The organism is Hoeflea sp. YIM 152468 (assembly GCF_029210485.1).
In the GTDB taxonomy this organism is placed as follows: Bacteria; Pseudomonadota; Alphaproteobacteria; order Rhizobiales; family Rhizobiaceae; genus Hoeflea.
Window position 1 is genome coordinate 1 of record NZ_JARGET010000027.1, and the last position, 52,219, is coordinate 52,219.

The 52,219-nt window shown below is 61.1% G+C and carries 57 protein-coding genes and 1 tRNA gene; 35 read left to right on the forward strand and 23 right to left on the reverse strand.

Annotation, left to right across the window (positions count from 1 at the left end):
• Nucleotides 1-173 precede the first annotated feature (173 nt).
• Entirely contained in the window at nucleotides 174-320 is a 147-nt protein-coding gene (locus tag PZ897_RS14340; RefSeq protein WP_275753177.1) for a hypothetical protein, read from the reverse strand.
• Between the two features lie 267 nt (nucleotides 321-587).
• Here PZ897_RS14340 and PZ897_RS14345 point away from each other — a divergent pair, with 267 nt between their 5' ends.
• The 6 genes from PZ897_RS14345 (at nucleotide 588) to PZ897_RS14370 (ending at nucleotide 5,749) form a co-directional block, all read left to right on the forward strand.
• Nucleotides 588-1,676, forward strand: coding sequence for an acyltransferase family protein (locus tag PZ897_RS14345; RefSeq protein ID WP_275753179.1), 1,089 nt, complete (start codon nucleotides 588-590; stop codon nucleotides 1,674-1,676).
• Nucleotides 1,677-1,756: 80 nt separating this feature from the next.
• Complete coding sequence (locus tag PZ897_RS14350; RefSeq protein ID WP_275753181.1) at nucleotides 1,757-2,374, forward strand: DUF922 domain-containing protein; 618 nt, start codon at nucleotides 1,757-1,759, stop codon at nucleotides 2,372-2,374.
• A 99-nt stretch (nucleotides 2,375-2,473) separates the two neighbouring features.
• On the forward strand, nucleotides 2,474-3,580 hold the full coding sequence (locus tag PZ897_RS14355) for an endonuclease/exonuclease/phosphatase family protein (protein WP_275753182.1): 1,107 nt from the start codon (nucleotides 2,474-2,476) through the stop codon (nucleotides 3,578-3,580).
• A 3-nt stretch (nucleotides 3,581-3,583) separates the two neighbouring features.
• Nucleotides 3,584-4,336, forward strand: a complete 753-nt coding sequence (locus PZ897_RS14360) for an NUDIX domain-containing protein (protein WP_275753184.1) — start codon at nucleotides 3,584-3,586, stop codon at nucleotides 4,334-4,336.
• Between the two features lie 63 nt (nucleotides 4,337-4,399).
• Nucleotides 4,400-5,320: a PhzF family phenazine biosynthesis protein gene (locus tag PZ897_RS14365; RefSeq protein WP_275753240.1), complete on the forward strand. Its 921-nt coding sequence runs from the start codon at nucleotides 4,400-4,402 to the stop codon at nucleotides 5,318-5,320.
• A 353-nt stretch (nucleotides 5,321-5,673) separates the two neighbouring features.
• A tRNA-Lys gene (locus PZ897_RS14370) sits at nucleotides 5,674-5,749 on the forward strand.
• 113 nt (nucleotides 5,750-5,862) lie between these two features.
• On the opposite strand, the gene PZ897_RS14375 is transcribed toward PZ897_RS14370, so the two are convergent.
• Together PZ897_RS14375 and PZ897_RS14380 are read right to left on the reverse strand one after the other, a co-directional pair.
• Nucleotides 5,863-6,588 (reverse strand): hypothetical protein, encoded by a 726-nt coding sequence (locus PZ897_RS14375; RefSeq protein WP_275753185.1) that lies wholly within the window; start codon nucleotides 6,586-6,588, stop codon nucleotides 5,863-5,865.
• Between the two features lie 223 nt (nucleotides 6,589-6,811).
• The gene (locus PZ897_RS14380) at nucleotides 6,812-7,354 is read right to left on the reverse strand and encodes a sigma-70 family RNA polymerase sigma factor (RefSeq protein WP_275753187.1); all 543 of its coding nucleotides are present in this window, start codon (nucleotides 7,352-7,354) and stop codon (nucleotides 6,812-6,814) included.
• Between the two features lie 517 nt (nucleotides 7,355-7,871).
• Here PZ897_RS14380 and PZ897_RS14385 point away from each other — a divergent pair.
• Complete coding sequence (locus PZ897_RS14385; RefSeq protein WP_275753189.1) at nucleotides 7,872-8,186, forward strand: hypothetical protein; 315 nt, start codon at nucleotides 7,872-7,874, stop codon at nucleotides 8,184-8,186.
• 117 nt (nucleotides 8,187-8,303) lie between these two features.
• Here PZ897_RS14385 and PZ897_RS14390 read toward each other — a convergent pair whose 3' ends face one another.
• Entirely contained in the window at nucleotides 8,304-9,020 is a 717-nt protein-coding gene (locus PZ897_RS14390) for a Crp/Fnr family transcriptional regulator (protein WP_275753191.1), read from the reverse strand.
• Nucleotides 9,021-9,211: 191 nt separating this feature from the next.
• Between PZ897_RS14390 and PZ897_RS14395 the strand changes: the two genes are divergently transcribed.
• Nucleotides 9,212-9,667 carry a hypothetical protein gene (locus tag PZ897_RS14395; RefSeq protein ID WP_275753193.1) on the forward strand — a complete coding sequence of 152 codons (456 nt, stop codon included), beginning with the start codon at nucleotides 9,212-9,214 and terminating at the stop codon, nucleotides 9,665-9,667.
• A gap of 107 nt (nucleotides 9,668-9,774) precedes the next feature.
• Here the strand turns inward: PZ897_RS14395 and PZ897_RS14400 are convergent, their stop codons facing one another.
• Nucleotides 9,775-10,023 carry a glycine zipper domain-containing protein gene (locus tag PZ897_RS14400; RefSeq protein ID WP_275753195.1) on the reverse strand — a complete coding sequence of 83 codons (249 nt, stop codon included), beginning with the start codon at nucleotides 10,021-10,023 and terminating at the stop codon, nucleotides 9,775-9,777.
• 243 nt (nucleotides 10,024-10,266) lie between these two features.
• Here PZ897_RS14400 and PZ897_RS14405 point away from each other — a divergent pair, with 243 nt between their 5' ends.
• A complete protein-coding gene (locus tag PZ897_RS14405; protein ID WP_275753196.1) occupies nucleotides 10,267-10,875 on the forward strand; it encodes a flavodoxin family protein in 609 nt (202 codons plus the stop codon).
• Here the strand turns inward: PZ897_RS14405 and PZ897_RS14410 are convergent, their stop codons facing one another.
• The 3 genes from PZ897_RS14410 to PZ897_RS14420 all read right to left on the reverse strand — a co-directional run bounded on the left by PZ897_RS14410 (nucleotide 10,876) and on the right by PZ897_RS14420 (nucleotide 13,095).
• The gene (locus tag PZ897_RS14410) at nucleotides 10,876-11,169 is read right to left on the reverse strand and encodes a BON domain-containing protein (protein WP_275753197.1); all 294 of its coding nucleotides are present in this window, start codon (nucleotides 11,167-11,169) and stop codon (nucleotides 10,876-10,878) included.
• An 88-nt stretch (nucleotides 11,170-11,257) separates the two neighbouring features.
• Nucleotides 11,258-11,986, reverse strand: a complete 729-nt coding sequence (locus PZ897_RS14415) for an alpha/beta fold hydrolase (RefSeq protein ID WP_275753198.1) — start codon at nucleotides 11,984-11,986, stop codon at nucleotides 11,258-11,260.
• Complete coding sequence (locus PZ897_RS14420) at nucleotides 11,983-13,095, reverse strand: DUF3182 family protein (RefSeq protein ID WP_275753199.1); 1,113 nt, start codon at nucleotides 13,093-13,095, stop codon at nucleotides 11,983-11,985. Before PZ897_RS14420 ends, PZ897_RS14415 begins: the two co-directional genes overlap by 4 nt.
• Before the next feature lie 314 nt (nucleotides 13,096-13,409).
• Between PZ897_RS14420 and PZ897_RS14425 the strand changes: the two genes are divergently transcribed.
• Nucleotides 13,410-13,694 carry a hypothetical protein gene (locus PZ897_RS14425; RefSeq protein WP_275753200.1) on the forward strand — a complete coding sequence of 95 codons (285 nt, stop codon included), beginning with the start codon at nucleotides 13,410-13,412 and terminating at the stop codon, nucleotides 13,692-13,694.
• A 95-nt stretch (nucleotides 13,695-13,789) separates the two neighbouring features.
• On the opposite strand, the gene PZ897_RS14430 is transcribed toward PZ897_RS14425, so the two are convergent.
• Both PZ897_RS14430 and PZ897_RS14435 read right to left on the reverse strand, forming a co-directional pair.
• Complete coding sequence (locus PZ897_RS14430) at nucleotides 13,790-14,230, reverse strand: CBS domain-containing protein (protein ID WP_275753201.1); 441 nt, start codon at nucleotides 14,228-14,230, stop codon at nucleotides 13,790-13,792.
• 170 nt (nucleotides 14,231-14,400) lie between these two features.
• Complete coding sequence (locus tag PZ897_RS14435) at nucleotides 14,401-14,565, reverse strand: hypothetical protein (protein ID WP_275753202.1); 165 nt, start codon at nucleotides 14,563-14,565, stop codon at nucleotides 14,401-14,403.
• A gap of 363 nt (nucleotides 14,566-14,928) precedes the next feature.
• Between PZ897_RS14435 and PZ897_RS14440 the strand changes: the two genes are divergently transcribed.
• Entirely contained in the window at nucleotides 14,929-16,449 is a 1,521-nt protein-coding gene (locus PZ897_RS14440; RefSeq protein ID WP_275753203.1) for a phospholipase D-like domain-containing protein, read from the forward strand.
• On the opposite strand, the gene PZ897_RS14445 is transcribed toward PZ897_RS14440, so the two are convergent.
• Entirely contained in the window at nucleotides 16,349-17,332 is a 984-nt protein-coding gene (locus PZ897_RS14445; RefSeq protein ID WP_275753204.1) for a UPF0104 family protein, read from the reverse strand. The two genes, PZ897_RS14440 and PZ897_RS14445, sit on opposite strands and share 101 nt — an antisense overlap.
• A 92-nt stretch (nucleotides 17,333-17,424) precedes the next feature.
• Here PZ897_RS14445 and PZ897_RS14450 point away from each other — a divergent pair, with 92 nt between their 5' ends.
• Together PZ897_RS14450 and PZ897_RS14455 are read left to right on the forward strand one after the other, a co-directional pair.
• Nucleotides 17,425-18,159, forward strand: coding sequence for an endonuclease/exonuclease/phosphatase family protein (locus PZ897_RS14450; protein ID WP_275753205.1), 735 nt, complete (start codon nucleotides 17,425-17,427; stop codon nucleotides 18,157-18,159).
• Nucleotides 18,160-18,345: 186 nt separating this feature from the next.
• Nucleotides 18,346-18,963, forward strand: coding sequence for a hypothetical protein (locus PZ897_RS14455; protein WP_275753206.1), 618 nt, complete (start codon nucleotides 18,346-18,348; stop codon nucleotides 18,961-18,963).
• A gap of 56 nt (nucleotides 18,964-19,019) precedes the next feature.
• Here the strand turns inward: PZ897_RS14455 and PZ897_RS14460 are convergent, their stop codons facing one another.
• Nucleotides 19,020-20,075: a DNA topoisomerase IB gene (locus PZ897_RS14460; protein ID WP_275753207.1), complete on the reverse strand. Its 1,056-nt coding sequence runs from the start codon at nucleotides 20,073-20,075 to the stop codon at nucleotides 19,020-19,022.
• A gap of 16 nt (nucleotides 20,076-20,091) precedes the next feature.
• On the reverse strand, nucleotides 20,092-20,487 hold the full coding sequence (locus PZ897_RS14465; RefSeq protein ID WP_275753208.1) for a DUF982 domain-containing protein: 396 nt from the start codon (nucleotides 20,485-20,487) through the stop codon (nucleotides 20,092-20,094).
• Between the two features lie 350 nt (nucleotides 20,488-20,837).
• On the opposite strand from PZ897_RS14465, the gene PZ897_RS14470 reads away from it, so the two are divergent.
• On the forward strand, nucleotides 20,838-21,005 hold the full coding sequence (locus tag PZ897_RS14470; RefSeq protein ID WP_275753209.1) for a hypothetical protein: 168 nt from the start codon (nucleotides 20,838-20,840) through the stop codon (nucleotides 21,003-21,005).
• Between the two features lie 237 nt (nucleotides 21,006-21,242).
• On the opposite strand, the gene PZ897_RS14475 is transcribed toward PZ897_RS14470, so the two are convergent.
• Nucleotides 21,243-21,536, reverse strand: coding sequence for a hypothetical protein (locus PZ897_RS14475; RefSeq protein ID WP_275753210.1), 294 nt, complete (start codon nucleotides 21,534-21,536; stop codon nucleotides 21,243-21,245).
• A 35-nt stretch (nucleotides 21,537-21,571) separates the two neighbouring features.
• The gene (locus PZ897_RS14480) at nucleotides 21,572-22,093 is read right to left on the reverse strand and encodes a superoxide dismutase family protein (protein WP_275753211.1); all 522 of its coding nucleotides are present in this window, start codon (nucleotides 22,091-22,093) and stop codon (nucleotides 21,572-21,574) included.
• Nucleotides 22,094-22,333: 240 nt separating this feature from the next.
• Between PZ897_RS14480 and PZ897_RS14485 the strand changes: the two genes are divergently transcribed.
• From PZ897_RS14485 to PZ897_RS14500, 4 genes are all read left to right on the forward strand, one after another.
• Nucleotides 22,334-22,582, forward strand: a complete 249-nt coding sequence (locus PZ897_RS14485; RefSeq protein WP_275753212.1) for a hypothetical protein — start codon at nucleotides 22,334-22,336, stop codon at nucleotides 22,580-22,582.
• A gap of 77 nt (nucleotides 22,583-22,659) precedes the next feature.
• A complete protein-coding gene (locus PZ897_RS14490) occupies nucleotides 22,660-22,863 on the forward strand; it encodes a hypothetical protein (RefSeq protein WP_275753213.1) in 204 nt (67 codons plus the stop codon).
• Nucleotides 22,864-23,164: 301 nt separating this feature from the next.
• Nucleotides 23,165-23,458 carry a hypothetical protein gene (locus PZ897_RS14495; protein WP_275753214.1) on the forward strand — a complete coding sequence of 98 codons (294 nt, stop codon included), beginning with the start codon at nucleotides 23,165-23,167 and terminating at the stop codon, nucleotides 23,456-23,458.
• A 45-nt stretch (nucleotides 23,459-23,503) separates the two neighbouring features.
• On the forward strand, nucleotides 23,504-24,376 hold the full coding sequence (locus PZ897_RS14500) for an SDR family oxidoreductase (protein WP_275753215.1): 873 nt from the start codon (nucleotides 23,504-23,506) through the stop codon (nucleotides 24,374-24,376).
• A gap of 150 nt (nucleotides 24,377-24,526) precedes the next feature.
• Here the strand turns inward: PZ897_RS14500 and PZ897_RS14505 are convergent, their stop codons facing one another.
• The 3 genes from PZ897_RS14505 to PZ897_RS14515 all read right to left on the reverse strand — a co-directional run bounded on the left by PZ897_RS14505 (nucleotide 24,527) and on the right by PZ897_RS14515 (nucleotide 27,525).
• Nucleotides 24,527-25,906: a trehalose-6-phosphate synthase gene (locus tag PZ897_RS14505; RefSeq protein WP_275753216.1), complete on the reverse strand. Its 1,380-nt coding sequence runs from the start codon at nucleotides 25,904-25,906 to the stop codon at nucleotides 24,527-24,529.
• Nucleotides 25,906-26,895 carry a trehalose-phosphatase gene (gene otsB, locus PZ897_RS14510; RefSeq protein ID WP_275753217.1) on the reverse strand — a complete coding sequence of 330 codons (990 nt, stop codon included), beginning with the start codon at nucleotides 26,893-26,895 and terminating at the stop codon, nucleotides 25,906-25,908. The genes PZ897_RS14505 and otsB overlap by 1 nt, the downstream gene beginning before the upstream one ends.
• A gap of 162 nt (nucleotides 26,896-27,057) precedes the next feature.
• Nucleotides 27,058-27,525, reverse strand: a complete 468-nt coding sequence (locus tag PZ897_RS14515) for a hypothetical protein (RefSeq protein WP_275753218.1) — start codon at nucleotides 27,523-27,525, stop codon at nucleotides 27,058-27,060.
• Nucleotides 27,526-27,921: 396 nt separating this feature from the next.
• Between PZ897_RS14515 and PZ897_RS14520 the strand changes: the two genes are divergently transcribed.
• Nucleotides 27,922-28,410, forward strand: a complete 489-nt coding sequence (locus PZ897_RS14520) for a CopD family protein (RefSeq protein WP_275753219.1) — start codon at nucleotides 27,922-27,924, stop codon at nucleotides 28,408-28,410.
• Here PZ897_RS14520 and PZ897_RS14525 read toward each other — a convergent pair.
• Nucleotides 28,380-28,895: a DUF2231 domain-containing protein gene (locus PZ897_RS14525; protein ID WP_275753220.1), complete on the reverse strand. Its 516-nt coding sequence runs from the start codon at nucleotides 28,893-28,895 to the stop codon at nucleotides 28,380-28,382. The two genes, PZ897_RS14520 and PZ897_RS14525, sit on opposite strands and share 31 nt — an antisense overlap.
• A 27-nt stretch (nucleotides 28,896-28,922) precedes the next feature.
• Between PZ897_RS14525 and PZ897_RS14530 the strand changes: the two genes are divergently transcribed.
• Genes PZ897_RS14530 through PZ897_RS14545 form a run of 4 tightly spaced genes read left to right on the forward strand, consistent with a single transcriptional unit; the run spans nucleotide 28,923 to nucleotide 32,987 of the window.
• Entirely contained in the window at nucleotides 28,923-29,579 is a 657-nt protein-coding gene (locus tag PZ897_RS14530) for a cytochrome B (protein WP_275753221.1), read from the forward strand.
• Nucleotides 29,576-32,059, forward strand: coding sequence for a cytochrome c oxidase subunit I (ctaD, locus tag PZ897_RS14535; RefSeq protein WP_275753222.1), 2,484 nt, complete (start codon nucleotides 29,576-29,578; stop codon nucleotides 32,057-32,059). The genes PZ897_RS14530 and ctaD overlap by 4 nt, the downstream gene beginning before the upstream one ends.
• On the forward strand, nucleotides 32,056-32,382 hold the full coding sequence (locus PZ897_RS14540; RefSeq protein WP_275753223.1) for a hypothetical protein: 327 nt from the start codon (nucleotides 32,056-32,058) through the stop codon (nucleotides 32,380-32,382). Before ctaD ends, PZ897_RS14540 begins: the two co-directional genes overlap by 4 nt.
• A complete protein-coding gene (locus PZ897_RS14545; protein ID WP_275753241.1) occupies nucleotides 32,376-32,987 on the forward strand; it encodes a cytochrome c oxidase assembly protein in 612 nt (203 codons plus the stop codon). Before PZ897_RS14540 ends, PZ897_RS14545 begins: the two co-directional genes overlap by 7 nt.
• A 219-nt stretch (nucleotides 32,988-33,206) precedes the next feature.
• Here the strand turns inward: PZ897_RS14545 and PZ897_RS14550 are convergent, their stop codons facing one another.
• Both PZ897_RS14550 and PZ897_RS14555 read right to left on the reverse strand, forming a co-directional pair.
• Nucleotides 33,207-33,584 (reverse strand): response regulator, encoded by a 378-nt coding sequence (locus PZ897_RS14550; RefSeq protein WP_275753224.1) that lies wholly within the window; start codon nucleotides 33,582-33,584, stop codon nucleotides 33,207-33,209.
• A gap of 519 nt (nucleotides 33,585-34,103) precedes the next feature.
• On the reverse strand, nucleotides 34,104-36,626 hold the full coding sequence (locus PZ897_RS14555; protein WP_275753225.1) for a membrane-bound PQQ-dependent dehydrogenase, glucose/quinate/shikimate family: 2,523 nt from the start codon (nucleotides 36,624-36,626) through the stop codon (nucleotides 34,104-34,106).
• Between the two features lie 376 nt (nucleotides 36,627-37,002).
• Here PZ897_RS14555 and PZ897_RS14560 point away from each other — a divergent pair, with 376 nt between their 5' ends.
• On the forward strand, nucleotides 37,003-37,263 hold the full coding sequence (locus tag PZ897_RS14560; protein ID WP_275753226.1) for a hypothetical protein: 261 nt from the start codon (nucleotides 37,003-37,005) through the stop codon (nucleotides 37,261-37,263).
• A gap of 85 nt (nucleotides 37,264-37,348) precedes the next feature.
• Nucleotides 37,349-38,626 carry a PRC-barrel domain-containing protein gene (locus PZ897_RS14565; RefSeq protein WP_275753227.1) on the forward strand — a complete coding sequence of 426 codons (1,278 nt, stop codon included), beginning with the start codon at nucleotides 37,349-37,351 and terminating at the stop codon, nucleotides 38,624-38,626.
• Nucleotides 38,627-38,882: 256 nt separating this feature from the next.
• On the opposite strand, the gene PZ897_RS14570 is transcribed toward PZ897_RS14565, so the two are convergent.
• Nucleotides 38,883-39,920, reverse strand: a complete 1,038-nt coding sequence (locus PZ897_RS14570; RefSeq protein WP_275753228.1) for a transglutaminase domain-containing protein — start codon at nucleotides 39,918-39,920, stop codon at nucleotides 38,883-38,885.
• A 168-nt stretch (nucleotides 39,921-40,088) separates the two neighbouring features.
• Nucleotides 40,089-40,634: a cupin domain-containing protein gene (locus PZ897_RS14575; protein ID WP_275753229.1), complete on the reverse strand. Its 546-nt coding sequence runs from the start codon at nucleotides 40,632-40,634 to the stop codon at nucleotides 40,089-40,091.
• A 208-nt stretch (nucleotides 40,635-40,842) separates the two neighbouring features.
• Between PZ897_RS14575 and PZ897_RS14580 the strand changes: the two genes are divergently transcribed.
• The 10 genes from PZ897_RS14580 to PZ897_RS14625 all read left to right on the forward strand — a co-directional run bounded on the left by PZ897_RS14580 (nucleotide 40,843) and on the right by PZ897_RS14625 (nucleotide 52,110).
• A complete protein-coding gene (locus tag PZ897_RS14580) occupies nucleotides 40,843-41,883 on the forward strand; it encodes a TRAP transporter substrate-binding protein (protein ID WP_275753230.1) in 1,041 nt (346 codons plus the stop codon).
• 171 nt (nucleotides 41,884-42,054) lie between these two features.
• A complete protein-coding gene (locus PZ897_RS14585; protein WP_275753231.1) occupies nucleotides 42,055-42,528 on the forward strand; it encodes a TRAP transporter small permease in 474 nt (157 codons plus the stop codon).
• Nucleotides 42,525-43,820, forward strand: coding sequence for a TRAP transporter large permease (locus tag PZ897_RS14590; RefSeq protein WP_275753232.1), 1,296 nt, complete (start codon nucleotides 42,525-42,527; stop codon nucleotides 43,818-43,820). Before PZ897_RS14585 ends, PZ897_RS14590 begins: the two co-directional genes overlap by 4 nt.
• A gap of 43 nt (nucleotides 43,821-43,863) precedes the next feature.
• Nucleotides 43,864-45,156, forward strand: a complete 1,293-nt coding sequence (gene hisD, locus PZ897_RS14595) for a histidinol dehydrogenase (protein WP_275753233.1) — start codon at nucleotides 43,864-43,866, stop codon at nucleotides 45,154-45,156.
• Nucleotides 45,157-45,470: 314 nt separating this feature from the next.
• The gene (locus PZ897_RS14600) at nucleotides 45,471-46,508 is read left to right on the forward strand and encodes a LacI family DNA-binding transcriptional regulator (RefSeq protein WP_275753234.1); all 1,038 of its coding nucleotides are present in this window, start codon (nucleotides 45,471-45,473) and stop codon (nucleotides 46,506-46,508) included.
• A 114-nt stretch (nucleotides 46,509-46,622) separates the two neighbouring features.
• On the forward strand, nucleotides 46,623-48,125 hold the full coding sequence (locus tag PZ897_RS14605) for an FAD-binding oxidoreductase (protein WP_275753235.1): 1,503 nt from the start codon (nucleotides 46,623-46,625) through the stop codon (nucleotides 48,123-48,125).
• A gap of 1 nt (nucleotide 48,126) precedes the next feature.
• Nucleotides 48,127-48,336, forward strand: coding sequence for an FGGY family carbohydrate kinase (locus tag PZ897_RS14610; RefSeq protein WP_275753236.1), 210 nt, complete (start codon nucleotides 48,127-48,129; stop codon nucleotides 48,334-48,336).
• Nucleotides 48,337-48,349: 13 nt separating this feature from the next.
• Nucleotides 48,350-49,669 (forward strand): FGGY family carbohydrate kinase, encoded by a 1,320-nt coding sequence (locus PZ897_RS14615; protein ID WP_275753237.1) that lies wholly within the window; start codon nucleotides 48,350-48,352, stop codon nucleotides 49,667-49,669.
• Between the two features lie 3 nt (nucleotides 49,670-49,672).
• Nucleotides 49,673-50,740: a sn-glycerol-3-phosphate ABC transporter ATP-binding protein UgpC gene (gene ugpC, locus PZ897_RS14620; RefSeq protein ID WP_275753238.1), complete on the forward strand. Its 1,068-nt coding sequence runs from the start codon at nucleotides 49,673-49,675 to the stop codon at nucleotides 50,738-50,740.
• 44 nt (nucleotides 50,741-50,784) lie between these two features.
• Nucleotides 50,785-52,110 carry an extracellular solute-binding protein gene (locus PZ897_RS14625; RefSeq protein ID WP_275753239.1) on the forward strand — a complete coding sequence of 442 codons (1,326 nt, stop codon included), beginning with the start codon at nucleotides 50,785-50,787 and terminating at the stop codon, nucleotides 52,108-52,110.
• Nucleotides 52,111-52,219 lie beyond the last annotated feature (109 nt).

Sequence of the window (52,219 nt, forward strand, 5' to 3'; positions counted from 1 at the left end):
CCCGGATGGCGGCAGGGGTGCCCGGCAGCGCCTGCGATCAGCAGGCGCGGGAGAGTCTGGCGGATGTGGGCGGCATAACGTCTTTCCGCTCGCGGACGCTCGCCCGGCTTTATGCCGGATCAAGTCCGGCATGACGGAATTTGGGGAAATCAGCATCCCGTCCTTTGGGTCGCCTAATGGCAGTGCACCTGGCCGGTTCTATTGTCCATGTGGCAGCATTGGCCCGGTGGCGAGCTCTTGCGGCAGCCGCCGCCATGGGCATGGGCAAGATTGATGGAAAGCAGCGATATCATCGCCAGCAGCGCCAGGCATCGTTTCATGGTCACATCTCCCGCTCGGGATGAGCTGACCGAACCCTCGGCCGTCTCACTCAAAATAGCAACGCCAAGTTGATGCTGTGCACAATTCCCGCGTGCAAGGTCTCGCCGTTACGGCAAATCGCTATGTGGTGCGACCAGCCCCTGGGCGCCGCGTTAACCCGGCATTGACCATGCGGCGCATTTTCAGCCATCGCCTAACCCATTTTTCAGGGCAAGGCGGTGACACTGGCCCAAGCCGCAACACTGCTGAGCCACGGGAGGCGGATCATGTCACCGGTTTTTCGATTTGCGCCACACCGGGTCGGCTGGGTCGACATCGCCAAGGGCATCTGCATCCTGTTCGTGGTGATGATGCATTCCACCCTCGGCGTCGAGGCGGCGATGGGCGCCACAGGCTTCCTGCACGGGCTGACCGCCTTCGCCAAACCGTTCCGGATGCCGGATTTCTTCCTGCTGTCGGGGCTGTTTCTGGGGCTGACCATCGAGCGGCCATGGCGGCTGTATTTCGACCGCAAGGTGGTGCATTTTGTCTATTTCTACGTGCTGTGGCTGACCATCCAGTTCGGGTTCAAGGCGCCGTTTACCGCGATGGAACAGGGCGGTGCTGTGGCGCTGCAGGGCTATCTGATGGCCTTTGTCGAACCGTTCGGAACGCTGTGGTTCATCTATATCCTGCCGCTGTTCTTCCTGCTGACGCGGGCGCTGCGCACCCTGCCCAAGGCCTGGGTGTTTGCCTGGGCGGCCTGGCTCAGCGTCTTGCCGGTGGCCACCGGATGGCTGCTGATTGACGAGTTCGCCGCGCGGTACGTCTATTTCTTCGCCGGCTATGCCTGCGCTCCGCTGATCTTCCAGGCCGCCGCCTGGGTCGACCGCAACCGCAGGGCGGGGCTGGTTTTTCTGGCCCTCTGGGCCGTGGTCAACGCGGCGCTGGTGTTCCTGCCGCTGACCCCAGGGTTGCAAGCATTTGCCGAACGGCCGTCCGAACTGCCGTTTGTCGGGCTGGGGCTCGGCTTTGCCGGGGCGCTGGCGATCGTCTCCGCCGCGGCGCTGCTGAATGGCCGAACGGGTCTGGTGGCCCGGTTCTTCCGCCATGCCGGCGAGCATTCCATCGTCGTCTATCTGGCGTTCTTCCTGCCGATGGCGCTCACCCGGACGCTGCTGGTCAGTCTGGCGCCGGGGCTCGGCGCCGGCCTGATCTCGCTTCTGGTGACGCTTGCCGCGGTGGCCGGGCCGCTGATCCTCTACCGGCTGATCGGCGCGACCGGGTACGGCCGGTTCCTGTTTGCCCGTCCGGCCTGGGCCATCACCGCCAGCCGCGATGCCGCAGCGAAGACGGCTCCGGCCCCCGTCGCCTGAGCGGAAGATCCGGCACAGGGCGTTGAAAGACGCGGGCGGGACCTCTAGATGTTGAGACAAATCCTGCCCGGAGATCCCGCATGTCGCTGTTGTTTCGTTGTCTGCCCGCCGGAGCGGTGGTGTCCGCTGCCGCCGCCCTGTTGATGACCGTGCAACAGGCACTGGCCTGGACGGCTGCCGAACAGGTCAGGACCTATCCGGTATCGGGCCGGTCCGGGGCTGAACTCTACCAGTCGATCGGCACCACCGGGCCGGTGATCTCGGGCGGCCGCCGCACCATTGCCCACACCACGTTCGAGCTGACCTGGGGGCGTGATTACCGGGAGCGTGCCGACGGCAGTTGCGTCATCGCGCGGAACGTGCCGAAGCTGATCATCACCTATACCCTGCCCAAACCGCGCGATGGCCTGCCGCAGGGCGTGGCCTCGCGCTGGAAGCGGTTTTACGACGGGCTGGCGGCGCATGAGCGGGTGCACGGGCAGCACATCATCGAGATGGTGCAAGCGATCGAGGATGTCAGCGTCGGTCTGAGCGCCCCGAACGATCCCGGCTGCCACAAGGTCCGGGCCGAGCTGCAGACCCATCTCAAGCGGCTGTCGGACGAGCAGCGGGCCCGCGGCCGCGAATTCGACCGGATCGAGATGGGCGATGGCGGTGCGGTGCAGACTCTGGTGCTGGGGCTCGTCAACGGAGGCTGAGGCGGGCACTGCCGGTTTGGCCTTGCCGCAGCTCGCGCGGCTGACTAGGCTCGGGGCCCGGCGGCAGAAACCGTTTGCACCGCAGAACCAGGACCCCGCATGAGCGTTCGCATTGCCACTTTCAACGCCGAGAACCTGATGAGCCGGTTCGATTTCTCTGGGTTTCGCAACGAGTTGCGGCAGGACCGGGTGTCGCAGCTGTATGAATTCACCTCCGAAGCGCAGTACCGCCAGGCCGAGATCGCCCGCGCCGTATCGCTGACCGACGACACCCGGCAATTGACCGCGCTGGCGATCGCCGAGGCCGATGCCGATATCCTGTGCCTGCAGGAGGTGGAGAATCTCGATACGCTGCACCGCTTCGAATATGGCTATCTGTTCAAGATGATCGGCGATGGCTACCGCCACAAGGTGTTGATCGAAGGCAATGACAGCCGCGGCATCAACCTGGCGCTGATGACCCGGGACAAGACGCTCGACGGGGCGCCGATTGACGTGCTTGACGTCACCAGCCACGCGCATCTGAGCTACGAGGCGATGGGGCTCTACACGCCGGACCTTGAGGGCCATGCCCATCCCAATGACAAGGTGTTCAAGCGCGATTGCCTCGAGGTCGATGTCAGGATCGGCACCAAGCGGCTGACGATCTATGTGGTGCATTTCAAATCGATGGGCAGTTCGCGCAACGGCATCGATGGCCGTACCGGAACCTCCCCGGTGCGGATGGCCGAAGCGCGCGGCGTGCGCAAGATCATCACCGACCGGTTCGGAGCCAATGGCGGCGGCAAGCGCTACGTCATTGCCGGCGATTTCAATGATTATTCCGAGAAGCTGGTGATCACCGGCGACCGGCGCAATGGCTATCAGTTCGTGCCCGAACAGGCCGAAGGCGGCGCAGTGCGGCTTCTGACGGCGGGCGGTTTTGCCGAAAACGTGGTGGCGCGGCGACCGGAGCTGGACCGCTGGACGCTGTATCACACCCGCGGGCCGCAGGAGCGGCATCTGTGCCAGCTCGACTATCTGCTGGCCTCACCGGCGCTCACACGCAGCAACCGCGACCGCTTGCCCGATATTGTTCGCGCCGGCCAGCCCTGGCGGACCCTGTTTCCCGAGGGCCAGCAGGTCGACCGCTACCCGCGTACCGGCTGGGACCGGCCCAAGGCGTCGGATCATTGCCCGGTGGCAATGAGCTTCGATATGGTCTGAGTGATGACGGTCTCCCGCATTCCCCTGAACCGGGTGTTCAGCCTCGAGGCGGTCCGGCTGCGCGTCGATGAGGGCGAGCACCCCTGGCAAACCGCCGAACGGGAGGCGATCGCGGCGCACTGGGCGCGCGAACAGATCGAGCGGCCATGGCTGTTCAACGGCACGGTGATGATGCACCGGGATTTGCGGCTGGTGGATGGAACCATTGCCGGGACCAGTCACCGGGCGCCCTATGCGGCGCTGCTGCACTGGGTGAAAACCCAGCCCGAGGCCGATGTCTGGCACCTGTTCGGCTCGGCGGTGATGCTGTCGTCGGACAACGCCATGCTGCTGATCCGCATGGCGGCGAAGACCGCCAATGCCGGCAGGGTCTATGCGCCGGCCGGCTCCCTTGACGAGAGCGACATTCGCGATGGCCAGGTCAATGTCGAAGGCAGCATCCTGCGCGAGGCGATGGAGGAGACCGGGTGCGACCTGACCCTTGCTGCGGCGGAGAAGCGCCTGTGGTGCTGGCGGCGGGGCCGCCGGGTGGCGATTTTCCGCCGGTTCCGGCTTGGTCAGCCCGCGGCGCTGCTGGTCGAACGGATCCGCGAGCACATCCGCACCGATGCGGAACAGGAGATCGAGGACGTGGTGGTGGTGCGCGCGCCCGGTGACGCCGGACCGACCGTCACCCCCTATATGCAGGCGATGATCGATTTTCATTTTGCCGCACCGGGGTCTCAGAGCAGTTGGCAGGCGGATGAAAACGGATAGGATATGGCCAAAGGCAGGCGGCGCAACCGCGTCCGCCGCATTGGCGAGGGGCCGGGGCAACGCATGACGGATTACGCAATTTATGACGTCTTCACCGGAACGGCGCTTGCCGGCAACCCTTTGGCAGTGGTGTTTGACGCCGATGAGCTTCGCGATGCCCGGATGCAGATGATCGCGCGCGAATTCAACCTGTCGGAAACCGTGTTTGTGCTCAAGCCCGAACACCCGGCGCACACGGCGCGGCTCAGGATCTTCACGCCCGAACGCGAACTGCCCTTTGCCGGCCATCCCACCGTCGGCGCTGCCATCGCCCTTGCGGATCGCCGTCTTGGCGGCGCGGCGCCGGCCAATGGCATGGACATGGTCAAGATGCTGGAGGAGGTGATCGGGGCGGTGCGCTGTGCCGTTCGCATCCGGCCCGGCGAGGCGGGGTTTGCCGAGTTCGATCTGCCGCGGCTGTCGCGCCGTCTTGATATCGACATCGAACCGGCCGACATCGGCGCCGCCCTCGGTCTCGACCCGCACGAGATCGGTTTTGAAAACCATCGGGTGTCGTTGTGGAGTGCTGGCGTTGCCTTCGTGCTGGTGCCGGTTCACGATCAGGCGGCGGCTGCCAAGGCCGAATGCAACGCGGCGGAATGGGACCGGGTGGCGCCCATGGGGGACGGGAAACTGGCTTATCCCTATGTGTATTGCCGTGGCGGGATGCATCACAAAGCGTGCTTTCATGCCCGGATGTTTGCGCCCGGCGACGGTATCCCGGAAGATCCGGCGACCGGCTCGGCGGCGGCTGCGCTGTCGGGCGCCATTCACCAGTTCGACGGTCTGCTGGAGGGCAACCATGCGCTGGTGATCGAACAGGGCGTTGAAATGGGCCGGCCGTCGCTGATCCATCTGCACATCAGCTGCACCGGCCCGGATGTGTCCCATGTCCGGATCGGCGGAGAGGCGGTGCGGATCGCCGAGGGGCGGCTGTTGATCTGAGCCCGGCAGGGGATCCCGGCTGGATCCGTTGTCGAGGCCGCATGATCCTGAGAGCCCGATGTCTCCGGCGCGGTTGCCACTTCGTCTTTGAGCCGTTTCGGGCCCGAAGGCCTCGCGCGCACGCCGGTGGCAAGGTATAAAGGCCGCTCGATCTGTGTGACTGAATGCATTAGCGGTATGGTCAAGGTAAATGCCTTTGGCCGCGACATGCCTTGGTCACCGGGCCGGGCAAACCGGCGCTGTTGTGCTTGACACTGTATTTGTTGCAACGTGTCGGGATCATGTGAAAAACAGTGTGGACACGGGCTGTCATCCGGTCTATACGCCGTTTCGTCCCGGTAGCGGGGCAGGTGGGGCGCGTAGCTCAGTTGGTAGAGCAGCTGACTCTTAATCAGCGGGTCCACGGTTCGAGCCCGTGCGCGCCCACCATTAATTCAAAGGCTTGACGGGTCTCGTGCGCCGGGCTTTTTACAGGGTCTGGCATTTTTTACACCTGGCAGCGTCTAATGTTCACGTTTTGAATTGATCCTATGCGCGCGCGACTATGGCGTTTGGTCGGATGTGGGTCTCTTGCCCGGTTGATTAGCTACAAATACCGGGAAATTTCTGTCTCCATAATGCTTTTGTATGGCAGGGCCTATTCCGAAGGTGACTTTCTCAGCAAGCTCTTGGACGGGGTGCAAACGAGAACGGATTTCCTTTATCAAACTTTCAAGCTCAATCTCGTAGGGTGCCATCTCGGCAACTTCACTTTCGGTGAGTTCAGAAGTAATTACACCGTCCGCGGTTGCCGTATGGCGTTTCAATATTTTTTTCAGCTCTCCCCGCTTCTCGGAATAGCTCTCAAGAGCAGCAATTAGAGTACTGTGCTGCATAAGCATGTCAGTTGCGGCGTAGACAATCTCATTCGCCCTAGCCTCCATCAATGGCGCCAATTCAGCGGCCTCTATCTGGTAAATTTGGTTGCTAGATACTATTGGCAGCACGCGACGCCAGACCGGATAGTGGGACAAGCCTCTTTCGTTGGCCTCGGAGAGAGATTGGTCAATTGAGCTTTTGATGGCGACCACGTCGGACAGCACTAAGGACGCTTTCACCATCAGTCTAAGTGCCTGTCCTTTCTGATCTTGGTCTCTAGCTTCTCTGTCCCGATTGGTTGTGTTCGCAGCTGACTGTCTTGCCAGTACCCAAGAGATTACACCTCCAACCACCGCACCAAGTAGTGCGCCGCCGAACCCGCTGATTAACGTTGCATATTCTGCGTCCATGTCGGCAAGATATCACAGACGGTTTTCTCCTGCTCGCTAGATCAGTCAAGGGTCGAAAATTCTTGTTGATCTCTCGCACCAAGGCTATTTCGTTTTCCCGGGTTTTCAATGTGACTCTGGTCCTCGAAAGAGGGGCGCATCAGGGTCACAACGCAGCAAAGGTGGTGTGGCTGATTCAGCCCGCATGCCGCTTTCAAGACCGCTCGCGACGACCATCCGCTTGTCAACCGCTGCCAGTTTTCCAGGGTTCGTCGTCGTCCTCTCCAAGGTCGCGGGCGAGCAATTGCCGGGCCCGGTAGAGACGGCTCTTGACCGTGCCGACAGCGCAGTCGCACATTTCAGCGGTGGCGATGTAGCTTTCGCCCATGGCGACATGAACAACGACGTCCCGGTAGTGCATAGGCAACCGATCGATGGCGGTAAGCAGTTCCCGGCCTCGAAAACACCACTCCTGAGTGGGATCACATTGAACGTCGGCTGACACACAATCCTTGAAGCCCGGAGGCTCGCGGGTTTCGATCTTGTAGCGTGTGTTGAAGGTGTTGCGCATGATCGTGAACAGCCAAGACTTCAACCGCGTGCCGCGTCGAAATCTTTCCACATTGGCCAAAGCCTTTGTCAGAGTTTCCTGAACGAGATCGTCTGCGTCGGACCCATTTCTGCAAAAAGTTCGGGCAAAGGCCCGCAGTGCCGGAATCAGATCAACGACCTCCTCCTGAACAGAATCCCGCTCTTTGGGCGGGAGGTCATTCGATCGCGTACTCATGGCACCCTCCCTCTTCAAACATACGAATGCAACGGTCAACGCCCGGTTGTTATGTTGGTTCCACCCGTTTTGAAGCAAATGCGGTACGGTTTGGAGGGAAGCGCTGAAGAGCGCTCCAGTTCTTGATGCAGCGCTGGCGGGGTGCGGCACAGGCGGGAACGCGCTGGCCTCAAGGCACAAAAATGGCAAGTGCGGCCGCTAGCAGAACAAGGCCCACCAGTCCCAGACCAAACACAAGGCGCCGGGCCGGCGTGCGCAAGATGATGTCACCCTGCCGGGCCTTTCTCGCCGGGTAGGACCGTTGCTGTTGCGTTTTCTTCACCACAGAATCTCCTGTTGCGGTCATAACGTCGGTGCGGTGGAAATGTTCCAGGCCAACGCGTCGGCGACGTCCTGCAGGGAACCATTGTGCCGCTGTGGTCTTTGACATGTGCAGGCGCGAAGCTTTCGCGGATCGGGGCCTTCTCTTCCTTGCCCGGTCTGACCGGCTCAACAACCAGATGGAGGACGTATCGCCATGGACGAGAGATTTGACATGCCCGAGATGTCAGCGGTCGAAATCGAGGGCCGCTTGATTGCGCAGCGCCATGTCCTGCAATGGCTGTTGCTGCATGTGGTCAAGCATGATGTCGACGTCGGCGCATTGCTTACCGAGCTGGACGAACGGTGGTCGCTTGCTGATGCACAGGAGGACCCCGGAGCCGTGCCCACAAGCGGCTTCGCTGTCTTCTCCGCGACCATGGCGGAAATGCGGCTGCTGCTCGAACCGCTGAAACAGAGCCGTACGTCCATGGCAAGCCAACCGGCGACTGGCCAATCGGCGAGAGGTTAGGGGTGGAGCTTGAGCCTGTTGTCCTGGACCAGACGCGACAAATGGCTCGGATGGCGTTTGCCGCCGTCAGCGCAATCCGGGTGGCGTCAGTCAGGATCCGTGCCTCGGCAAGCGATGTCAGTGCATCGGACCGAGCAGGCGATGATACTCCTCTTCCGGTCGTCCGTAGGTATCGGCGGCGAAGGATTCCATCGCGGCGCGGTTCCGGATGGTGATGAAGCCGCGCTCGGCGCGTATGAAACGATTGCCTTCGAGCACATGCAGGGAGGTGGTGACGCTCGGCCGCCGCACGGCCAGCATCAGCGACAGGAACTCATGGGTGAGCGGGATTTCATCGCCGTCGACGCGGTCGTGACACATCAGCAGCCAACGGGCCAGCCGCTCGTCGATCTGGTGAACCGCGTTCGACAAAGCGGTGTAGGCAGTTTGGGTTGAAAGCGTGTGCAGATAGGTCATCAGCACACGGCGCAGGTCAGAACTCGCCGCCATTGCCGCGAGGAAGGGGCCGCGCTCGATACGGTGGCCGGCGCCCGGCAGTTGCATGAAAATGTCGTGTGGGTGGCTGTCGGCTTCGATCAGAAGGGACACCGGTCCCCATCCGTCACGCCCGAACAGACCAGCTTCGGCGCGCTGCCCTTCCGGCGATTCCGCCACGATCGATGCAATGCCGGAGTCAACGAAATAGGCGTGATGCGAGAATTCGCCTGCCTCGGCAATGGCAAACCTGTTGGGCAGTTCCACAGGTTCGAGATATTGCGCCAAGCGGTGGAAGTCATCCTGCGACATGAGCTGAAGGAGCCGATTGCGCACAGCCGACTGCACTAATCCAGACATTGCTCTCTCCCATTGGGGCAAGAGCAAACGCTATCTCTCAGTCGGTCACGCCCTAAAAAATCTGAGACCGATACCAACTCCTAGCATGTTGTCTGGTGCCATTCCTACTTCGTCTTTTAACGTACCGATGCGGACAGCAAGACAAAGCAAATCTATACTTCGAACTCATTCAATCCACGAGGAGATTGACGATGCGCGAGCGCATGCCTTTGGTGTTGGTGTTGGAAGATGAACCGCTCATCGGATTCGAGGTCGAGCAACGGTTGAATTACTTTGGATTCCGGGTCGGCGGCCCTTTCCGCTCCGGCCTGGAGGCCATGGGCTGGATCAGGCACAACGATCCTGACAGTGTTGTGTTCGGGGTGAGCCTTGCGGATGCTGTGTGGTCCGGGCTTGCCGGTATGCTTTTGGCCAGAAACATTCCGTTCGTGGTCCACACGACTACCACGCGGCAGCAAGGCGACCATGATCCCGTATTCGACAAATGCCGGTGGGTAAGCAAGCTCAGTCAGCCGCTGGATCTGATTGATGCCGTCACTGCGTCGCTGCCGCTCCCGCTATCGGGAAGTCGGAGTGAGCGGGGGAGCAAACGATCGGCGGTCTCGTCGGATTACCCCCAGCCTCGCACTGGTATCGATCCGCTGTAGGTGTTGTTTGCCGCCGTTTGCTTGCGGCTGTCGCCGGGGCGGCAATGGTGCGGCAAGGCCGGCCCGGCAACCGATGCGGGCCGGCAGGGCGTTTGCGGTTCTGGAATTTACGGGCAGTCGGCGGTGTAGCGACGTCCGCGGCTATCCCGGTAATAGCACTTGCCCGGTTCCTGCGCGTTTCCGATCAGCGCGCCGGCCACGGTGCCGACGGCGCCACCGACAATGGCGCCTTCAACATCACCGCTGACAGCGCCACCGATCGCGGCGCCGGATACGCCGCCCACCGCCGCTCCCCTTTCGGTGGCGCTGCAGGCGCCGAGCGCAAGCAAAGCTGTGGCGAATACAAGATGTTTCATGGGTCTCTCCTCTTTGCGTTCAGGCGGGTAACCATGAAGCGGCGCCGAAGTTCCAAAAAAGTTTCGGCCCGCGCTCAATCGCGGTCGGGCAGGAACAAATTGTCTCCGCCGATGTTCGGCAAAGGCAGCGGCCTGGTTGCTGATCGGCCGCGGCACGACAAAATCACATGATCCAGGAAACGAGGTCCGGCACCACAGCCGGCGAACGGTATGGGAGCAGGATGCAGGTCCTGATGGAATGACATGAAAGCCATTGCACTGAACGCAACCCTCAAGTCCGGGGCTGACCGGAGCACATCTTCCACCGGGCATATGCTTGGGCTGATCGCGTCCGAACTGCAACGCCACAAGGTCGAGTGCGAGGTCGTTGCCTTGGCCGACCATGCCATCCAGCCGGGCGTCACCTCCGACGAGGGAGAGGGCGACGAATGGCCGATGATCCGTGACAAGATCCTCGCCGCGGATATTCTGATCCTGGGAACGCCGATCTGGCTGGGACAGCCGTCGAGTGTGTGCAAGCGTGCGCTGGAGCGGATGGATGCATTCCTGGCCGAAACCGACGATCAGGGCAGGATGGTGTCATACGGTCGGATCGCCGCTGTTGCCGTCGTCGGCAACGAGGATGGGGCGCACCATGTTTCAGCCGAGCTGTATCAGGCGCTCAACGATGTCGGGTTCACATTGGCTCCGAACGCGGTGGCCTATTGGGTCGGAGAAGCGATGAGTGCTACCAATTTCATCGATCTGCCCGAACCGCCGCAGAAGGTTCAATCCGCCATCGACGTGATGGTGCGCAACACATTGCATCTGGCCAGGCTGATCGCGACCGATCCCTATCCAGGGCGCAAGTAGCTACACTTCGCTGCCAAGGGGAGGCGGGCTGCTTCGTACGGTGATGGCGCTTTCCACATGCCGGACTCCCGCAACGGCCGCGGCGGTTTCCATGCATCTGCGCAGTTCAGCTTCATCGGTGACCCAACCGCTCAGGATGATGCTTGATCCCGACACCACCGTGACCTCGACATCCGCCGCGTCGTACTTTCCGCTGGCCGCCAAGGCCGCGGCGACGTCCGCCTCGAGCTGCGCCGCTTTCGCGCGTTCGGGATCTGCCGGCTCACCGAAATATTCCCGTTTCTTGTAGACCATGTCATCACCTTCCTCTGTTGTCCTTGCGTCTGTTGTTGCGGCGGGTGTGTGCGCCCCGGCACCAACCCGATGCGTGGCGCCAGACGCATCAGCGGGCGTTGAGCACCATTTCCCGTATCCAGCCCAGAAGCAGATCGTCATAGGCATGCCGGCTGGCCGGAGTGGACAGCGCATGGTCGGCATCCTCGATCAGCCTGTGGGTGATCGAGCGCGCTTTCACGAATGAAGCGATGTAACTGGCGATGGTCGCATGCGGGATCAGGTGATCGTTTTCCGATTCCACGATCAGCACATCACCCTGGAAATCCGTGCAACTGCGCAAGGCACGGTTTGAGCGAACCGGCACCTGCGCACTCCTGAAATCCTGCAGCTCCTTGCGGTCCAGCGAGTATTTGGCAACCTCCCAGGCCTCGTCCTCGTAGAGGGCGGGCACGCGCATCCCCAGCCATCTCACCGACCGGCAGGATGTCAGAAGTGTGGCCAGGTAGGCTCCGTAACTACTGGCCACCACGGCGATCGAACCGGAATCCACGCCGGGGTGGCGGGCAAGGGCATCATAGGCGGAACAGACGTCGGCCAGATTCTCCGCAGGCGTGACAGTCTTGAGATGCTCGTGCATGTCGCCATGGCCGCGCATGTCGAAGGTCAGGCATATGCATCCCAATTGCGCGATTGCTCTGGAACGGCGTTCGTCACGTTTCTGACTCCCGGCCCATCCGTGCACAAAGAGCACACCCGGAAAGCCGGTTGCCGGTTCAAAGAAATGGCCGGCCATCTCGACACCATCGACCTTGATCTGTGCATCCTTCTTTTTCACCTTGCATCCTGCACGTGACTGTATTTCAGCAGCGGCCCCAGCTCCGGGTCCACACCGTGGAAATAGACATCCGCATCCCTCGGAGGAACGATGTCGTCGCCATATTGTTCCACAGTTGAAGCCTGAACCTTGTGCAGGTCGGGGTCATGGGCAAAGGCCTTCAGTGCGGCGATTTCCGCACCGCTGGCGCCACCCACCCGCCAGGATTGTTCAAGCACCGCGTGCTTGATCCTGCCGCGGCTGTCGCGGCCGGAAATGAGGTCATAGTTGCGCCGCGAGGCCACCAGACCAAGATGTCTGGTGGCCAGGTGATCAAACCGCATGCCGAGTTCGCACAGGTTCCTTTCCTCACCGGATAACGCCTCGACAAGATCTGATAGCCGTCCGCGTGACACCTGCAGGCAGGACCCGCCATAGACCTCCTGCCGCTGGTTGTTGAGCGTGAGTTGCTGCTCGCCCATATAGGCTGCCGACACGCCGCCGAGCATGATCTGACCGACGCTGAAGGTTCTCACATCCGTGAGGTTCTCCTCCAGCACAAGGCAGTCGAAAAGGCCATCGTCACCGGTCAGAGTGTCGATGACGTAAAACAATTCATCCAGTGAGGTTGCAACCTGTTGCTGCGTCCCGCCGCTTGCGCTGACCAGCTTGATGCGGATGTCTCCAGCCTGCAGCAGTTTTCGTCCTGCGGCAATCGCGCCGCGGCTGGTGGTGGCTGTAAAGCCGGGGAGGGTGAGATCCGCTGCGACACGGGCAAAGGAGCCGGGCCAGGTCGGATCCAGCGCCTCGTCCGGTGCGAGCGGATGCACGATGGCTTTTGTGGCCGCCATCGGATGGCTCACCTGACCGCCCAGAAAATCGCCCTCGCCGGGGTAGGGGAGATGGGGGCTGCACTCGGCGCCGCACAGCGTGGCGCGAGGAACACAATAGGGGCGACGCGAACAGCGGTAATCCTCCAGGCGCCCGTGGTATTCCTTGCCCAGGAAATCCGCCACACGCCGGGTCAGGGCGATGTGTGACAGCTCGTCATGGCTGTCTAGGCCGAGGCATCCCCAGGTGAGGACCGGTCCGTCATCGCGGTGACGCGCAAGGGGTGACGCTTGTTCCATGAAAGAGCTTCCTTTGTCTCAAGCGTGGGTAAACCCGGCATGGAGGCGAATGTTCCGCACCGCAGAGAATTTTCGATGCGGCAAGGGGACGCCGGACGCAATGTCTTCGTCCCGCCGCGCCGGTAGTGCGTGGTTGGCATGGAGACCACCGGAGGATCCGGCCTGCAAGGTGATCGAAACCGATCCGAGGCCGTCCCATGCGATTGCGCGTTCGGTGCAGCAACCGGTGCAGCGATGTGACCGGAGATCCGGGTTGGCGGCGGCACTGAAGCAGCAGCGGAAGCCACCGCCAGGCGACATTGGAGTGGCGGATCATGATTGTTGACGGCTGCAACAGGGTTGAACGAAGCGGCTTGAAAAATAAAAATGCAGCGAGGCGGAACATTCACGTCAGTTTCCGGTTGGGCAAGTCCGCGTTGGCATACTCCAGCCCCAACCGTGCCGCGCGGGCAAAACCATGGATCATGGTCCGGCCGATGGTCTTCCCCCAAGACCGTCGGCCATTTTTCCTCCAGATTTCATCAGGCAGGTCGACCCGAGCCGCCATTGTTGATCCGGAGCCGGAAATTCTGACAGGGATGGATTTGCGCGCGGCCTGAAAATTCGCAAAACCCCGGAAAAGGCAGGAAGCCTTCTTGCCTCCTGCCTTTCGCCTTTTTCAAGGGAGGGCGTTGCACCTCTTGTGGGCCTGGGATCAGACGGTGTGTGATTGTGAATGCTGACCGCCGGGCTGCGATATGTCGCTCAGTGCCGGTCCGGCTGCGCCATCCATGGCTTGGGTGGCAAGATCGCCAAGCGACAGGATGCCGGCAAGCCGCTTGTCGCGATCGAGAACCGGGAGCCGCCGCAGCTGCTGGTTGCCGAGATTTTCGAGAACCTGGGCAACATCCTCGTCTTCGAAACAGTACTTCACTTCCTTTGACATCACGTCTTCGATGGGCGTTTCCGGACCGTGGCCCCCTGCAATGGCGCGGACCGCAATATCGCGATCCGTCAGCATTCCGACGAGGCGATCATTTTCCCCGACCGGTACCACACCAGCATCTATTTCCGCCATGGTCACAGCGGCTTGCCGGATAGTATCTCTGGGGTGGGCGACAACAACATCACGGGTCATGACTTCGCTAACACGCATTCTGGCTCTCCTTTCGATAGGGGGTGAGCTGTCCGAACCAGAGCGGGTCACAAAAGTTCCCGGAATTTTTCAGTGTTGGCCCGGCGTTGCCTTCAAACCCCGAAGTCAGTTCTATCGGGCATTGCCTGCAACGGCGTGCGGCAGGATGGGATCTGCTGCCGGGCTTGCGGCTAGGTGCCGCCGCCTTCTTCGGTGAAGAGCTCGGCGGTCTTTTTGTCCCGCCTGATCTTTTCCTCGCGGCTCAGACGCCGTTTGCGCAACAGCGCATAGACCATCGCTGCGGCGAGCAGGAGTGGGCCGACAGCAACGACGAGAAACCAGAGCAGATTTTCCATGTCATCCCTTTCTGGAGTTGGACTGGCGTTCCATTGCCTGCCAACCGGCGGACGGGTGATTTGTTCCGAACATTCTTTCGGCCCCCGAATGGCCAGCTCGCAGGAGTGTTTCAGCCGTAGAGCACAACCGCCTTGAGATATCCGTCCTGACGATCATATGCCGCGTCGGGCGCCTCGCCGACCCGGTCGACCGACTAAGAGGGGAGAAAAAGCGGAAAAGGGGCGATCAGTCCCGCCGCAACAGCAGCGAGCGCGTCCCTGGTGCGCCGGACTTGACCTGTTCGATGCTCTCCGGAGCTGCGGGAACTTATCGTCATCCCGGATGTTGGATAGGGAGCAGGTGAATCGGCCGTGGAGGTGTGAGTGAACGACCAAAATCCCGGGAAGGCCATCCTACAGCCCGGCCTGAATGTCTGGAAAAAGGTCGCTGCCGAAAATGTGCTGTTCCTGATCGACATGGAGTCCTATCTCGAGCAGCTCAAGCCGGTTCTGCAGGCGGCGAAGCGGTCGATCTGGATCATAGGGTGGGACTTCAACCCCGACTTTGATCTTGATCAGGGTGACGCCGGTGGCAGTTGCGCGCTTGGCCCCTTTCTCAGAGACCTTGCCGACGATAATCCGGAGCTTGAAATCCGGATTCTGATATGGGGGGAAGGTCCGGTGTTTTCCGGTCGCACCTTGCGGTTCTTTCTGAAAATGGGCTGGGAAGACCACCCGCGCATTCATCTGCACTACGATCTCGCACATCCGATTCGCGCCTCTCATCACCAGAAAATCGTTGCTGTCGACGAGTGCTTCGCCTTTGTCGGCGGAATGGACCTGACCGCGAAGCGGTGGGACGACCGGCTGCACCGGGCCGACCATCCGCTGCGGCTGACTCCGGACGGCAAGGCCTATCCGCCGGTTCATGATGTGCAAGTGCTTGTGTCAGGCGAGGCGGCATCGGCACTGGCCGAGGTGGCACGCCGGCGCTGGGCTGAAGACAGCGGCGAGCAGGTCCCAGCCCATGGCAGCCTGGAGCATGCCTGGCCCAGCGACAGCCAACCGCACATTCGCAATTGTGAGGCCGGCATCGCCCTGACACAGCCTGGCACGGCGAACTCCAGGCGACGGACCGAGGCGATCCGGCTGACCTGCGACGCGATCGCCGCTGCGAGACACTGCATCTATATCGAGGCTCAGTATCTCGCCTCCTTGCGCGTCACCCGCAGGCTTGCCGCCAGGCTGAAGCAGCCTGCAGGGCCGGAAGTCATCATTGTGGCGCCGCAAACCACGCGGGGCGCCATGGAGCAGCTCACAATGGGCGAAGGTATGGCGCGCTGCCTGCGCATGCTCCGCCGCGCAGACCGGCATGACCGCCTGCGCGCCACCTATGCAGTGGTGCCGGCAGCGGATGGGGGTGAGCAGGAAATACTGGTCCACGCCAAGGTTGTGATCATCGACGACCGGCTGGCGCGGGTCGGCTCATCCAATCTCAACAACCGTTCCGAAGGCTTCGACACCGAATGTGACCTGGCCATAGAAGGCGATAGCAACGCCTGCCGTGCGGCAATAGTGGACCTGCGCAATGATCTTCTTGCCGAGCATCTCGATGCGGACAAGGCCGAACTTGCCCGCCTGATTGAGGAGCGCGGTTCGGTCATTGCCGCGCTGGATGCGCTCAATGTCCGCGCCAGAGGGCTGCGTTCCCTGGATATAGAGCCGGCCATGCACCATCGCATCGCCTCCATGGGCAAGGTGCTGTTTGATCCGAAACGTCCGTACTGGCCGTTTCACCGGATCGTCAATTGGCCGCGTTCTCTGTTTCAGCGGCTGAAGGCGAAGATGCATTTTGGCAAGACTGGTGACGCGGCGACTTGCGGCGAAGATGAGCCGCTTCGGTAAGCAACAACAGCGGCAGGCCGAAAGAGAGGGGAATCAGGAAATAGACGATCCTGAAGGCGATCAGCACGCCGAAGGGAACCTCGCCCGGAAGGGCATAGACAAGGCCGGCTTCCAGCACGCCCAGTCCGCCCGGAACATGGCTGATGATGGCCAGCACGTTGGCGACCGCGTAGCCACGGGCGACTTCGAGAAAATGTACATCGGCACTGCCCTTGAGCAGAAAATAGAGGCTGGCAGCGACAAGGTTGAAATTTATCGTGCCGACAATCACCTGCATCAGGGCCAGACGCCAGCCCGGCACCCTGACATGCCATCGCCAGACATGAATTCGGCGCGGCAGGAACCGCGCGGCGAGCACATAGGAGAGCGGGAACACCAGGATGAGCGCCCCCATCAGCCGGAGTGCCTGCGGGTCAAGAAAACCCAGATTGCGGGGGGTGCCGAGCGGGATGAGCATGGTAATGCCCGCAAGCGAGGCAATGCCGAGCGCCACCGTGACGCCGCAAAACACGATCAGTTGTCCGACTTCGACCGCATTCAGGCCCCAGCGCGAATAGAAGCGGTACCTGACGGCGCCGCTGCTCAGCAGCGAGACGCCGACATTGTGGCCGATCGACAGTGCGGTGAAAGAGGTCAGCAGCACTCTCGGTCCGGCAACCCGCTTGCCGACATAGGCCAGAGCGGTGGCGTCGAAACCGGCAAGGGTCAGATAGGACAGCATGACAAAGCCGAAGGCCGTCAGCCCGTCTGATAACGGGATCGCGTAGATGGACTGCAAAAGGTCGAACACGCTGTAGCGGCCGAGGTTGCGGAAAAGCAGGTAGCTGCCACCGACAACGGCTATCACCGTCACCGCTCTTGCCACGAGAACGCCGCGCGTCACGGACTCAGCCTCGGGCCAGGACCACTGCAACGGAACGAAAGCCCGCTACGATGAGTTCGTCCTCTGACACGCTCACCGCAGGAAGGACCGACATGCAGCGCAACCGTTTCCGAGTGCTCACCTACAATGTTCACAGCTGTGTGGGCACCGACCGGAAACTCGATCCGGCGCGCATCGCCGAGGTGATTGCCAGTTGCCAACCGGATATCGTCGGATTGCAGGAGCTCGATGTCGGGCGGCAACGCACCGGTGCGGTTGATCAGGCCGACACCATCGCCTCCATCCTCAAGATGAAGGCGCTGTTTCATCCCGCGGTTCACAAGGCCGAGGAAAAGTACGGTGATGCAATCCTCACGTCCCTGCCGATGCGCACACGCAAAACCGAGGCGCTGCCATCCATCGGCGAGCCGCGCGGAGCTATATGGGCGGAGATCCTCGTCGGGGACACAACGATCCACGTGTTCAACACGCATCTGGGATTGCGGCGACGCGAACGCCTGAGGCAAGTCGGCGCGTTGCTTGGCAGCGGCTGGTTGGGCCACCCCGAATGCCGGAACGGCAACCGCATCCTGATGGGCGATTTCAACGCTGTTCCTGCCTCGCGCGGATACCAGCAACTGGCGCGTGCGATGTCCGATGTCTGGAAGCAGGCCGGAAAGAGGCCGCAGGCAACGTTTCCCTCGCGCTATCCGATGCTGCGGCTTGATCATGTGTTTCTCGCCGGAGACGTGATCGCAACAAATGCGCATGTGGGTTCAACTCCGCTGTCTCGCATTGCTTCCGACCATCTTCCCCTTTTCAGCGATCTCGACCTGACAGCAGGCTGATGCGCAGGGGCTCACTATCTGACCAGCCAGAAGCCGTCGCGGCCCCGACAAACGAATTGCTGCTTTGTCAACCTTTCTGTCGCGGCTTTGTTCCTGGCGGCGGCCGCAATTGTGAGAGCCAAACCGGGGAACTTTTTGCCCGGGCTGTCGGTTGGATGTCTTTGTATGCCGCTTAAGGAGACCCCAATGACATCCATCAAGCATCGGATCGGCGGTTATCTGAAGCAGATCGTTGGCGAAGTCGTGGGCAGCCAGCCCCTGCATGACTCGGGCAAACGCGAGGTTCTGGGTCTCCCCGAACACACGCCTGCGGACGAGACCACCACATCTGCCGCCCATCCCGCTGCGCAGGCGGGCGAGCCGCTCAACCCCGATCCGGTGGCGCCGAAACCAGCTGCAGGCGCCGGACCCTCGCGGGCATTGCCAGAGCACGGGCATCAGCAGAAGCAAAGAAAAGTGAGTGTCTTTACGCAAATGCTCCCCAAGATCGAACAGGGAGATGGCGCCTTGGTGAAGGTGGCGTCGGAGGATGAGGTTGTGTACGTGGCTATTCGCCCCGGCGGAACAATCCAGGATGCACGGGATATCGTCGTGAGAATGGCAGACCGTCTGACCGCCGAACCGGAAAAGGCACCGGTCCCGGACGATGCCGAAACCGCTGACGGTGGGCGCAGCACTGCTCCTGCGGACGAGCATGATGATCTCGCCGATCAACTCGAAATCGGGTTGCTCGACAGTTTCCCGGCCAGCGATCCGCCTGCCGCCGCCACCAGCACCGTGCTTCCAAAGACGTACAATCCGTAGGCAAGTGCGGGATTTGGCACCGTGCAAGTCGTTTTGTCCGGCTCGGAGCGGGTTTCCTAGCCGTCCAGATTCCGTCTCTTTACGGACCTCAGATAGGTCAGCAGGCGTTGCTCCATGATTGTGATATTGGCTTTGGGTTTTACCTTGCGCTGCAATTGCCGCTGCAGAATTGTGCGCAACCGTTCATCCGTCGCCAGGGCGAGCACCTGCGGGTGGACATAGCTTTTGCGGCAGACCGCCACGGTGTTGGCGAGATCGCCGGCGGCCTTTTCGCACAGCGCCTTGATCGTCGGCGTATCCTCTCGGCGCAAGCTGGCCGCTGCCTCGTCAAAGGCTGCAAGCGTGCCGCCCCATGTCCGGAAAACCTTGGCGGAAACGCCCGGCCCGCCGATGTCGGCGAGATACCGGTTCAGCAGACCGGAATCGACCGCGTGCCACTGGCCGTTCTCGTCCTCCCAGCCGAAGAGTTGCTTGCCGGGCAGGTCGGCGATGCGCTCGAGAATTTTCTGCAGTCGAGGTGCGTTGAGGCTGCGCTGCATCCGCCGGCCACCCTTGCCGCGAAAGCGGAGCTCGATCCGATGGCCAAGGGAGACATGTCGCTTGAGCAAGGTCGTTGCACCGTAGGTCCCGTTGGATTCCAGATACTCGCGATTTCCAACCCTGAGATGGGCCGCATCGAGAAGCAGTATCAAGGCGCCGAGGATGGCGCCCTGGCGGTCGGAAAGCCGTTCAGCATCCGCACGGGCAACGCGCCGGATCTGCGGCAGCCTCTCGCCGAAGCGGATAAGTTCGGTGAACTTTGCCTCGGTTCTGAGCGCCTGCCAGTCGTCGTGATAGCGGTACTGCTTGCGTCCGCGCGCGTCACGCCCTGTCGCCTGGATATGCCCGCGGTCGTCGGGGCTGATCCAGACATCGGTGTAAGCCGGAGGAATGCCCAGCCGCTGAATCCGGTCGCGGATCCTGCCGCCGGCGACGGGGGTGCCGTCGGGATGGAGATAGCGGTAACCGCGTCCCCAGCGTTGGCGGGTTATGCCAGGCTCGCTGTCATGGACATACACCAGATCCGCCTGATCGATTTTCTGTTGATCGACGGAAGTTTTAATGTCGCGCAAAGCCGTGTCGAAGCCTTCAAAGGGAACAGGAGTTGTTGAGCAGAGCGGCTTTGGTCTGTGGACCGTCAGACGTGTCGGCTTGTGCCGGAACCGCGTGACCGGCGTCCGGCAGGAAAGGCGCAGAAGAGCCTGCCAGTCTTACCTCCTCGACGGCGCCGGGGATCGGCAGGGGCTCGAGCACATGCGCGGCGAGAGCGGCGGCGACGAAACGCTCCCGGGAGGACCCGAGTCCACCTCGCAGTCGGCAGGCGAGTTCGCACTCCCGCAAGGCCGTCAGATAATGCCTGCCCGATTTGTCGGGCCAGTCGCCCTCCAGCAGTTCAATTGCCTGGAGCGGCCCGTCGACGAAGATGAGCTCGCCTTCAAGTTTGATAGCTACCGAAGCCGTCCAGTAAATGACGTATGTTTTCATCGCAGTCACCTCCGCCGCCATAACCCGCTAATGGGGGGAAATGTTCCCGATGCAGCCTTGCCTCAATCGAGCATCATCCGCGGAATTTTGCTGCTGTGCTGGCCAAGTGTTGCGTCGACGGAGTTCCTCGTTGCCGGGATCTCTTGCACCGCGCAGGTGGCTGTCGTGGAGGCGATGGGTGGTGTCCCACCCGGACGACCGGTTTCGGCGCAAGTTGCGCCCCATACGAGTTTCCTTTAGGCAGCGGTTCAGTATAGATTCATCTTGCTTGAGTTTCCCTGGAAACCAGCACCGGCGTGATCCGGTTGCCTTTGTGACGCGTATCACGTCCGGCAAGCAGGAGTTCATAAATGGCATCGTCGAAACCATCAGCAGCATTGTCGTCGCAACGGGACGAACGGCTTCGTCTTCTGATGAAGGAAATTCACGCAGAAGAGGTGCCGGAGCGGATGCTGGAACTGGCGCGCAAACTGCAAATCGCGCTTGATGAGCGCGATAGCGACAAGCCCAAGCACTAATGCCTGTCGCGCAAAAATGTGCAGCGGTTTTGCGACAACGACATGCATAAACAAAGAGCTTGAAGCGCGTCACCCGGAACCGGTTTGATGCGACGCGCGTTAGTCTGATTGCCAACGCCGGCTCGCTGGCAATCAGGGGCTTGCTTTGCTGTGCCGCCTGGGGCGGCCTTTTGCGGGGACCGGTGTCGGGATGGAGATCACCGCAAGCGGCCTCGGCACACCAGCAGGCCGTCGAAGTCAATTGCCGGAGGCCGGTTTTCCTGTCTGGCGGGAGACGATGTCGGCCTGCGTCTCTTCCGAATAGGGCGAGGGCGTTGCGCCACCCATGTCACCAGCATCGGCAACACGACTGCCGCCGGAGGTTCTGCGCGGTCGGCCCGTCGGCGTGGTCTCGCCATCCTTCCAGATTTCGGCGGGGTCAGCGAGGTCGGCGCATTCAGGTGCCGCCTTGTTTCGTTCATGTGCGGTGTCGGGTTCGGGAAGCGGCCGTTCGCCGCTCTCGTCCACGTTTTTCTTGTCCAAACGTTGCATCGAGATCTCCTTTTCTGATCGTGTGCGACAGCCGGTCATTCGGCTGCCTTCAGCACGGCACAGGCGATCCGGCTGCCGGAATCGCCAGAGGGTTGGCTAGTGTAGTCGTCCGGACCCGCGTGCAGGATCACCGATGACCCGTCCTGATCCAGAATGCGCGGATCGCCCTCGGTTCCGAGCGAAAAGCCGCGGACGAAAAATTCGGCATTGACCATGCCCTGTGCACCAGCATGAACGTTGGGCAGGTCTCCCGGATGCGGCCCGTCATCGCTCTGGATGCCGTGATCGAGCCCGGCAGCCAAATGGCCGCCGGCAGATTTGAAACCGTCCGCGGCCTCGCATTTTCCGACTTCATGAACGTGGATGCCGTGGGCCCCTTCCGGGACGCCTTGCGCGGAGACCTTGATATGCACCGTGCCCGAGGCTGTCTCGAGCATGGAGATTTCCCCCGTGATGCCGTCTCCCTCCAGCGTGCCGTTGACGCTGTCACCTTCGGCAGCGAGGGCGCTGCCGGAACTCAGCAATCCGACAAGTAGCATGGCGTAAACTGACTTCATCTCATCGTCCTTTCATCGTTGGCGGAAACCCCGCGTGATGAAGTCCCAACTCGGCAGGCACAAAATTGTTCGGCAAAGCCGGAGAAAATTCCTGCCTTGAGCGTGCACTGCCGGCCTGTCCCCTTAACCGGCTGCAGTTGAACCGTGCGCCAAACTTAGCGGCAGTGCCGTTGATTCACTGGCTGTGCTGGAACAATTCAGCGCCCGGCCTGTTGGATTGACAGGACAAAGGAGAGTGAAATGACAAATTCCCGAACCGGACCCGGCAAGGCGAAATCCGAGCGTGAAGAGACAGATCATATCCCGTCGCAAGCATCGCTGAATTCGTCGGTTTCGCACGCGCAGACAGGCCCCGAAGACGCGGCGCCGCAAGACGTGCGGAAGGAAGCACTGCGCAACACCAGGCAGGGCGACCCGTTCATTGTCGCATCCGATCTCGAGGACAGCGAACAAAAAGAAGCGGCTCCGGGCACACGCGAGCAGGACTAGATCACGGCGTCTGGCGCTTTGGCCGGCGTTGCCGCCAGGGTCGGGAGCCGCATTCCATCCCAGCAAGGAGAACCGAAATGGACCGAAAAAGAGAAGTCTGGGCAATGGCCCTCGCAGCGGTTGTCATTGCCTTGAGCATCGGGTTTCTCTGGGTGAGCAGAAGCCAGCCCACGGCGCCTACAATCGTCGAAGAGACAAATGTCGATGTGGATGCGCCCGAACACGTCACCGAAACGCCACCCAGTGCAACAGGGGATCTCTCTACAAGCAGCAGTGATTAAGCCATCGCGTTCAATCCGCAGTGCAGGTTTTCCCGAACCGTCCGGCAGGCGTCTGTTCGCCCGCATCACGGATCTCGGTACGAGGTCACTGAAATTGCGGGATCGGGCGGTGCGCCGGTGGCGACCGCACACGGGTTGCCGGAACAGTCGATCGATCAGCCTCGCGGTTTGAGCGGCTAACTCCGGGCAGATCGGAAAGTTCCTCTTGCGGCGCAAGTATCGTCGACCCGGCCGGAACCTTGGCGGCCATTCTTAGTTAGGGCGTCGAAAGATCTGAGTATCACGCCAAGGAGAACCGCCTATGTCAGCAGAGCAGCACCGCACCCCGCACGCGCCCGAACAAAGGCTGCGTGAGGATATCGACAGTGGCAACACAGGGGACAAAGTCGACGCTTCCGATCCCGCGGTCGTGCCGTTGGGCACGGATGCGGAAGCAGGTGGTGTGTCCACCGATGCTGGCGCTGCATCACGGGCCCGGCAAGACGAACTGGACGGGGTTAAAACCCCGCGTCGCCGCGATCGGCAGTACGCATTGATCTTGCCTGGCTTCGTGCTGCTGGTCGCAGCGCTGCTGGCATTTGTGCTGCTGCGCTGACCAGCCGGAGACGTCGCAACAGGAATGTTTGAGAAGGAGTGACCGATGCTGAAAGATCCCCGGACGTGTTATCCGCAGCCGCCTCAACCCACCCAGAAGCAACCGATGCCCGGCGATACCGACGAAATGCAGCCATACCCGGATCACGGCGAGCACAGCTACAGCGGCAGCGGCAAGCTGGAGGGGTGCGCAGCCATCATCACCGGTGCCGATTCAGGTATAGGGCGCGCGGTCGCCATAGCCTTCGCCCGGGAAGGCGCCGATGTGCTGATTGCCTATTACAGCGAAGATGACGATGCCGAGGAAACCCGCAAATGGGTCGAGAAGGCAGGCCGCCGCGCGGTGCTGATGCGCGGTGACATCAAGGAAGAGGCCCATTGCCAATCCCTCGTTGAGACGGCGATCGACGAGTTCGGGCACCTCGACATTCTTGTCAACAATGCCGCTCATCAGGCGGTATTCGAGAACCTCGAAGACATTTCCGCAGAGGAATGGAACACCACCCTTGCCACCAATCTCTCGGCGATGTTCTTCCTGTGCAAGGCAGCGGTTTCGCACATGAAACCGGGCAGTTCGATCATCAACACCTCCTCGATCAATGCCACCGACCCCAGTCCCGGCCTGCTTGCCTACGCGATGACCAAGGGGGCTATTGCCAATTTCTCCGGTGGCCTTTCCGGTCTGCTTGCGGACAGGGGCATCAGGGTCAATGCGGTCGCCCCGGGGCCGATATGGACCCCGCTTATTCCGTCAACGATGCCGAAGGAGAAAGTTGAAAATTTTGGCAAATCGACGCCATTGGGCCGGGCCGGCCAGCCAGCAGAGCTCGCACCGGCCTATGTTTATCTGGCATCCGATGACGCCAGCTATGTCACGGGAGCTGTGATTCCTGTTACTGGTGGACGGCTGATGCTCTGACCCGCGGCGTCGCATCCCTGACGAAACCGGCGGTTTCCAGGGCTCACCTAAAGCGCGTCGCATCAAACCGGTTCCGGGTGACGCACTTTAGGCTCTTCGTTTATGCATGTCGTTGGCGCAAAACCGCTGCACACTTTTGCGCGACATGTATTAGATGGCGCGATGATACGGCAAGACAGAAACAGGCGAAGGCGACAGCCGTTTCAGAAAAGAGGATGTCCAGTAGGTGACGTCGTGTTTTTTCAGCTTGCGATAGAGCGCGTCATGGCGCTCAATCCGCTCGCTCAGAGGCATGTCCAGCGCCGTCTTGATCGTCTCCGCAATATCGGAAGCATCATGCGGATTGACGATCAGCGCTTCTGACATTTCCTCCGCAGCACCGGCAAATTGCGACAGGATCAACACGCCAGGATCGTCCTCGTCCTGGGCTGCGACATATTCCTTGGCGACCAGGTTCATGCCGTCAAACAGCGGTGTGACCAGCCCGACACGCGAATAGCGGAAAAGCACGGCCAGTTCCTCGCGCGTCAGGGCGCGATGCAGATACTGCACCGGCGTCCACTCGACAGTGCCGAAGCGGCCGTTGATGCGCCCGGCCAGGTGTTCGAGTTCAGCGCGAATAGCCTTGTAGGCGTTCACGCTGTTTCGGGTCGGCGGGGCGATCTGCAACAAGGATACATTCGAGCGGTAGCCGGGATATTTTTCGAGAAACTCTCCGTAGCCCGCCAGCCGCTGCGGCAAGCCTTTTGAGTAATCGAGCCGGTCGACGCCAATCAAACGCGGCAAGGGTGCGGGTGCTGTCCCCGCAGCGCCCTTGACTGCGAACTCCCTGAAACCTTCCACGTCGATCGAGATCGGGAAGGCTCCCAGCGCCACCTCCCGGCCGTCGATGCCGATGTTGCCGTTGGCCCTCAGCTCGCCGCGCAAGCCGTGCTGGAAAATGTTGATCATGTGGCGCAGATCGCGACTGGTCTGGAAGCCCACCAGATCATAGGCGGAAAACCAGCGCGCCACGTTTTGCCAGTCAGGAATGGCCATAAAGGTGTGCAGGTCGGGCAGCGGTACATGCAGGAAGAAGCCGATGCGGTTGCGCACGCGGAGCGCCTTGAGTTCCTGGGCCAGCGGTATCAGCTGGTAATCATGAACCCAAATCTGATCGTCCTCGCGCAGGTTTTGGGCAATCATTCTGGCGAGCCGCTTGTTGACCGTCGCATAGGCCTCTGCATATCGGCCCTGCACATCGATCAGGTCGACGCGCCCATGGAAGGCTGGCCACAGCACCGAATTGCAATAGCCCAGATAGAAGTCCCGATAGAGCTCCGGTTCCCATTCAACCAGACCGACGCTGAAGTCCCGCCGATCATGCCATACGATCGAATCAGACGGGGCTTCCTGCTGTTCGGGTGCGCCACCAATCCACAATCCACCGCCTTTGCCCAGCGCATCCTTCAGCGCCACCACGAGGCCGCCGGAATCGGTTGAACCGTCAATGGAGGGCGCCCGGTTTGAGACAATCACCAGTCGACCCATTACGAACTCCCTTGATCGGCAAAGCTGAGCTGAGCACGCAGCCAGTTCTTGAAGGCAGCGGGACTGTCGACGCGATATTTCGCCAAAGTCAGTCCTTCGCCGATCTTGATGGTGATTCCACCGTGATCATTGACCCAGGAAAAGGCGCCTTCGTCTGTCTCGTCATCGCCGGCAAAAAGCGCGGTGCGGCCTCTGAATTCGTCGAAATTCATGATCCGCTCGATCGCCTTCGCTTTGGAAACATCTTTCGACTTGATCTCGATGGCCATCTTGGCCGACAGCGTTTCAAAGCGGCAATCATCGCTGAGAAGACTGGTGGCGAAATCGCGTATCTTTGTTTCGAGCTCAGGAAACTGGCGGTAATGCATCACGATGCCAAACTTCTTTTCCTCGACCACAATTCGCGGGTCGATCGCTGAAAACTCCCTTACGGCATTCCTGATATGGTCCAGTTGTTCGGTATCGCATGTGATCATCGGCGACCGCTTGCCGCCACGCCGCAGCTCTGCGCCGTGCCCGCCCGATGCGGTTCCGGAAAAGCCGCCGAGATGATGATCGATGTCTGCAAGATTGCGCCCCGAAACTATCGATATAGCTCCGCTGTGCCGCTCGCCGAGCAGTTCGAGCAGTTCGACGTCCTGTTGACTGACCGTGATTGCGTCTGGAGTGGGTGCGATATCCACAAAAGTGCCATCAAAATCGATGAACAACGCAATTTCCTTGGCTGAGATCGACAATCGTTCAAGATTGTCTGGTGACTGCGTATCCGAACTGAAACCGACCAGACTGTAATAATCCAAACGCTGTTCCATGGCCGAATGGTCTCCTTTCCCTTCTCTAACACCCGTTTGACCTGATGGTTCCCAAAAACATTTGCCGCGGAAGGTGGCCGATGTTTTGTAAGCGCGTTTGACAAAACCAGTGTCATCTCGAAGACAGGCTATGGCATTGGGGACGCTCTTCCATCTGGTTTCATCTGAGCTCTTCACGCTGTTTGACTGGGTCGGCGAGGGGAGCGGTGACCGGACTTGAGGCCGCGATGATCTCGCGCGCGGCAAGCCCGAAGACGGTGGCAGCGAGTGCGCCGCATCACAACGATATCTCGGCGAGCGGAGCCGCAAGACTCCGCTCGCACGCGCAGCAGCATCAGATCAGTAGGTTTTGATCTGATCGCAAAGCTGCCTCATGCTGGCCATGTCCGGCATCATGTCAGTCGTGCTCGCGTCTGCGCCGGCAGTGGTGTCGGTTCCTGCCGTGGCAGTGGTCGAACTGTCTGAGGAGCTGCTTCCGTCGGTGGCGGTAGAGGTGTCTGCCGCCGTGTCAGCGCCCGCCGACCCCTGTGTCGTGGCGGCTGCGCTGCCGTCACCTTGCAGGGTTTCACAGTCGGCGCGAACCCTGGCCTGCTGGGCACTGTCCAGCGAATCCCAACCAGACCGCACTTCGGCATCGGAACGCAAGGTCGTGTCGTCGCTGAAAAAGCTATCACGCGTGGTCTGGTCCCAACCGGCGACGCCGGAGGCCGACAATGTTGCGGTTGTATCGGTCGTCGATTGCGCGATGGCCGATACGCCTGAAAACAGCACAATGGTCGCTGCAGATGCAAGATTTTTCATCATCATTGAAGTCTTCCTCTTGATTTGAACCGGCGGTACAGGCCGCCGGCCTCCAAACTTCCAGAACTCTGTTGTGTTCCCGGGATATCTGCAGGCTGGCGAAATTTTCGCTTCACATCATGTGTCTGGAGAGCCGGGTCAGGGATGGCCGGATCCCGGAGGCATGGACCCTGATGCGCGGGCGTTGGGCTGCGAGAGCGTGTGTGCAAAATGATTGACCGTTGACCGGCATCGACGGGGCGCCGCTGCGGCAGGTGTGCCACCGCTGCAGACTGCCTGTGGAACAAACGCGCGGTTTGTTGGTTTATCTCAGGACGCTGTGTTCCGGGGACCCAAGATGAAGCCGCCAGACCAGGATAAGCCAGGGATCATGCTGCAGTGACGGAGTGGCTGGTTTCCACTGTGCCGCTGCTGAAGGCGCTGCACCTGTGCGCACTCGGCATCTGGTGTGGAGGCCTGATTGCGTTGCCGCTGATGCTTGCGCGCCACGATACCATTGTGTCTCGCGACGAATACCGGATCATCCGTCACCGCACACATCTGACCTATACGACGATCGTCACGCCAGCGGCGGTCATCGCAGTGATTGCCGGAACCTGGCTCATCTTCCTGCGCCAGGTCTTTGTGCCCTGGCTGTTCGCCAAGCTGGTCTTCGTCGCGTTGCTTCTCGCGCTCCATGTGTGGATAGGCCACAATATCGTGCGGATTGCCGAGGAGCCGGGGGATCACCAGCCGCCGAATCCTTACCTGCCGCTGACCGGTGTGCTGGCCTGCACGACCGCGATTCTGTTCATGGTGTTGGGCAAGCCTGATCTGGACTGGGTTCTGATGCCTGAATGGTTGCGCATACCGCAGGGCGGTCAGCTGCCCTTCGAAGTTCCAAGCCGGTAATCGAAGACGAGTTTGCCCCCATGCCACCCAGTGAAGCCAACCACCAGAACACTGAGCATCGAGAGCAGGATGCCGTAGGGAAGCACGGCGCTTTCATAGCCGGACAGCCTGTAGCCCCAATTGGCGCCGAGAAGCGACAGCAGCGTGACCGCGATGACGAAATGCGTCCAGGCCGCGGCCCGCACACGGATGCCGGAGACCAGCAGCAGTTCCGCAGTTCCCGACAGACCCGCGACCATCCCGAGCAGGAATGCGGCGCCAACGGCCCACAGCGCGCCGCGGGCCCAGAACGGATCGCCGGTCCACCAGTAGAGACTGTCGGCGAAAAGCGTACAGAAGGTCAGGGCAATGGGAAACGACACGCTCATGGCGTGGATCGGGTGACCAAGTATGGCAATCCGCGACTGGGTATTGTCAAAGCCGGGCGTTTCGGCCACGGGATCTGCGAAATGCTCATCTGTGCCCTCGATCTTTTGCGTCGGCATGGCGCCCGTCTCCTGAAGCTGTTTGTCTTGAGCATAACGCTCGAAACCCTTTCGGGTTGCACCGGCGACCTGTCGACGCTTGACCCTGCGGGTCCGGCAGCGCGATCGATCGCCACGCTTTGGTGGGGCATGCTGATCGCGTTTGGCGCGATCTTCGCCTTGGTGATGATGCTGTTGGCGCTTGCCTTCCGGCCCGCCGGAACCGGCCCGACCTGGGCTGCGGGAGAAAAGCTATGGATCATCGGCCTGGGCCTGGTTTTCCCGGCGCTCATCCTGCTCTGCCTGCTCGCCTACGGCTTGTGGATCGGGGAGCGGCTTGTGCCCCGCAGCGGTGCTGAGGTGATGAGAATAGAGGCGGAAGCACGAAAATGGTCGTGGCGCTTTTCCTACGATCACGATGCCCGGCGCAGCACCGAGAATGTGCTGCATATTCCCGCCGGGCGCCCGGTCGACATCGCCATCACCACGGCCGATGTGATCCACAGTTTCTGGGTGCCGCGGCTGGCCGGCAAGCTCGACGCGATCCCCGGCCACGTCAATGTGCTCAGGATCGAAGCCGACGCGCCGGGCACCTATGCCGGAGTGAGCGCGGAATTCAGTGGCCGCGGCTATGACAATCACCGGTTCTCCGTCATCGCGCATGAAGCCGAAGACTGGCAGAGATTTCTGGAGGGGGAGCAATGAACGCACTGGCGCGCCATCGCAGGCTCACGGCGATCTGGTCCTCCGAGCCGGGCTGGAAGGGCTGGTTGTCGACTGTCAATCACAGTGATGTGGGACGCATGTTCATCGTCACCGCAGCCTTCTATTTTCTGGTTGGCGGCCTTCTCGCCATGCTGATCCGGGCCCAACTGGCCACTCCCCATTCGGCCTTTGCCGGCCCGGAGATCTACAGCCAGATCTTCACCATGCACGGAACCATCATGATGTTCCTGTTCGCCATCCCGATGATCGAGGGCCTGGCGATCTACCTGCTGCCCAAGATGCTGGGTGCGCGTGACCTGGCCTATCCCCGGCTCACCGCCTACGGCTACTGGTGCTATTTTTTCGGCGGCGCAATGCTGTTGATCTCGCTTGTTTTCGGGATCGCGCCGGACGGCGGCTGGTTCATGTATCCGCCGCTGACCGGCCGGATCCATTCGCCCGGCATCAATACGGATTTCTGGCTGATCGGCATCACCTTCGTGGAAATATCGGCAATCTGCGCGGCGGTGGAATTCACCGTTTCGATCCTGAAATATCGCGCCCCCGGCATGACGCTCGGCAAGATGCCTGTGTTCGCCTGGTACATGCTGGTGGTCTCGCTGATGATCCTGACCGGGTTTCCGCCGTTGATCCTGGGCTCGATCCTGCTGGAGCTGGAGCGGGCCTTTGGGATGCCGTTCTTTCAGGTGGAACTCGGCGGCGACAGCCTGTTGTGGCAGCACCTTTTCTGGCTGTTCGGCCATCCCGAGGTCTACATCATCTTTCTGCCCGCCGCAGGGATGGTCTCCACCATCCTGCCGGTGATGGCGTCCACCACGCTGCTCGGATACCGCTGGGTGGTGGCCGCCGCGGTGGCGCTGGCGATCCTGAGTTTCGGGTTGTGGGTGCACCACATGTTCACGACCGGCATCCCCCATATGGGGCTTGCCTTCTTTTCCGCTGCCTCGACGCTGGTCGCGGTGCCGACGGCGATCCAGGTCTTCGCCTGGATCGGCACGATGTGGAAAGGCACACCGCGGCTTCGGCTGCCGATGCTGCACATTCTCGGCTTCTTCGTCACCTTCGTCATCGGCGGGCTGACCGGTGTGATGGTGGCGGTGGTGCCTTTCGACTGGCAGGTGCACGACACCGCCTTTGCCACCGCGCATCTGCACTATGTGCTGTTCGGCGGCTTCGTGTTTCCGGTGCTGGCCGGAATCTACTACTGGTTGCCGCTGGTCACAGGCAACAGGCGCTTTTTCCGGCTCGGCGAAGTGGCGTTCGCGCTGATCTTTACCGGCTTTCATGTCACCTTCCTCGCCATGCACTGGGTCGGCCTGATGGGGCAGCGGCGGCGAATTTCGACCTATGCGCCGGAAGACGGCTGGACCGTCATCAACCTGATCTCCTCGATCGGCGGCTTCGTGCTGGCGTTCGGGCTGGCCGTCGTGCTGATCGAGGTGGTGCTCAACCTGGTCGTGCGCCATCCCGCCCCCCGCAATCCCTGGAACTCGGGCACGCTGGAATGGGCGATTCCGCGGCCGTCGGCGGCCTACAATTTCGCAAGCCTGCCGCGGGTGAGCTCGCGCGAACCGTTGTGGGACGAGCCCGGTCTGCCGGCGCGGCTCGCTCGCGGGGAAGGCTATCTGGGTGAGGCGGCAAGCGGGCGTCGCGAGACGCTGATGGTCGACAGTGCAACAGGCGAACCCGAACAGTTGGTGATCTATCCCGCCAACACCCGCCTGCCGATCGCCCTGGCGGCAGTCACGGGACTCTTTTTTGTCTCGCTTCTGGTAAAAGTCTATCTGATCACGCCGATCGCCATTGCCGCTGTGGCCGCGCTGGGTTGGCGCTGGGCCTGGCAGCTCGGCTCGAAGCAGGATCTGGGGGACCGGCTCATCGGCCATGGCGTGGCCGTTCCCACCATTGCCGAGGTCAGCCGGCCGCCGGGCTGGTGGGGGTCCATGTTCCTGCTGGTGGCGAACGCTACGCTCTTCGGCTCGCTGCTTTTCGGCTACGCGTTCCTCTGGACCATCGCCCCGGGTTGGCCGCCGCCGGCCTTTATCGCGCCATCGCTGCCAACCTTGCTCGCTGCGGCGGGCGGCGCGGTGCTGGCGGTTGCGGGCCTCGCCATTGCAGGCCGCAGCAACCAAAACGGCGGCACGCCGGTCCCAGGGCTGTGGATGGCGGTTGCCGGCGCTCTGGGGCTGGTCGCCGTGTTTTCGATGATGCTGTGGGCCGCCCCGCCGGCGACCGGCCACGCCTACAACGCCACGATTCTGGTGCTGGGGGCCTACGGGTTGGTCCATGCGGCGCTGACGAGCCTGATGCTGATCTTTCTGCTGGCCAGGCACCGGGCCGGCTACATGTCGCAGCGGCGGCGGGGGGAACTGGCGATCGTGACCGTGTGGAGCGTGTATCTGTTTGGTGTGACGGGTCTTGTCGTGCCGGCCGTCTACCTGCCGGGGCTGGTGACATGAAGGACCTGCTGCGGATTGTTGTCTCGCCGGTGGTCTGGCTTGCCTCGTTCAGCGCCGTCTATGCGCTGCACGGGCTTGTTTGCCAGCTTGATCCGGGCGCGCCGGGCCTCCCCGGTGTTTCTGGGAGCCGCATCACCCTGATTGTGGCCTTCGTGCTGGCCGTGCTTGTCCAGACCGGGCTTCTGGTGCTGCTGTCTTCGTCGCGGTTTGGGGCCGACCCGGGCTTCACCCGCAGCGTCAGCCTGATGAGCGGCTGGGTCGGCCTTGTCGCCACGGTGTGGACGCTGTTTCCGACGCTGGTTACCTCGCCATGCGGATGGTGAGGCTCTGGCCGCTTGCGGCGGGGCTGGTGCTGCTGGCTTGTTTGTGGCTTGGGCCTTTGCCCGCGATGGCGCGCCGGGCCTTCTCGCCGCACATGATCTTGCATTTGGGCGTCATGGTGGTGGCCGCGCCGTTGATCGTCATTGGCCTCATGCGGCTGTCTCCGCCAGATCTTGCGCCGCGGTTTCAGTCTCTCGGCGCCGTCGCGGCCTCGGTTTTCGATTTTGCCGTGGTGTGGGGCTGGCATGTGCCGGCGCTGCACGAGGTGGCCGCGCGGCTCGACTCGGCCTTTGCCCTCCAGCAATTGAGTTTCCTCGCCGCCGGGCTCTGGTTGTGGTGGATCTGCCTTGCGGGGCGTGACGCGGGGTCCGGTGCCTTGGGTGGCTTTGCGATGTTGTTTGCTTCCATGCACATGGCCATGCTCGGCGTGCTTCTCGTTCTGGCGCCGGCGCTCGTCTACGCGCCGCAATTCTGCCTCGGCGCCTTCGGCCTCGATCCGCTGCGCGATCAGCAACTGGGCGGCGGCCTCATGGCCCTGTTCGGTGCGTTGCCCTATGTGGCGGGCGGCGCCTATCTGGCCTCACGCCTTGCGGCGCAGGAAGCCTGAGACGTGATCCGATGCGGGAACCGGCTTGCTTTTCGTTGCCCTTGAGACCGGTGGCGTACTGGATCCGGCGCAGAACAGTCGGGACAAACACGCCCACAGCCGTCCCGATGGCGGCGATCGACCAGTAACCGAGGCCGGCACGCCCGGCGTGGCCAAAGGCGCGAGCAAGTCAAAATTCGGATCCGGGCAGTCGGCAAAACGACGGAGTTCGAGGTCTCGTCAGTGATCCCTCTGTGCCGAAGCAAAAAGGGCTTGTGCGATCTTTTCGAGTTCGAACGGCTTTTCGCAAAGCACGAACCCTTCGAAGCGCGACGGAATGATCTCGGCGTCATAGGCGCTGGCGAACACAAACGGGATGCCCATGTCCTGCAATCTTTCGGCGACGGGAAACACAAATTCTCCGGTCAGATAAATGTCCAGAATGGCGGCATCGACCTGTGTGGTGTCGAGATATTCCAGGGCCTCATCGACGTCGGGGGTGGGGCCTATGACGGTGGCGCCGAGGGCTTCCAGCTTCAGGCGCGTCTCCTCGGCGAGAAGAAATTCATCTTCCACGATCAGCACTCTGGTGCCTGAAAACCTGTCAGAATGTGTCACGATGGCATTCTCACCTCGGCTCCCGGATTTCCGGTGCGCTGATTGACGGCGGACAGAGCCAACTGGGTTGGAGCCGAGCCGAAACAACCAGGCGCCGGATGCGGATTGGCGATTGCATCCGTGTCCGCCGGCATTTCCTGCAGACAATTGGCAGCACGGCACTTGTTCCAGTCAAGTTAGCGGGCGGCAGCACGCCCATGAACTTGCCGATATCCAGCTAGGAAGGCCCGACCGGTCTAGCCACCGCCGCGGCGATCGCGGTGGTCGTAAACAGATGTTTCATGTCGAACCTCCTTGTCTGCTTTTGGTGAGTTGCCCGGAAGCCACTTCAACGATGCTTCCGGTCACCAAACAGGTTGGCGACGCGTGTGTTCCAGAACGAAATTGTTTTTTCGCCGGGTTTCGGAGGGGCTGGAAACCTCGATCTCTCTGCGGCGGCCATGATCCGTTTCGGCTGCGCCGGGCTCGGGGCTGGCTCATGCGTCGCCAGCCCCCTTTGCCGTTTTTCAAGCCGGACAATCATTCGGGCAAGGCCCAGGCAATGACTGCATCACCGACGGGGGTTTCCATGAAGTGGTGACCTCCCGGTGCCAGCACGATGAACTGACGCCCGTCGACCTCGAAGGTGATGGGGGTCGTCTGACCGCCGGCAGGCAGGCTGTCGGTCCACAGAACCTCACCCGTCTCGATGTCGATGGCGCGGATCAACCCGTCTGTCGCCGCAGCTATGAAGACCAATCCGCCGGCGGTGACGATGGGGCCGCCATTGTTCGGCGTGCCGATCTTGAAAGGGAGCCTGGACGGGATCCCGAAGGGCCCGTTGTTGAGGGCCTGACCGAGCGGCTGATCCCACAATGTCTCGCCTGTCGCCAGGTCGATCGCGCGGATGCCGCCATAGGGAGGCTTTTTGCACAGCAGACCGGAGTAATCCATGCGCCATCCTGCATTGACCGCAATGCCGTAGGGCGCGCCGATCTGCGGTCCCGCCTCGCCGGATTCGCCCTCCGGCGAATTGATTGCGGTGGCGTCGACCTCTTCGCGCGGGATCAGCCGGTTGAAGTTGGGCATGTCGTTGTAATTGGCGATCAGGATGCCGCGCTCTTCATCGACGGCCATGGACCCCCAGTCCTGGCCGCCATTGTAACCGGGATACTGGATCCAGCGTCCTTCGGTCGTGGGCGGTGTGTACATGCCGGCATAATTGGCGCGGCGGAACTGGATGCGGCACCACAACTGGTCGAGCGGCGACATGCCCCACATGTCCTTTTCGGTCAGCGGTTCGAAGGCGAGTGTGTGATAGGTGGAGAAGGGCTGCACATCCGACAGGTAGTCCGGTTCCACGCCCATATTGGTGGGCACTGCGCGTACTTCGACCGGGAACAACGATTCCCCGGTCTCGCGGTTGAGCACGTAGATGTCGCCCTGCTTGGAAGACACGATGATGGCCGGCACCGTGCCGTTCCCGCCGGGAAAATCCACCAGCGCGGGCTGGGATCCGAGATCGTAATCCCAGACATCGCGATAGACCGTCTGAAAGTGCCACACGTCCTCGCCGGTGGTGACGTCGACGGCAACGATCGAGGTGGCGTATTCGTTCTCCAGATCCGAGCGGTTGGAGCCGTAATAGTCGACCGAGGAGTTGCCGAGCGGCAGGTAGACATAGCCCAGCTCCTCGTCGGCTGCCGGAGTGGTCCACATGTTGGGCGTGCCCCGGGTGTAGGTCTCGCCTTCGGCCGGTGCCCCGCGATTGCCGGGATTGCCCAGATCCCAGGCCCAGGCAAGCTCGCCGGTGACGGCGTCAAAGCCGCGCACTACGCCTGACGGCGCATCCTCGCCCTGGCCGTCCTTCACCTGTGCACCGACGACAGCGACGCCTCGAACAATGATGGGGGGTGAAGTGACCGAGTACCAGCCCGGAACGGTGTCGCCGATGCCTTCTTCGAGATTGATCTGGCCTGAGAGACCGAAATCGGGGCAGGACTCGCCGATTTGTGCATCGACCGCGATCAACCGCGCATCGAGCGTGGCCCACAGGACGCGGGTGGCGCAGAGGTCGTCCGGGTCGGCATCGGGAACCTCGAAATAGGCTGCTCCCCGGCAGGTGGCGCCATAGGGGATGGCATCATCAGGCACCTCCGGATCATGGCGCCATTCCTCCTTGCCGGTGCCGGCATCAATCGCCACCATGATGCCCATTGCCGTGCAGTGATAAAGGGTGCGGCCGATCTTGAGCGGGGTGTTTTCGGGCGAATATTTTCCCTCCGCCTCGCCGTCGGGAAGATCGCCGCTGTTGAAGGTCCAGACACGCTCAAGCTGGTCGACATTGCCGGTGTTGATCTGTGAAAGCGGAGAATTGCGGGTTGCGTGGATCGAGCCGCCATAGGAGGGCCAGTCCTCGCCCACGGCGCGAACCGGCAGAGGCGCGCGTGCCGCAGGCTGCCGGGCGCCATCCTCCGATTGCGCCGTGACGTCCGCACCGGCATCCGGTTCAAGGCCCGGCGCCGGGCTTGCTGCCGGATCGCTTTCCTGCTGGGTCTGCGCGATGCCCGGGCTTGCCGGATCGGCGGCTTCCTGTGCATGGGCTGCGAAATGGCCGCTCGTGCCGGCGAGAATGGCAAGGCTTGCGAGAACGGGAAGTGCCGTTGAGGCCGCCGTCCGGTCCCGGGCCTGCGCGCGGGTCTTGCTGCGGTGTCGCAACATTGGAATGCATATCAGCACCAGTACCAGGATGACAGACGGCGCCACCAGTCGCGGCACCTGGGCCCACCAATCCGTTCCCACTTCCCAGAACGCCCATACGAGTGTGAAGATATAGGTGAGAAGATAGACCCAGAGCCCGGCCATCGTCTGCGCCGCCAGCAACATGCCGGACACGACAAGTCCAACGCCGGCGATCAGGTAGTACCAGGAACCACCCAGCGCAATAAGCCAGATTCCGCCTGCGCCCAGCACGATCCCGATCAGCGCCATCAGTGTTCCGATGCCGGTGCAGTACCAGTAGGCTGCGCCCTTTTGCCCCTGAGGGCTGCGCTCATTCAACATATCTCAAACCTCCCGTTTTCGATTGCAGTGTCTGCTGCTGGCAAGAAGGACCAGCACTGAACCCGAAACCGGCAACTTCGGCGAATGTTCCACACGCCAGCAATTCCTGTTGCCACAGAAGCAGCACCGGTCGCGGCCTGCAGGCAACGGACGTGCGAAATTTTCTCGGAACAAACAGCACACGAAGCGGTTCGCTGGTGGCGCGGACCGGGACAAGTGAGAGTGCCCCTTGCCTCATTCCTCCTCCCGATGAGGCGGTCCGCGCGCTGTGTCTGCGCGGCCGGGAGGGAATGCCATACGCAGAGCTGCTGCGGCGATGCGGCAGTCATGTTGACCTCAATCCGCAAGATGCGGATGCCGATCAGGAGCAATGACAATGAAGACTTGGCTATCCATGCGTTGGTTCGTCCCGCTGTGTGCGGCAGGCCTTCTGGCGGCATGCGGCGAGGAGCCGGAGGACGCGCCGGACACGCTTCTTCCCGACCGCCCCGAAGACAAGCTCATCGAAGACACCAGACAGCCCGAACGGGTGGATCAGGATCCGACGCCCCAGACCGGAACCAGCGGCGTCATCCCCGGCTACAATCCTGTGGAAGGGAATGACGACGGTGAGGCTGAGCCATCTGTCTCCGACTGAGGGTCAAAAAAATAATCTGGTCTGGAACAATGGCCGGAGTCTCCGGTTACGCAGCCGTCATATCTGGAAACGAAAGGAGACGACGATGAGCAGATTTCTTGCTTCCAGTGCGTTGGCGCTGGTGTTCGGATTGGTATCGGGCACCGTGGCGACCGCGCAGCAAAGCTTCTCCGACCTGGATACCAACCGCGACCAGCAGGTCGACAGGACCGAGTTTCAGCAGGTCAGCAACGCCACCTTCACGGACTGGGATTCCGATGCCAATCAGCGGATTTCCAACGATGAACTCCACGGCGGCGTGTTCGCGAACTGGGATCGGGATTCGAACGGCGCCCTGTCGCCGAATGAGTACCGCACCGGGTCGCAAGCATGGCTCGGCACCAGCGCACATCCGGGGTTCAGCGCCATCGATGCGGACGGCAACGGGTCGCTGAACCGACAGGAATTCGAGACGGCCGCCCGGGACAGCACCGCCTTTGCCGACTGGAACACCGAGGGCGAAGGGGTGGACATGGCCGGCTTTCACAACGCCCTGTTCAAGGTCTACGACAAGGACCGGAGCGATCAGGTTTCCCGAAGCGACTACGATGCTGTGGTGATCCTGTCGGCGACCGAGATCGCCCCGGTTTCGGACAGCGCCAGCACACTGCAGACCGGCGATACACAGGCTGCGGCATCGGAATCCAGCGGCGCGGCGATACCTGCGGAAAAAGTGATTGCCCTGTCGGATTGGCAGATGGACGAGGTTTACACCGATGGTATCAGCGTCGACAGGGTTCTCGATGATGCGGAAGTCCATGGCGCCGGCGGCGACGAGATCGGCAGCATCGAGAATGTGGTCTTCTCCCGTGATGGCAAGGTCGTCTCGGTCATCGCCGAGGTCGGCGGCTTCTGGGACATGTTCGACACCCATGTGAGCGTTCCCTGGGACCAGCTGAGCTGGAACGGCATGGAGCGGATCAATATCCCGGTGACCGAAGACAATGTGGAAGACTACAGTGTTTTCAAATCGGACTACCTCACCAGCGCTGCGGCCCAGGAGGGTGTGGAAGTGGTGGATGACGACCTGCGAACCGGCCAGAACGCCTTTCGTGCGTCCGATCTGATTGGGGATTACTCCCGCGTCCGTCAGGACGGTCGCCTGGTGACCTATGGTTACGTCAACGATCTCATCATCAAGGACGGCCGACTGCAAACGGTCGTGGTGACGACCGACAGCGGTTATGGCGTTTCCGGTCCCCGCGGCTATCCCTTCTACCGCCAGGGATGGAACCCCAGGGCACCTTACTATGACATGCCGTACGATACCGCCGAGGCAATCGAGGCGGAACAGGTCGAGTATGATCGCTTCGAGACCAATTGATCTGACGTAAAATCCCTGGGCAATCGAGGCCGCGTGCTGAACAAACACGCGGCCTCATGTCCGAGCGGCTGGGCCAACAGGGAAGCTGCTCCATCATCCACGCCGATGGATGACCTCGGTCTTGTCGAGACAGTTGAACGTTTCGGCACCGCCGACCGAACGGCGGAAACTCCTGCAGGAGATCAATATGGAACAGGTCGAGTGGCGCGTGGGAAACGGGCTTCGTGTCCCTGACGAGTTCTGACCGGAAAGGCTGCTATAAAGCGTCTGCGGAGACCTTGGTTATGCTGATATCCTTGACAACGGCGAAGCAAACATCTTCGCTCGCTTCGACTGTCAGGGAAGCTCTCTCACCGCTGGATGTAAAATTGAAGGACGCCCCATCGGCACCAAGCGGCCCGCACTGATCGTGCACGCATATTCTGGCCGGCTCCTTGCATCCGCCATACTTCGAGCTCACGTCGATCCGGTACTCACCTGCTGGTTGGTCCCAGTAATAGGACACACCCGCCATGGTTTTGTCCCGCCGGTTGTCGCCGATGAAGTGGAAAAACTGCGGGCCCGGAGAGGTCGCGTTGCCTTCCGACCAATCCAGGTTGGCGATGACCTCACCGACTCTGTCCACCGTGATATCCCGATGTTCAGCGGTCATGTGGCCGAAAACATCATAGGACGTGTCACGGCGGGAAAAGAACCAGGTCGAAAGCCCGTTTCGAACCGGGAAGACATTGGCATAGCCGATGCGGTCAATGTCACTGAGCGAAAGATATGACGATCTGTCATTCGGGTCGGAGAAATAAACCGAGCCCCAGGTCACATCGAACAGCACCCATTTTTCGCCTATTTTGACCTCGGCCATCGCGTGTGAACTTCGCACCCCTTTTGAGATGTAGAACGCCTTTACGATCCTTACAGGGATGCCGAGCTGCTCCATGAGCGCTGCGAAAACGATGGCGTGATTGCCGCATATCCCATAGCCCGCATCAAGGCAAAGGTCGGCTTGTGGGATGGACTTGAATTTGTCGCCCATCGTTCTCTTGAGGTAGGAGTATCGACCGCTGGTGACCGTATTCTGCACGACATTGAGCGCCTGCAGCGCGGCGTAGAACTCGACCGGCGCAACGCGCCGCACCACTGCACCCTCGGCTTCCTGCCGGATCAGGCAAGCGTATTTCTTGATGATGTCGGGGTTTTCGCAAGAGAGGCTTGGAGTGTCGCCGACCGCAGTCAGGCTGTCGGCTTGCGCCGCTCCGGACGCCAGCAGAGCGCCAATCAATACCCATTTCGCAATCATGTCGAATCTCCGCATGGTTGTGAATCCATAGATTGAGTGCGTGCTTTATGGAGTCTTTTTAAGTTGCGTTCAAATCGATCAGAAAGCAACCCCGACGTTCTGTTTTCGAAGAAGGAAAGATGCTGGGTACAACCTTGCGTCCAGCCATCGCATGGCGGGATCAAACCCCTAATAGGAAGGGGGGGAAATCGCGCTGATGACCTCGGCGGTTGCCTTGCCGACATTGCGGAAGCGGTGCAGCTCGCGACTGTCGAAATAATAGCCGTCGCCCTTGTGCAGGACGCGGGTCTGGTTCCCGACCGTAAGCTCGATCGCCCCCGAGACAACGCAGCCCGCTTCCTGGGCAACATGTGACAGAAGCTCGCCGGTATCGGCTCCCACCGCATAGGTTTCCCTGAGAAACTGGAAGGCACGATAGGGATGGTTGAGCCCGATCAGGCGATAGGAAATCGTTTCTGGATTGCCAATTTCGGGGGTGTCATCAGCGGGATAGAACGGGCTGCCGCTGCCTTCGGTCAAGCCGCCGAGAAATTCCGACAAGCGGCTACCAAGCGCGTCAAGGATCGCTTGCAGGGTATCAACGGTGGGGCTGATCAGATCCCGCTCGATCAGCGAGATCGTGGTGTGCGAGATGCCGGAGCGTTGCGCGAGATCGCGCATGCTTAGATGACGTCGCAGCCGAAGGGCCTTCAAATTGCTTCCGATTTTGGCCATTATACTATCCATGAAGTGGGTATTATGCCGAAAAACATAGCGCAGGCAGCCATCTGCTGTAAAGTATATGAAACGGTACGGGCCCAGACGCTTCCTTAGCCTCTTTGATCCAATTATAGAATGGACGGAAGGGAGGTAGGTGCATGGACTGCAGCCCTACCTGTTGGTTCCTTCTTGACCAGTTTCAATCACGTAATGGGAGGCGAGGATGATCGTCAGACAGAAACAAACCGTACGCCGCACGCTTTTCGCAATGGGTGTCGCCGGGCTTTCGCTCGTGCCGGCAGCGGCCAGCGCCGCCGAAATCTCTCTTCAGGTCGGCACTATCGAATCGCCGACCGGTGCCAACTCTTTGGGCTGGCAGGCATTCGAGCAGTATGTCGAGGCCGCAAGCGGTGGCGATATTGACATCGAATTGTTGCACTCCGGTCAGCTGGGCGATACCGAAAAACTGCTCGAAGGTGCGATGATCGGCATCAACAAGATGGTGCAGGGCGACGAGACCCTGACAGGTGCCTATGCGCCGATGATGACCTGGTTCACGCCCTATTTGTTTGCCGATGAAATGGTGATGAAGGAATTCTTCGCCAGCGATACCTTCGCCGAGATCAACGACGCCATGGCAGCCGATCTGGGGGTGCGGGCGCTGGCCGCGTCGCCTTACGGGTTTTACAATTTCATCAACAAGACCCGCCCGGTGGAAAGCCTGGAGGATCTCGCTGGTCTGAAGTTGCGCACCTTGCCCAGCAGCGAGATGACGATTCGGGCCTGGGGAGGTCTGGGCGCATCGGCAACTCCGGTGTCCTGGGGTGAGATCTACACCTCGATTCAAACCGGTGTGATCAACGGATTGGGGCATACGATCGGCATCATGGTCGACCAGAAATATTATGAGGTTGCCAAGAATGTCACGCTGGACAACAGCTTCGGCGTGGTCAATTTCTACCTGGTCAACGAGGCATTCTGGCAGGGACTGAACGACCAGCAGCGCGCGATCCTGAAGCGCGGCGCGCAGATCGGCGCGGCGACCGAGTTCGGCGTCGCAGCCTACCGCAACCGTGTCGAGGGACTGCAGACACTGGAAGAGAACGGCGTTGATATCCGTCCGATCTCCGATGTCGAGCGCCAACGGCTGCGTCAGGCAGCGCAGGAAAGTGTCCTTCCCTGGTTGCAGGAACAGGTCGATCCGGCGCTGATTGAAAAGGTCTTTGCCGAAGTTGAGGCGATCGAAGCTCGACTGAATCGCTGATCCGCTGAGCCGATGCATGGCGGGTTCAGTCGGTTTGATTGATAACGTACATGCACTCATTCAAGCTGTTGCAGCGGTCCCTGCGCATCATGCTGGATGTGTGGGCCAGTAGTGACGGAGCCGGCCCAGTGCCGGCTTCGCCATTCCCACGAGACACGACAGGAGACCTGGATGCGATCCGCATTTGCCCTTTTTGATACAGTCCTGCGCTTTGCCATAGGCCTTGCAATGGCAGGCATCATGCTGGCGATCTGCCTTCAGGTTGTTGCCCGCGGTACCACCGGCGCGCTGCCCTGGCCGGAAGAACTAAGCGTAATTCTGATGATCTGGGGGCTGCTTCTGGCCGCTGCCTATGTCCTGAACGAACGCGGTCATGTCGGCATCACCTATTTCGTCGAGCAGTTGGGCCCGAAAACGGGTCCCTTCATGATCGCGGCGATGCATTTTCTGATCATTCTGTTTTCGGCAGCGGTCATCTATGGCTCGATTGACAAGCTTGGCTCGGTCGCGCGGTTGCGCACAGGCGCGCTTGGCATCAGCCGGGCCGTTCCCAACCTGGCGATCCCGGTCGCATGTGCACTTTATATCGTTGTCTCGGTGCGGATCATCGTTGAATCCTTTGACCAGTGGCGGAACCCGGGATGACCATTCTAGCACTTGCTACAACCTTCGTTGTTCTCACCGTTCTGGGAATGCCGATTGCCTTCGTGATTGGGGCCGCGTGTCTCGTCGCGCTGCTGATCAGCGGTCAAAGCCTGACCCTGCTGTCGCATTTCATGTATATCGGAGTGGACTCCTTCGTGCTGGTCGCGGTTCCGATGTTCGTGCTGACGGGCGAGATCATGCTGAGGGGGCGGATGACCGGCGCGCTGACCGATTTCGCCGATGTCATTGTCGGCCGCATCCGCGGCGGCATGGGCCACACCAACATCGCCGCCAGCGTCTTTTTTGCCGGAATCACCGGCTCGGCCTCGGCCGATACCACTGCGCTGGGTTCGGTGCTGATTCCGACCATGGCGGAAAAGGGCTACAGCCGTGCCTATGCGACCGCGGTGACGATTGCGTCTTCGGTAATCGGGCCGATCATCCCGCCCAGCCTGACTTTCGTGATCTATGCGATGGCGGTCGGCGGCGTTTCGGTCGGCGAGCTGTTCCTTGCCGGAATCATTCCCGGCGTGCTCGTGGCCATTGCCTTGATGGTGATGAATTACCGGATTTCGCTGGCGCGGAACTATGAAAAGCGCACCGAACGCTATCCGATCGGATTTGTCCTGACCACGATGCGCCGCAGCCTCCTGGTGCTGGTGATGCCGGTCCTGATCGTGGCCGGAGTGCTCAGCGGCGATTTCACCGCAACCGAAGCCGCCGCGGTGGCCTCGATCTATGCGCTTGTGATCTGCATGGTGGTCACCCGCACATTGAAATTTCGCGAGCTGCCTGACGTTTTCTTCAACACCGCCAAGACCAGTTCGATCATGTTCCTGCTGCTGGCGACCAGTTCGGTGCTGAGCTACATCCTGGCGACGCAGGGCGTGCCGACGATGATCGCCAACTTTTTCCAGGCCGTTACCGACAACAAATACGTCTTCCTGTTGCTGATGAATATCTCGCTGTTGATGATCGGTCTGGTGCTGGACCTGTTCCCGGCGATCATCATCTTTGGGCCGATTTTTGCCGGGATCGCCCAGAGCTATGGGGTGGACCCGATCCAGTTCGGCGTGGTGTTCTGCGTCAATCTTCTGATCGGGCTGAACACGCCGCCGGTGGGATCGGGTCTGTTCCTTGGCGCAGCGGTCGGCAAGGTCCGGCTGGAAGACCTGATCCGAGAGGTGCGACCCTTCATTCTGATGGAAATCGTCGTGCTGTTGATCCTGACCTATGTACCCTTCCTGACCACAACGCTCCCGCGCACCGTAATCGGGTTCTTCGGCGGCTGATCGTGGCGGAAATCCCGTCTTCGCAACAACATGGACTGATATAATGACAGTACAGACTGAGTTTCCGAGCGTTTCTTTCGTCAAACACCCCACGCGCAGCGCCGTGTCTGACAACGCGCCGGTCGAAACGCTGGTGGCCGAAATTCTGGCCGCCGTCCGCACCAAGGGCGATGCGGCGGTACGGGAATATTCGCGCCAGTTCGACAAGGCTGATCTGGATGCGTTCGAGGTCACCCAGGCCGAGCGTGAGCAAGCACTTGCCGCGCTCGAGCCCCAGAGCCGAGCCGACACCGAATTTGCGATCGCCAATGTTCGTGCCTTTGCCGAGGCGCAGCTTGCGACAATGAAGCCGCTGGAGGTCGAATTGCTGCCGGGCGTGCATATGGGCCATCGCGTGATCCCGATCGATCGGGTTGGCTGTTATGTGCCCGGCGGGCGCTATCCGCTGTTGTCGGCGCCGGTGATGACCCTCGTGCCGGCCAAGGTTGCCGGTGTGGGTGAAGTTGTGGCCTGCCTGCCGCCAAACGCGCATCCGGCAATGATTGCCGGCTGTCACCTGTCGGGCGCCGACCGGATCTTCAAGATCGGTGGTGCGCAGGCAATTGCGGCGATGGCCTACGGCACCGAAACCGTGCCCAAGGTCGACAAGATCGTCGGCCCCGGCAATGCCTTCGTCAACGAAGCCAAACGACAGGTCTTTGGCCCGATCGGCATCGACCAGCTGGCCGGTCCCTCGGAGATCTATATCCTGGCCGATGAAACCGGCGATGCCGAGATGATTGCCACGGACCTGCTGGCGCAGGCCGAGCATGATGTTCGCACCCGGGTCGGTCTTATCACCACCCATGAGCCGTTGGCGCATGCGGTGCTTGCCGAAGTCGAACGGCAGCTGGTCGGACTGTCCACAGCAGAGACCGCGGGCACAGCATGGCGCGATTACGGCGAAATCGCCCTGTGTGCCGATGAAGCGGCGATGATTGCCTATTCCGATCACATTGCGGCGGAGCATCTGCAGGTTCATACCGCCGATGCGATGAATTTCGCGCTCAAGCTGCGAAATTATGGGTCATTGTTCATCGGTGAGTTGGCCTCGGTGGTCTATTCTGACAAATGCTCGGGCACCAACCACACGCTGCCGACCATGGCGGCTGGGCGTTATACCGGCGGGCTGTGGGTCGGCACCTATGTCAAGATCGCCACCCATCAATGGCTGACCGCTGAAGGCGTTGCACAGGTTGCGCCTCCGGCGGTCCGTCAGAGTGCGAATGAAGGCCTCGAAGGCCACCGTCTTGCCGCGCAGCTGCGGCTCGACCGGCTGCAGGTGCAAGGACAATAGGTTTCGCACACGGTGTGCTGAGCGATCTGCCCTCCAGGATCAAGACCCGCGTGCCACGGCGCGCGGGTTTTTTTGTGCCGCCACATCGACGCGCAGACTGGACCCGTGCGGCAAGAACAACCGGGTAGCCGGGTGTGAAGCGAGGCAGACAGGAGGAGATCGAACCGGCTCATGGCCGGCCATGGATGCCGGGTGGCCCAGCCTCCATCGGGCCCAAAACCAGATGGTTGCTGACGATTGCAGGAATTCCCCCTATCCAGCTTCGGTATTTATGATGGTAAGACAGGTCGAGAACAGTGACCGGGGAGTTTCAGGTGACAAAAAAGCAAGGAACGAAAGCCACGCTCGCTGAGGTTGCGGCGATGGCCGAGGTCGATGTGTCGACGGTTTCACGGGTCTTGCGTGGTCAGAGCGAGCAACGCATACGCGCTGAAACCAGGGATCGCATTCTCGAGGTTGCCAAGAAGCTCAATTATCGCGCCAACTACACGGCCCGCGCCTTGCGCATGTCGCGCACGTTCACGCTCGGCATTGTCGTGCCGCAGCTTGATAACCCGGTTTTTTCCGCCGCTATCCGCGGGGCTGAAAACCATGCGGCCAAGAACGGCTATTCCTTGCTGATTTCCCACCGTGACCCAGGAGACGCGGGAACAACGATTGCCAAGCTGTCGCAGATGAACCGGGTCGATGGTTTGCTGGTGGCCAGCCTCGACGCCGATGAAGTGTTGCGCAGCGACCTTGCCGAGGCAAATGTTCCCTACGTGCTGTTGAACCGTCTGTTGCCGGGCACTGCCCTTTCCGTGGTTCTCGATAGCCAGGAGGCGGCGCGACGGGCGACGGAGTACCTGATTTCGCTCGGGCATCGCCGTATTGGCCATCTCGGCGGACGCCCCGGCGGCTTCAACGCCCAGGAACGTCTGGCCGGATACAAGATGGCGCTGGACGCGGCCAACATCCCTTTTGATCCACGTCTGGTAACCATGGGCGATTACACCTTCGATGCCGGTCGGGTGTCGGTGCGGGAGTTGGCCAAGACCGACGCCACCGCGATCATGGCGGCTACCCTGGTTTCGGCGGCAGGTGCGATGGCCGAACTGCGGCTTGCAGGCTGGCAATTGCCCCAGGAAATGTCGGTCATTGCACTCCATGATGCACTTTTTGCCGAAATGCTGTTTCCGGCCTTGAGTACCGTGATGATGCCGACGGAAGAGATGGGGCGGGTTGCCGCGGACCTGTTGATTCGCAAGCTGTCCGGGGAAGATCCCGACCCGGTTCGAGCCTTGCCGCCGGGGCGGCTGATCATCCGCGATTCGACCGTTGCTCCCCGATCCGGCGCACGAATTTCCAAATAATCGTTGTCCCCTGCTTGACAGGTCGCGGGTGCTGGCTGTAATTCTGAACAAACGATTGTTCAAGGTTGTTTGAGCGGCGTAACCAGAAATTGTAGCCATCGAAAAGGAAACCTGATGTCGAGTTCGCAGCCCCAATCGCCGGCGCCCGCAGCACTGAGTGTTCTTCAGGCCGAGTTCACAAACATTGTCGGTGCGGAGAATGTGCTCACTGACGAAGCCGACCGGCGCTCGTTTGCGCATGACCGGTTGCCGTTTGCGAATTTCTGCGAACGGCTCGACAAGCTGGCCGGCGTCTTGCCGCGTCTGGTGTTGCGACCCGGATCCGCCGATGAAGTTCAGGCCATCGTCACTACAGCGCGGCGGCTGGGCGTGCAGCTGATCCCGTTCGGAAACGGCTCGGGTGTTCTTGGTGGTGCGATTCCGGTGTCAGCCGAAGTGACCGTCGATCTGCGGCGGCTTGACCGGATCGTCTCCGTCGATCCGGCCAATGCCATGGTCACTGTTCAGGCCGGAATGAACGGCGGCGTCTTCGAGGCGGAGCTCAACGCCCAAGGCTATACGACCGGTCATCTGCCCCAGTCGATCGAGATTTCCACGGTGGGCGGCTGGGCTGCGTGCCGCGGCGGCGGCCAGGCCTCCAGCCGTTACGGCAAGATCGAGGACATGGTGGTCGGGCTCAAGGCAGTCCTGCCGGACGGCACCGCGATCAACATCCGCCCGGTGGCCCGCCGCGCGACCGGGCCGTCCATCCGCGATATCCTGGTGGGCAGCGAAGGCACGCTCGGCATCATCACCGAAGTCACCATGCGGCTGTGGAAGCTGCCCGAGGTCGAGCGTGGCGTGGTGCTGGCATTCCCGTCCGAGGCGGCGGCGCTGGATGCGGCGCGCGACATCATGCAGGCCGAACTGCGGCCATTGGTTGCGCGGATTTATGATGCCCAGGAAAGCAGCGAGCGCACGGAAAACATGGCCGAATTTCAGGCGCGTCCGATCCTGGCTATCTATGTCTTTGCTGGCCGCGAGCCGATGGTGACCACCGAGCAGCAGATGGCGATGGAAATCTGCCGCCAGCATGATGCGGTGGAAGCAGGGCAGGCGCCTTATGACCACTGGCGCAAGAATCGCTACGTGGCGTTTTCCGCCCAGTGGCAGAAGGCAGGCTATTTCAACGACACGATCGAGATCACCGGCAACTGGTCGGCCTTGCCGGAGATGTTTGAGACGATGGGCAAGGCGGTCCGGGAGATCTGCCCGGACGTTTATTTCGGCGCGCATTGGTCGCATATCTATCCCGAAGGTGCGTGCCAGTACATGACCATCAGGCTTCCACCCATGGACCATGAAAAGGCGCTGCCTCTGCATGCGCAGATGTGGCAGGCGATCGAAGAGCTGACGCTGGAGCACGAAGGATCGATTGCCCATCACCATGGTGTGGGCGTGTTCCGCAATGGCTGGATCGAGCGCGAGCTTGGCGGCGCATTGCCAATGCTGCAGCAGATCAAGGATGCGCTTGACCCTGGCAATCTGATGAACCCGGGCAAGCTCGGCCTGCGGCTGCCGGAAGGCGCCGTGGTCGTCGGCCAGCTCAATCCTGCAACACCAGGCCAAGAGAGCTGATGTGAGCAACGACCTTTTTCTAGGTATCGACCTGGGCGCCGGGTCGCTGAAGGTGACGCTGATCGACGCGACAGGCGCCGTCGTTGCCGAGGCGGCTGCGCCGGTGACAACGGCGGCGCCGGAAAGCGGCTGGAGCGAGCAGGACCCGGCGAACTGGTGGACTGCGGTTTGCTCGGCCCTGCCACGGCTCCTGGAAAAAGGCCAGGGTTGAGGCATCGCGGGTTGTGGCCCTGTCGGTTTCCGCCGGCGCGCATACCCAGGTGCTCGAAGATGACAATGGCGCCGTCATCCGTCCGGCGATCCTGTGGAATGACCAGCGCGCGTCCGCGCAGACGCAGGCTTTGCGCGACGCCGCGGATGCCCGAATTCTCGAGCTTTCTGGCAATCGCGCCAATCCGACATGGACGCTTCCGCAGATGCTCTGGCTGAAGCAAAACGAGCCCGACAACTTCGCCCGCGTCAAACGTTTGTATCTTGCCAAGGACTGGATCCGGAGCCGGTTTACCGGCGACTGGATGACCGACCCCATCGATGCGGCCGGGACCTTGATGTCAGTGGCCGACGGATCAAGCTGGTCGCCCGAGCTTTGCGACATGATCGGCTGGAACCTGGAAACCCTGCCACCCATTTCTCCGTCGACCGCCAGGGCGGGAACCGTCAGCGCACAAGCCGCGCGCGAGACAGGATTGGCAGAAGGAACGCCAGTCATCGTCGGTGCATCGGACACGGCGGTGGAAACCTACGGTGCCGGACTGACCGAGCCGGGGCTCGGAGTGATCAAGCTTGCGACCGCAGCAACCGTCAGCGTGCTGTCGCCCGATCTGCATGCCAGCAACACGGTGATCAACTATCCGCATGTCATGCCGGACCAGTTCTATGTGATCGCGGCGACAAATTCCTGCGCTTCGGCCCACAAATGGCTTCGCGACACGTTCTTCATGAGCCCGGGCGCAGACGGCTCCGCGGCATTCGACCGGATGGAAACACTCGCATCGTCAGTGCCGGTTGGGTCGGAAGGCTTGTTCTTTCATCCCTATCTCAACGGCGAACGCAGCCCCCATTGGGATCCGCTGTTGCGGGCCGAGTTCGCCGGAATCGGTTTTCAGCACGGCCCCGGCCATTTCGTCCGTGCGCTTTATGAAGGCGTGGCCTTCTCGCTGCGCGATTGCCGCGAAGCACTGGCTGTCCAGGGATTGAAGTTTTCCACGGCCCGGCTGATTGGCGGGGGGACGCAAAGCGTGCTCTGGTGCCAGATCGTTGCCGATGTGCTTGGTGTCGATGTGGAACTGCCCGGCAATGGCGACGCCTCGTTTGGCGCTGCACTTCTTGCCGGCGTCGGCGTCGGCGCCTTTGCCGATGAAGCGGCGGCGGCCAAGGCTGCCATAAGGGTCTCCCGTCGGATTGCACCAAATCCGGAAAATGCGGCGTTCTATTCCGAGGCGCACGCAATCTACGTCGACATTCAAAAGGCATTGTCGCCTATCCATCACCGTATCGCCCGCCTGCAAAGCAGCCGCGGCGTCTCCCCGATGAAAGAGGATTGAACCATGGCGCAAGTCAAACTCTCGGCCGTGCGCAAGGCCTATGGACCGGTTGTTGCCGTCCATGGCGTCGACCTGGTCATCGAAGATGGCGAACTGGTGGTGTTTCTGGGCCCGTCGGGGTGTGGCAAATCCACGACACTGCGGATGATTGCGGGGCTGGAGACGATTACCAGCGGCACCTTGCATATCGGTGATCGCGACGTAACGGCGCTGGAACCCAAGGACCGCAACATCGCCATGGTGTTCCAGAATTACGCGCTGTATCCGCACAAGACCATCCGCGAAAACCTCGCCTTCGGCCTGCGCATGCACAAGATGGATCGGGCCGAGATAGACAAGCGCGTCAGCGAGGCATCAAATGTTCTCGGCCTCGACGAGCTGCTCGACCGCAAGCCGCGCCAGCTCTCCGGTGGCCAGATGCAGCGTGTCGCCCTGGGTCGGGCGCTGGTTCGCGAACCGGAAGTCTTTCTTCTCGATGAGCCGCTCTCCAATCTGGATGCCAAACTCCGCGTCAAGATGCGTGAGGAGATCGCCAGGCTGCAAAAGCAGGTGGGCACCTCCATGGTGTATGTGACCCATGACCAGGTCGAGGCGATGACGCTGGCAGACCGGATCGTGATCATGAAGGATGGCCATGTCCAGCAGGTTGGTGCGCCGCTCGAAGTCTACGACCGGCCGGCCAATCTGTTTGTCGCCGGCTTCATCGGATCACCGGAAATGAACCTCGTCGAGGGACGCATCGTGCAGGGGCGGTTTCAGGCGGGCGAATTCTCGATCGATCTGCCGCAAGGCATGACGGTGCCGGAAAATGCAGCGGTCTCGCTCTGCATCCGGCCCGAACACATCGAGATCGACGACAACACCGCAGATCTCGCCTTCACCGCCGACATTATCGAGCAGCTTGGCGCCCAAACCCTTTGTGCCGGCACCGCAAAGGGCGTGAGGCTACGGGTCATGACGACCCGGCGGGATGATGCGCACAGGGGGTCTGTCTTTTCGCTGCGGTTCCCGGCGGACCGGCTTCATTTCTTCAACTCGGACACCGGGCAACGCATCTCTACTGAGCATTAACCGCATCCTCTATCACATGATAGAAAACCTGGGAGGAGACTACGATGAACAATCCGAAAAACCATGGCGGCGTCAGCCGCAGGACGATCCTGAAAACCGCCGGGGCAGCCGGAGCGGCACTCGCAGCGACGGGCCTTTCAACGCCTGCCGTGTTCGGCCAAAGTCGCAAGCAGATCCGCTTTCTCAATGCCGAAACCTCGATCGACAGCATTCGCGCACTGAAGGTTGCGGCTGCTGAATATGAGCGCCAGACCGGCGTTGAGGTGGTGATCGATTCAGTTCCCCTGGGGGATGTGTTCACCAAGGTCACCACATCGCTTCGGAGCGGCAAGCCTTATGACATTGCAACGGTTGCCTTTGTCGGCCATGTGTTGCTGCTCGCCAATGAAGGCCACCTGGTCGACATGACGCCACTGACCAGCAAGCATGAGTGGGGCAAGAACATCCTCTTTCCGATGGGTGGCAAGACCTATTGGTACCCCTATGACTACAACCTCGCCTGGATCTATTACCGCAAGGATCTTTACGAGGAAAACGGGCTTGAGGTGCCGAAGGACCAGGCAACGTTCCTTGCCAACGCCCAGGCCTTGACCAAGGACAACATGTCGGGGTCGATCTTCCCGATTGCCTCCAATGGCGCCACCAACTGGCTGTCGCCGGGCTTCCTCTGGGCCGACGGCGTCGAGGTCTTCGACGACCAGTGGAACATCATCATCGACAGCGAGGAGAATGCGCCGAAGACCAAGGCCTATCTGGATTTCTTCGGCGACCTCTACAAGACCATGCCCAGCGGCACCAGCCAGGCCTCGTACAGCGAGATGCTGACCAGCTTCACCTCCGGTTCGGTGGCGCATTCCGCCTATGCCGGACGGTTGGTCGAAACCATCGAACGCAACTCGCCGGATCTCGCCGACAAGTTCGGTATCTTCCCCTATATGGACTCGAGTGGCACCGGAAAGGCCGTCAATCACGGCTATGACGGCTGGGTGGTCCTCAACACCGACGCAGCCGAGGAATCCATGAAGTTCATGGAATGGTTCACCGAAAACCAGCTCATCAACTTCCTGCATACCGCACCGTTGCATTTCCAGCCGGCACGTCTGGATATCTATGACGACAAGCGCTGGAAGGCCCACCCGCTGATCGAAAAACATGCCGGCCTGGTGGAGTCGATGAAGGGCTTCCTGACCGATCCCGACATGACGATCACCTCGATCGACACACAAGGCCCGGAGCCCGATCTGCGTCCAGGCAAGGTGTTTGAATCCTTCGCACTGTCGGAGATGCTGCAGCAGAAATGTCTGCTCGACACCTCTTCGGATGCCGCTCTGGAAATGGGCGCCCAGAAAATGCGTGACGCGATCGCCTGATCGGCACCTACCTCAATGCACTGGAGCGAAACCCGCTCCAGTGCCCCTAGGCTCAGGACTCATTGATTGATCCAGAAGATGACGGTTGCCGCGATTGCGATGGCTGACA

Bases quoted from the DNA above. Each gene is read 5' to 3' on its own strand.
- PZ897_RS14340 (WP_275753177.1), bottom strand. From the start codon at position 320: ATGAAACGATGCCTGGCGCTGCTGGCGATGATATCGCTGCTTTCCATC.
- PZ897_RS14345 (WP_275753179.1), top strand. From the start codon at position 588: ATGTCACCGGTTTTTCGATTTGCGCCACACCGGGTCGGCTGGGTCGAC.
- PZ897_RS14350 (WP_275753181.1), top strand. From the start codon at position 1,757: ATGTCGCTGTTGTTTCGTTGTCTGCCCGCCGGAGCGGTGGTGTCCGCT.
- PZ897_RS14355 (WP_275753182.1), top strand. From the start codon at position 2,474: ATGAGCGTTCGCATTGCCACTTTCAACGCCGAGAACCTGATGAGCCGG.
- PZ897_RS14360 (WP_275753184.1), top strand. From the start codon at position 3,584: ATGACGGTCTCCCGCATTCCCCTGAACCGGGTGTTCAGCCTCGAGGCG.
- PZ897_RS14365 (WP_275753240.1), top strand. From the start codon at position 4,400: ATGACGGATTACGCAATTTATGACGTCTTCACCGGAACGGCGCTTGCC.
- PZ897_RS14375 (WP_275753185.1), bottom strand. From the start codon at position 6,588: ATGGACGCAGAATATGCAACGTTAATCAGCGGGTTCGGCGGCGCACTA.
- PZ897_RS14380 (WP_275753187.1), bottom strand. From the start codon at position 7,354: ATGAGTACGCGATCGAATGACCTCCCGCCCAAAGAGCGGGATTCTGTT.
- PZ897_RS14385 (WP_275753189.1), top strand. From the start codon at position 7,872: ATGGACGAGAGATTTGACATGCCCGAGATGTCAGCGGTCGAAATCGAG.
- PZ897_RS14390 (WP_275753191.1), bottom strand. From the start codon at position 9,020: ATGTCTGGATTAGTGCAGTCGGCTGTGCGCAATCGGCTCCTTCAGCTC.
- PZ897_RS14395 (WP_275753193.1), top strand. From the start codon at position 9,212: ATGCGCGAGCGCATGCCTTTGGTGTTGGTGTTGGAAGATGAACCGCTC.
- PZ897_RS14400 (WP_275753195.1), bottom strand. From the start codon at position 10,023: ATGAAACATCTTGTATTCGCCACAGCTTTGCTTGCGCTCGGCGCCTGC.
- PZ897_RS14405 (WP_275753196.1), top strand. From the start codon at position 10,267: ATGAAAGCCATTGCACTGAACGCAACCCTCAAGTCCGGGGCTGACCGG.
- PZ897_RS14410 (WP_275753197.1), bottom strand. From the start codon at position 11,169: ATGGTCTACAAGAAACGGGAATATTTCGGTGAGCCGGCAGATCCCGAA.
- PZ897_RS14420 (WP_275753199.1), bottom strand. From the start codon at position 13,095: ATGGAACAAGCGTCACCCCTTGCGCGTCACCGCGATGACGGACCGGTC.
- PZ897_RS14425 (WP_275753200.1), top strand. From the start codon at position 13,410: ATGATTGTTGACGGCTGCAACAGGGTTGAACGAAGCGGCTTGAAAAAT.
- PZ897_RS14430 (WP_275753201.1), bottom strand. From the start codon at position 14,230: ATGCGTGTTAGCGAAGTCATGACCCGTGATGTTGTTGTCGCCCACCCC.
- PZ897_RS14435 (WP_275753202.1), bottom strand. From the start codon at position 14,565: ATGGAAAATCTGCTCTGGTTTCTCGTCGTTGCTGTCGGCCCACTCCTG.
- PZ897_RS14450 (WP_275753205.1), top strand. From the start codon at position 17,425: ATGCAGCGCAACCGTTTCCGAGTGCTCACCTACAATGTTCACAGCTGT.
- PZ897_RS14455 (WP_275753206.1), top strand. From the start codon at position 18,346: ATGACATCCATCAAGCATCGGATCGGCGGTTATCTGAAGCAGATCGTT.
- PZ897_RS14465 (WP_275753208.1), bottom strand. From the start codon at position 20,487: ATGAAAACATACGTCATTTACTGGACGGCTTCGGTAGCTATCAAACTT.
- PZ897_RS14470 (WP_275753209.1), top strand. From the start codon at position 20,838: ATGGCATCGTCGAAACCATCAGCAGCATTGTCGTCGCAACGGGACGAA.
- PZ897_RS14475 (WP_275753210.1), bottom strand. From the start codon at position 21,536: ATGCAACGTTTGGACAAGAAAAACGTGGACGAGAGCGGCGAACGGCCG.
- PZ897_RS14480 (WP_275753211.1), bottom strand. From the start codon at position 22,093: ATGAAGTCAGTTTACGCCATGCTACTTGTCGGATTGCTGAGTTCCGGC.
- PZ897_RS14485 (WP_275753212.1), top strand. From the start codon at position 22,334: ATGACAAATTCCCGAACCGGACCCGGCAAGGCGAAATCCGAGCGTGAA.
- PZ897_RS14490 (WP_275753213.1), top strand. From the start codon at position 22,660: ATGGACCGAAAAAGAGAAGTCTGGGCAATGGCCCTCGCAGCGGTTGTC.
- PZ897_RS14495 (WP_275753214.1), top strand. From the start codon at position 23,165: ATGTCAGCAGAGCAGCACCGCACCCCGCACGCGCCCGAACAAAGGCTG.
- PZ897_RS14500 (WP_275753215.1), top strand. From the start codon at position 23,504: ATGCTGAAAGATCCCCGGACGTGTTATCCGCAGCCGCCTCAACCCACC.
- PZ897_RS14505 (WP_275753216.1), bottom strand. From the start codon at position 25,906: ATGGGTCGACTGGTGATTGTCTCAAACCGGGCGCCCTCCATTGACGGT.
- PZ897_RS14515 (WP_275753218.1), bottom strand. From the start codon at position 27,525: ATGATGATGAAAAATCTTGCATCTGCAGCGACCATTGTGCTGTTTTCA.
- PZ897_RS14525 (WP_275753220.1), bottom strand. From the start codon at position 28,895: ATGCCGACGCAAAAGATCGAGGGCACAGATGAGCATTTCGCAGATCCC.
- ctaD (WP_275753222.1), top strand. From the start codon at position 29,576: ATGAACGCACTGGCGCGCCATCGCAGGCTCACGGCGATCTGGTCCTCC.
- PZ897_RS14540 (WP_275753223.1), top strand. From the start codon at position 32,056: ATGAAGGACCTGCTGCGGATTGTTGTCTCGCCGGTGGTCTGGCTTGCC.
- PZ897_RS14545 (WP_275753241.1), top strand. From the start codon at position 32,376: ATGGTGAGGCTCTGGCCGCTTGCGGCGGGGCTGGTGCTGCTGGCTTGT.
- PZ897_RS14555 (WP_275753225.1), bottom strand. From the start codon at position 36,626: ATGTTGAATGAGCGCAGCCCTCAGGGGCAAAAGGGCGCAGCCTACTGG.
- PZ897_RS14560 (WP_275753226.1), top strand. From the start codon at position 37,003: ATGAAGACTTGGCTATCCATGCGTTGGTTCGTCCCGCTGTGTGCGGCA.
- PZ897_RS14565 (WP_275753227.1), top strand. From the start codon at position 37,349: ATGAGCAGATTTCTTGCTTCCAGTGCGTTGGCGCTGGTGTTCGGATTG.
- PZ897_RS14570 (WP_275753228.1), bottom strand. From the start codon at position 39,920: ATGATTGCGAAATGGGTATTGATTGGCGCTCTGCTGGCGTCCGGAGCG.
- PZ897_RS14575 (WP_275753229.1), bottom strand. From the start codon at position 40,634: ATGGCCAAAATCGGAAGCAATTTGAAGGCCCTTCGGCTGCGACGTCAT.
- PZ897_RS14580 (WP_275753230.1), top strand. From the start codon at position 40,843: ATGATCGTCAGACAGAAACAAACCGTACGCCGCACGCTTTTCGCAATG.
- PZ897_RS14585 (WP_275753231.1), top strand. From the start codon at position 42,055: ATGCGATCCGCATTTGCCCTTTTTGATACAGTCCTGCGCTTTGCCATA.
- PZ897_RS14590 (WP_275753232.1), top strand. From the start codon at position 42,525: ATGACCATTCTAGCACTTGCTACAACCTTCGTTGTTCTCACCGTTCTG.
- hisD (WP_275753233.1), top strand. From the start codon at position 43,864: ATGACAGTACAGACTGAGTTTCCGAGCGTTTCTTTCGTCAAACACCCC.
- PZ897_RS14605 (WP_275753235.1), top strand. From the start codon at position 46,623: ATGTCGAGTTCGCAGCCCCAATCGCCGGCGCCCGCAGCACTGAGTGTT.
- ugpC (WP_275753238.1), top strand. From the start codon at position 49,673: ATGGCGCAAGTCAAACTCTCGGCCGTGCGCAAGGCCTATGGACCGGTT.
- PZ897_RS14625 (WP_275753239.1), top strand. From the start codon at position 50,785: ATGAACAATCCGAAAAACCATGGCGGCGTCAGCCGCAGGACGATCCTG.